Genomic DNA, 57,671 nt, shown 5'->3' with positions numbered 1-57,671 from the left:
CGAATCCCGGGCCGCGCTGCCCGGCGGCGACGGACGCGACGGCCTGCTCGCGGGCCTGGACGCCCTGGCGTCCGGTGAGCTCACTGCCGTGACCTCGACCGTCTCGGGCGCGAAGCCGGGCCGGACGTCCGGTGCCCCTGTCGTGTTCGTGTTCCCGGGGCAGGGGTCGCAGTGGGTGGGCATGGCCACCGCCCTGCTCGACTCCTCACCCGAGTTCGCCCGCGTCATCACCGACTGCGAAACCGCCCTGACCCCCTTCGTGGACTGGTCCCTCACCGCGGTCCTGCGCGGCGAGGACGGAGCGCCCGGCCTCGACCGCGTCGACGTGGTCCAGCCCGCCTCCTGGGCCATGATGATCGGCCTCGCCGCCCTCTGGCGCACCGCCGGCGTCAACCCGACCGCCGTGGTCGGCCACTCCCAGGGCGAGATCGCCGCAGCCGTCGTCGCCGGCGGCCTGACCCTGGAAGACGGCGCCCGCATCGTCGCCCTGCGCTCCAAAGCCCTGCGCGTCCTCTCCGGCGGCGGAGGCATGGCCTCCCTCAGCCTCCCGGAAGCACAGGCCGAAGAACTGCTCACGCCCTGGAACGGACGCATCTCCGTCGCCGCGGTCAACGGCCCCTCCTCCACCGTCGTCGCCGGACAGCCCGAGGCCCTGGACGAACTCCTCGCCCAGTGCGAGACCACCGGAGTGTGGGCACGCCGCATCCCCGTGGACTACGCCTCCCACTCCGCCCACGTCGACGAGATCCGCGACACCCTCGCCGAGGAACTGGCAGCGGTCGAACCCCGTTCGGGCCGGATCGCCTTCCACTCCACCGTCACCGGCACCGTCCTCGACACCACCGAACTCGACGCGGCCTACTGGTTCCGCAACCTCCGCAGCAAGGTCAAACTCGCCGACGTCATCACACAACTCGCCGCCCCCGACATCGTCTTCGTCGAAGTCAGCGCCCACCCCGTCCTCGTCTCCGGCATCACCGAAACCCTCGGCGACACCGGAGCCGTCGTCGGCACCCTCCACCGCAACACCGGCACCCTCGACCGCTTCGTCCAGTCCGCCGCCGAAGCCTGGACCCACGGCGTCACCATCGACTGGCCCACCCTCCTCCAGCCCTACCGCGCCCAGACCGTCGAACTCCCCTCCTACCCCTTCCAACGCCAGCACTACTGGTTGCGGAACGAGCCCGTCGCCGCCCCGCGCGGCGAGGCGCGAGTCCCGGACCGGTCTGCCGAACAGGGTGGCCTGCTGGGCGTACGGCTGCCGTCGTCGCCGCTCGCCCAGGCACAGTTCGCCCCCCGGCTCGACGCCGTGGCGCACCCCTGCCTCGGTGACTTCGTGGTCGGGGGCCGTCCGGTGGTCAGCGCCGGTGTGCTCGTGGAGTCGTTGGTCGAGGCGGTCACCGAGCTCGCCGGGCCGGGCCCGGTGTCCGTCGAGGACCTGGAGCTCCCCGTCGACCTGGTGCTGGAACCGGTCGGCATCGACCCGTCGACGGCCGGTGAAGGGCGCGCCGCCCAGCTCGTCGTGGACGGGGACCTGTTCCGCTACTACGCGCAGGACGCGACCGGCGGCTGGCAGCTGCACGCGCGGGGCCGGGCCGCGTCCGGCGCTCCGGCCGCTCCCACGGTGGCGTCCGCGTCGGTGGGTTCGGGCCGCGAGCTGACGGGGGACGAGCTGTACCGGCTGCTGTGGCAGCGCGCCCTGTATCTGGGCTCCGCCGCCCGGTGGGTGGAGCGGATCCGGCTCGGCCGGGGCGAGGCCACGGCCGAGCTCCGGTCCGCCCTGCCCGGCGAGGCGGAGCGCTACCTGATCCACCCCGGTCTGGTCGACGCCATGTTCCAGACGGCGCTGGCCTGCTTCCCGATGGACGGCCCGGCGCTCGTGCCGGCCGCTCTCGACCGTTTCGTGCACTACGACCGCGGTGACGCCCAGGACGGGCTCCGCTGTCATGCCGAACTGTTCGAGGACGGCACCCGGGCGCGTATCCGGCTCGTCACCGCGCAGGGCCGGCTGGTCGCCGAGGCCTGCGGCGTGCGCTTCGTCCCGGCCCTGAGCCGGCCGGTGGCGGAGCCCGCCGCCGTACACACGGCTCCCGCCGCATCCGAACCGCAGCGACCGGCCACGGTCCCGACGCCCGCGGCTCCGGCTCCGTCCTCGGTTCCGGCCCCGTCCTCGGTTCCGGCCCCGTCCTCGGTTCCGGCCCCGTCCTCGGTTCCGGCCCCGGTCGGGGAGTCCGCGGCGGCGTCCTCCGTGGCGCCCGACGCGGTGCGCGCCCTCGTGACGCGGACCGTCGCGCAGGCCCTCGGCACGGTGGCGGCCCGGCTCGACACCGGGCAGTCGCTGCAGGCGCTCGGGCTCGACTCGCTGATCGCGATGAAGATCCGGACGTCCCTGAACCGGGAGTTCGACGTCCTGCTGCCGATGACGGCGTTCCTGAACGGCCGCAGCACCGAGGACATCGCCGGCGACGTGCTCGACGCCCTCGGCGCCGGATCCGACGAGGAGGTCCCGGAGACCGGTGCCGAGGCCGCCGCGTCCGGCGACGACGACGGGGACCGCTACGAGCCGTTCGGTCTGACCGATCTCCAGCAGGCCTACCTCGTCGGCCGGGGTGACGCCTTCGAGCTCGGCAACACCTCCACCTACTTCCAGATCGAGATCGACCTGGAGCGGGTGGACCTGGAGCGGCTCGGCGCGTCCTTCCGGGCGATGATCGAGCGGCACGACATGCTGCGGGCCGTCTTCACCGCCGAGGGCGAGCAGCGCGTGCAGCGCGAGGTCCCGGCCTACGTGATCCGTGAGACGGACGTCTCCCACCTGCCCGAGGACGAGCGCGAGGCCGCGCTGACCGCCGTCCACGAGGAGATGCGGCACCAGGTCTTCGACACCGCCCGCTGGCCGCTGTTCGACGTGCGGGTGACCCGGATCGACGACCGGACGATCCGGCTGCACGCCGGTTTCGACGCCCTGATCATCGACGGTTTCAGCACGTCGATCCTGTTCAAGGAGTGGGCCGCGCACTACCGCGGCGAGGAGCTGCCCGAGCTGGAGCTGCGCTACCGGGACTACGTCCGGCAGGCCCGTGAGCTGGAGGGCGGTCCCGAGTACGACCGGGCGCTGGCCTACTGGCGGGACCGTCTCGACACCCTGCCGCCCGCGCCCCAGCTGCCGCTGGCGGTGGCTCCGTCGAGTCTGGACCGGCCGGTGTTCAACCACCGGGGCGCCACGCTGCCGAAGGAGGAGTGGGACCGCTTCAAGGAGTACGCGGCGGCGGCCGGGGTCAGTCCCTCGGCGGCGCTGTGCACCGCGTACGCGCAGGTGATCGCGGAGTGGAGCGCGACGCCCGACTTCTGTCTGAACCTGCTGTACTTCAACCGGCTGCCGCTGCACCCGCAGGTCGGCGACGTCATCGGCAACTTCTCCACCACGCTGATGCTGGAGATCCGCGACTCGGCCGAGGACGCGTTCGCCACCCGTGCGAACGACGTGCAGGCCCGGTTGTGGAGCGACATGGAGCACAGCCAGGTCAGCGGTGTGCAGGTGCTGCGGGAGCTGAACCGGGCGCGTGGCGCCTCGGTGCGGGCCGCCGCGCCGGTGGTCTTCACGAGCCTGGTGAACTTCGCGGGGCAGCAGGACACCGAGCGGCGCGGGGTCGTGCAGTACCTGGCCGGGATCGGTGAGAACGGCCGTCAGGTGAGCAGCTCGGTGCGGACGCCGCAGGTGTGGCTGGACCACCAGGCGGTCGAGGAGGCCGGCGAGCTCGTCCTGAACTGGGACGTGATCGAGGAGCTGTTCCCGGCGGGTTGCGTGGACGCCATGTTCGCCGCGTACCAGCGGTTGCTGCACGAGCTGTGCCGCGACCCGGAGGCCTGGCGGCGGCCCCGGCCGGCGCTCGTGCCGGAGGCCGATCTGGCGGTGCGGGCCGAGGCCAACGACACCGACGGGCCCGTGCCCGACGGTCTGCTGCACGACGGGGTGCTCGCCCAGGCCGCGGCCACGCCCGACGCGCCCGCCGTCATCTCGCAGGCGCTGACCCTGACGTACGGGGACCTCGACCGCAGGTCCAACCAGGTGGGGCACGCGCTGCGTGCCCAGGGGGCCGGTCCCGGCGACCTGGTGGCGATCGTGATGGACAAGGGCTGGGAGCAGGTCGTCGCGGCGCTCGGCATCCTGCGGGCCGGGGCGGCGTACGTCCCGATCGACGCCCGGGTGCCCGTCGAGCGGCTGCACGTGCTGCTGGAGAGCGCGGGGATCAGCCGGGTCGTCACCCAGCCGTGGGTGGAGGACACGGCGGACTGGCCGCGGGGTGTGGCCAGGACCGTGGTGCGGGCCGAGGACGAGGGCGAGGACGCTCCGCTCGGGGAGTCGGGCGCCAAGCCCGGCGACCTCGCGTACGTGATCTTCACCTCGGGGTCCACCGGGCTGCCCAAGGGCGTGATGATCGAGCACGGCGCGGCCCTGAACACGGTGGTCGACGTCAACGAGCGGTACGGCGTCACCGCGGCGGACCGGGCTCTCGGCCTGTCCGCGATGCACTTCGACCTGTCGGTCTACGACGTGTTCGGACTGCTGTCGGTGGGCGGCGCCCTGGTCCTTCCGGAGCCGGCCGCGCACCGCGAGCCCGCCCGCTGGGCGGAGCTCGTCCGCGAGCACGGGGTGACGCTCTGGAACAGCGTGCCCGCGCTGATGGAGATGTTCACCGAGCACGCCCTGTCGAACGGGCTCACCGGCCTGCCGATCCGGCTGGTCATGATGAGCGGCGACTGGATCCCGGTGTCCCTGCCGGGCCGGATCAGGCTGCTCCTCCCGGAGGCGGAGCTGTGGAGCCTCGGCGGTGCCACGGAGGCGTCGATCTGGTCGATCCTGCACCCGATCGGCGAGGTCCCGGACGACTGCGTGAGCATCCCGTACGGCAAGGCGATGCGCAATCAGCGCTTCCACGTGCTCGACGGCGCGATGCGGCCCTGCCCCGTGTGGGTGCCGGGCGACCTGTACATCGCCGGGGTCGGTCTGGCCCGCGGCTATCTGAACGACGAGGCGAAGACCCGGGCCGCGTTCCTGCACCACCCGGTCACCGGTGAGCGTCTCTACCGCACCGGCGACATGGGACGCTTCCTGCCGGACGGCACCATCGAGTTCCTCGGCCGTCTCGACTCCCAGGTGAAGATCCAGGGCTACCGGATCGAGCTGGGCGAGGTGGAGGCCGCGCTCACCCAGTGCGAGGGCGTGCGGAGCGCGGCGGTCGTCGCGGCGGGCGAGCAGCACGGCCCCAAGCGGCTGATCGCGTACGTCGTCCTCGACGAGGGGCGTGACGACACCGAGCAGCAGATCACCGAGGCGCTGCGGCAGGTGGTCCCCTCGCACCTGGTGCCGCAGCGGGTGCTCGTCCTGGACGAGCTGCCGCTCAGCGACAACGGCAAGGTGAACCGGGCGGCGCTGCCCGCTCCCGACGAGGTCGCCGCGGAAGGCGCCGGCTTCGTCGCGCCCCGCGACGAGGTGGAGCGCCGGCTCGCCGAGATCTGGGCGGAGTTCTTCGGCGTGGCCGAGATCGGGGTGACCGCGAGCTTCTTCGACCTCGGCGGTGACTCGCTCCTCGCGGTGCGGCTCATGGCCAGGATCGCCCGCGGTACGGGCCGCAGCCTGCCGCTGTCCACCCTCTTCGCGCGGCCGACCATCGAGCTGCTCGCCCGGGCGGTCCGAGAGGCCGACGGCGGCGAGGAGGGCCGCGAGGCGCTGGTGCCGGTGCGTACGGGCGGTTCGCGGACTCCCCTGGTGTTCGTGCACCCGGTCGGCGGTGACGTGCTCTGCTACGCGGAGCTCGCCGAACTCCTCGGCGACGAACAGCCGTTCTACGCGCTGCAGCTGCCGGACACGGAGCTGACCAGCGTGGAGGCCATGGCCGCGCACTACGTCGCCGCGGTCCGCGAGGCGCTGCCGGAGGGTCCGTACCGGCTCGGCGGCTGGTCGATGGGCGGGATCATCGCCCTGGAGATGGCGGCCCAGCTCACCGCGGCGGGCGCCGAGGTGGAGCTGCTCACCGTGATCGACCTGATGGTGGAGCCCGGCCCGGCCGAGGGGGCGCCCGTCTCCGACGAGACGCTGCTGTCCTGGTTCGCCCGGGACCTGGCGGGGCTCGCCGGTGTGGACTGGGAGCTGCCGGCCGAGGCCTTCGACGGCCGTCCTCCGGTGGAGGTGCTGCACGCGGAGGCGCGGGCGGCGGGGGCACTGTCCGAGGACATCGACCTCGACACGCTGAGCGGCATCGCGGGCCGGTTCCGGAACAACTACCGGGCCCTGCTGCGCCACGCGCCCCGCGAGTTCGCCGGTCGAGTGGTGTCGCTGCGGGCGGCGGACGGCGGCGCGACCGTCGAGACGGCGAACCGCTGGATGCGGTACTTCCCGGGTGACGCCACCCTCGTCGACGTGCCCGGCGACCACTACACGGTGATGCGGGGCGAGCGGCTGCGCGTCCTGGCCGGTGAGCTGCGCCGGGCGCTCGACGCCCGCTGACCCGAACCGGCCGGGCCGCCCGTGCGGGCGGCCCGGCCGGTCCCCCGGACCGGTCCTGCGGGCCCGGCGGGGTCCAGGTACGAGGAGTGAGGACAATCGGAATGCGAATGGATCAGACCGGTGGGAACAGCGCCGGAGCGGGCCGATGAGCGCGTTGCCGGCCACCGTGCCGGTCGCTGTCGTCGGAGGGGGCCAGTCCGGGCTCGCCGCCGCGTACCACCTGCGGCGGGCCGGCGTGGAGTGCGTGGTCCTCGACGCCGGCAGCGAGGTCGGCGAGACCTGGGAGCGGCGCTGGGACTCCCTGAAGCTGTTCACGTCCGCGCAGTTCTCCGGGCTGCCGGGCCTGCCCTTCCCCGGGGCCGGCGCGCACTATCCGGGCAAGGACGAGGTCGTGGCGTATCTGCGGGAGTACGCCGGGCGGTTCGACATCCCGGTGCTGACCGACCACAGGGTGCTGTCGCTGCGCAGGGACGGTGACGGCTATCTGCTGTCCACCGCGCACGGCGACTGCCGCGCCGGGCAGGTCGTGATCGCGACCGGCCCGTTCGGCGCCCCCCGGCTTCCGGAGTTCGCGACCGGGCTGAGCGCGGACGTGCCGACCCTGCACACCAGCGAGTACCGCGGGCCCTCCCAGGTGCCGCCGGGCACGGTGGTGGTCGTCGGCGACGGCAACTCCGGCCGGCAGATAGCCGCGGAGCTGTCCGCGTCCCACAGCGTGGTGCTCAGCTGCAGCGACAAGGTGTCGCCGCCCCTGCCGCAGACCGTGGTCGGGCGGGACATGTTCTGGTGGATGAGCGTCATCGGTGTGATGAGCCTTCCGGTGAACATGCAGGCGCCGGACCCGATCGTCGGCGACCGGGTGCCCGAGCTGGTCGCGGCGGGCGAGATGCGGACCGTGGGCCGGATCACCGCGGCCGAGGGCGCCGAGCTGGTCACCGCCGACGGCGAGCGCGTCAAGCCGTCCACGGTGATCTGGGCGACCGGCTACCGGACCGACTGGAGCTGGCTCGACCCGGCGATGCTCGACGAGGACGGGCAGCCCCGGCACACGGAGGGCACGGGGGTGCTGCCCGGCAGCCACTACCTGGGGCTCTACCGGATGCGCACCCGCGGCTCGGCGCTGATCGGCTTCGTCGGCCGCGACGCCGAGCGCACCGCGGCGGCGGTCACGGCCGCCGCCCAGAACACCACGACCGCCTCCCTCACGGCAGAAGGTGAGCCGTCATGACCACCGCCACCACCAGCTCCACCGAACTCGACGTGCTGGGCGCGCTGTGGGCGTTCGACTTCATCGGGTTCGCGCAGAAGTCCGCCGTCCTCGACCCGACCGCCCCGGGGTACGGGCAGGCGGTCGGCGCCGCCTTCGGGCTCGTCGTCCGCCGCCGCTTCCCGCGGGGCGCGGCGGCGGAGGAGATCGGCGGGTACGTCGCGGAGTTCCTCGGCTCGCTGGAGGCCGGCGCGGAGGACTTCGACCCGGCGGCCCTGGAGGGCCTGTTCGCCGAGGGACTGCACGGGGCCACGGCGGCCGGCGACGAGCGGCTCGGCCCGGAGCCGAGGATGCAGGCCCACCTCGTCCTGTCGCTGCGGATGGTGCGGGAACTGGGCCTCGGCCCCGACGAGCAGCGGGAGCTGCTGGCCGAGGCCACGCGCGCGACGGCGGTCTGAGCCGTACGGGAGGAGGCGGCGGTCTGAGCCGTACGGAAGGAGGCGGCGCCCCCGGATCGTCCGGGGGCGCCGCCTCCTCCGTTCACTCGGCGGGCGGCACCTGCGCACCGGCCTCGCCGGACTCACGGGACCGTCCGGAGCCGTCGGACCGTCCCGAGTCGCCGGAATCGCCGGGCCGTCCGGAGTCGCCGGAGTCGCCGGGGGTCCAGACGTCGAGGGCCCCCTCCCCGTACAAGCTCCGCACCGCCCGCTTGTCGTACTTGCCGACGCTGGTCTTGGGCACCGCGTCGACGAAGGACCAGCGCTCCGGTATCCACCAGCGCGCCACCCGTCCGGTCAGGAACTCCCGGAGCTCGTCCCCGCCGACCCCGGCGCCCGGCACCAGGGACACGCAGGCCAGGGGGCGCTCCTCCCAGCGCGGGTCGGGCACGCCGACCACAACGGCCTCCAGTACGGCGGGGTGCTCGATGATCGCGTTCTCGAGCTCGATGGTGGAGATCCACTCGCCGCCGCTCTTGATGCCGTCCTTGAGCCGGTCGCTGACGACCACCCAGCCGCCCGGTTCGATCACTCCCAGGTCCCCGGTGCGCAGCCAGCCGTCGTGGAACTTCTCGTCGGCGTCCTCGGTGTTGAAGTACGAGCCGGTGACCCAGGGACCGCGCAGTTCCAGTTCGCCCACCGAGCGTCCGTCCCAGGGCTGTTCGCTGCCGTCCTCCGCGATCAGCCGGGCGTCGACGAAGGGCATGAGGCGGCCGCTCTTGGCCAGCCAGTCGACCTCGTCCTCGTCCGGGGTGCCGTGCGGGGGGACGGCGAAGGTGGCGAGGGGGCTGGTCTCGGTCAGTCCCCAGCCCTGCTTCAGCCGGACGCCGTAGCGGTCCTTGAGCTCCTTGAGCAGGGCGCGCGGCGGGGTGGCGCCGCCGCAGCCGGCCAGTCGTACGCCGCTCAGGTCCAGCGGGTGCTGCTCGCCGTGGTGGACCAGGCTGTTCCAGATGGTGCAGATCGCCGCGACGGCGGTGGGCCGTTCCTCGTTGATGATCCGGGCCAGGTCCGGGGTGTGCAGCCGGCGGCCGTTCATGATGAGGTCGGAGCCCGCCAGCCAGGCGGCGTAGGGCCAGCCCCAGGCGTTGGCGTGGAACATGGGCACGATCGGCAGGACGCGGTCGCCGTCGTGCATCGCGAATCCGGCGCCGGCCGAGACGCCGAGCGTGTGGAGGGTGATCGAGCGGTGGCTGTAGGCCACGCCCTTGGGGTTGCCGGTGGTGCCGGTCGTGTAGCAGAGCGCGGCCGCTTCCCGTTCGTCCAGGTCGGGCCAGTCGAAGCCGGGCCGTTCGGCCGCGAGCAGTTCGTCCCAGCGGTGTACGGCGATGTGCGCGGGCAGTTCCACCTCCGGCGCGTCGCCGATGACGACCAGGTGGCGCACGCCGCCCAGCCGGTCCCGTAAGGGCGGGAGCATGTCCAGGAGGGTCGCGTCGACGAGGAGGACGGCGTCCTCGGCGTGTTCGACGATGTAGCCCAACTGGTCCTGGTGGAGGCGGAGGTTGAGGGTGTGCAGCACCGCCCCCATGCTCGGTACGGCGAGGTACGCCACCAGGTGCTCGGGGGTGTTCCAGGCCAGGGTGGCGACCCGTTCGCCGCGTCGCACGCCCAGTCGGGAGAGGGCGGCGGCGAGCTGTTCGGCCTGGTGGGCGATGTCGGCGAAGGTCTGTGCGGACCGTGCGGTCGGCCCGTCGGCACATCGCACCACCCGGCTGTCCCCGTAGACGCGTTGTCCGTGCGCGAGGATGTCGCGAACCAGCAGCTCGCGGTCCTGCATCGTGCTCTTCATGGTGCGGCCCCTTGCGAGTACGTGGCGAGTACGTGGTCGGAGACCGGGATCAGCCGAGGTACAGGATGTCCCCCAGCAGGGAGCTGCTGACGTGGTCGTGGTCCAGGAGGTTGACGCGGGCCGTCATCCTGCCGCTGCCGGTCGCGAACTCGTAGTTGCCGGAACCGCCGATGATCTTGAAGGTGCCGGTCGGGTAGACCATGGTGTCCGAGGTCAGCGGGGCGGTGAGGGCGTAGCTGATGTTGAGCCGGTCGCCGTCGGGCTCCGTCATGGTCGCCGTCCCCTTGATGTCGTACTTTCCGGGGATGGTCGCGGTGCACACCACTTCCTTCTGCGCCCAGGTGGCGGTGGTGACCGGCTTGCCGGTGGAGGTCCCCGTCCCGGTCACGTTGTAGCCGTTGCAGCCCACGGTGTCGGGGTGCACGGTCGCGACCACCGCGAAGTTGCTGGTGATGTCGACGGTGGGAAGGTAGGTCTCGGCGACGACGGCCGAGGGGCCGGTCCCGGCGGCGTACGTGACGCCTGCCGTACCGCCGGCGATCAGTACCGTTGCGGCCACCACGCCCGCTATGCGCGCGAACCGGTGACGGGCAGCTCTTGCCATGTTCTCCCCCGAATGTGTCGGATCCATCCCAACTAGGCCCAGATGATGGGCTGTTGGGGACAGCTTCCCTGATCGGGGAGTCTTCCGTCGAGACGTTCGACGCGTGCGTCGCGCACAGGAAAGCGGAACCGGCCTCACCCACGGCGAGGCCGGTTCCAGGAGCGGAGGACGCCGACGGGACGTCATCCGCGATCAGTCGGCCCTAGGTCAGATCTGCCACCGGAAACCCATGGATCCGGACAGGTTGGCGGTGACGTGGTCCTTGTCCAGCAGGTTGACCGTGGCGTTCATCTTGCCGCTGCCGACCGCCTCGTCGAAGGCGCCGTCTCCACCGGTGATCGTGAACGTGCCGGACGGGTACACCATGGTGTCCGACGTCAGCGGCGCACTGAGGTGGTAGGTGAAGTAGAGGTGGGAGCCGTCGGTCTGAGTGACCGTCACCTTGCCGTTGATGTCCCACTGGCCGGGGACCTTCGCGGTACAGGCGTCCTCCGTCTGCGACCAGGTGCCGGTGCCGGTGATCCGGTTGCCGGTGACGGTTCCCGACCCGACCACCTTGTAGCCGTTGCAGCCCACGGTGTCCGGGTGCGTGCTCGTGACCACGCCGTACTTCCCGACGGCGTCGAACGGGCTCGGCCCGGGAGGAGGCGTCACGGCGGCGTTCGAGACGCCGGTCGTGCCGCCGACGATCAGTGCCGCTCCGGCCAGCGCACCCGCTATGCGCGCCGATCGACGAAGAGTGAGTGTTGCCATGTCATCCCCCGCAGTTGTCGTTACTTGACTAACTCAGGCCATTTTCCGGCCTGTTGCCGATCAGTTTCCATGATCGAAGGCCGTTCCGTCGAGTCGTTCAGGCCAACCGTTTTCACCGGTCGCCCCCCGGGCCCTCACCGCTGCTTCACAGCCTCCGGACGCGCAGCACGCCGGTCCGCATCGGAAGGGTGAACTCCCCGTCGGCGGTCTCCGGCCTGTCCGCCAGGAACGCGCGGATCCGGCCCAGCAGGTCCTCCCGCTCGGGCTCCGGCATGACCAGGACGCCCGCGCGCGTCGCGAGCGTCGCCACGAGGGACTCGGCGGTGCGCCGCTGTCCGTGCGGGAACACGGCCTGCTCCGGCGAGCCGAACCGCGCGGCGTCGCCGTTCCCCGGGAGGTGCATGTCCGCCGTCGCGGCGCGCCAGGCGGCGGGGGTGTCCCGCGGGCCGACGGCCGCGGTCCCGCCGACCCGCGCGAGCCCCGCGACCCAGTCGACCGCGTCGTCCATGACGTTCCAGAGGCCGGCCAGGACGCCGCGCGGCGTGAGGACCCTGGCGATCTCGGGCCCCGCCACGGCCATGTCGAACCAGTGCATGGCGTTGCCGGCGACCACGGCGTCGACGGACCCGTCCGGCAGCGGGATCGACTCCGCGCCGCCCGACAGGGCCCGGACGTCCGGCAGCGCGCGGCGCAGTTCGGCCAGCATCGCCGGGTCGGGCTCGACCGCGACGACCTCGACGCCCCTCGCGACCAGGGCGGCGGTGAGTTTGCCCGTTCCGGCGCCGAGGTCGAGCACGCGCGGACCGGACGCGGCCTCGAGTGCCCAGTCCACCGCGGCCCGGGCGTAGTCCGGGCGGTGCTCTGCGTAGGCGACGGCCGCCGCACCGAACGAAGAGGCGTGAAGTGAACGCTCGTTCCGATCCATGGTGGCGACGTTAATCGCGCCGTCGGTGATTCGGCCACCCCTTCGTCCCACGACCTCGCTATGCCTCATCCCCTCGCCCTGCCGGGCGAGTTGACCGGTGTTCAGCTTGTTGGCAGAGTGGACAACAAGCTGTTGTCCACTCTGCCAACAAGGGAAGGGCCATGCCTGCCGCACGACGCCGGCGTACCCCGGACGAGGCGCGCGCCGAGATCCTGGACGCCGCCACCGAGCTCATCGCCCGGCACGGGCCCGACGGAGTGGGGCTGCGCCGGGTCGCCGAGGCGGCCGGGGTGACCCACGGGCTCGTCACCCACTACTTCGGGACCTACCGGGCCCTGGTGCGGGCCGTCCTGGAGCGCGAGAACGAGCGCAAGCGGGAGCTCGTACGGGAGCGCATGCGGGCTGACGGCAGCGTGCCGTACGCGGACGGCATGACCGAGGTGCTCTTCGACATCCTCGCCGACGAGCGGTACGTCCGGCTGTGGACCTGGTCCCAGCTCCACGGCTGGGACGACGGAACCGCCCCGGACTCCCCCACGAACCTCTCCCGCCTCGTCGACGTGATGGAGGAGGGCGTCCGCTCGGTGCTCCCCCCGCCCGAGGGCCCCGACCGGGCACGGATCGAGCAGGTCGTCCTGCTCGGCATGGCCGGCGCGTACGGCTACGCCCTCGGCCGGCGCTACTGGCTCGCCGACCTCGGACACGACCCCGACCGGCCCGAGCACGACGCCGCCCATCGCGCCGCCCTGGCCTCTGTCCTCGCCGCCTACCTCGGAGGATCGACCCCATGACCCGGCACGACCTGGACGTCCTCGCGTCGGACCGCGAGCGTTCCGACGCCGAGGAGCGGCTGCGGGCCGCCGTCGGGAGCGGCCGGCTGCCGCTGGCGGACCTGGCGGGCCGCCTCGACGAGGTGCACGCCTCGCGCACCCGGGGCGACCTGGAGCAGGCCTGCCGCGGCCTGCCGCGCCCCGGCCCCCGGGACTCCCTCGTGGTGGACCGGCCCGCGGACTCGCGCGGCCTCGTCGTCGGCGTCTTCGGCGGCTTCGTGCGGAAGGGCCCCTGGGTGGTGCCGCCCCGCATGACGGTCTGGTCGATGTGGGGCGGCGGCAAGATCGACCTCACCGAGGCGCGCTTCAGCGAACAGGACACCGAGATCCGCGCCGTCGCCCTGTGGGGAGGCACCAGGATCGTCGTCCCGGAGGACATCGAGGTCGAGGTGCGGGGCCTCGGGCTCTTCGGCGTCTTCGACAGGCGCGCCGCCCGGCGCATCGGCAGGCCGGGCACGCCCCGCGTCGTGATCAAGGGCCTGGCCCTCTTCGGCGCCGTCGTCACCCGCGGCAAGGGGTAGCGCCGGAGCGCGACCGGGAGGAGCGCCGGCGCGGATCCGGAAGCGGCACCGGTGAGCGACCGGAAGCGGTGCCGGCGAGCGGATCACGGCGGGATCGCCTCGATCGTGGCCCTCAAACGGTGCAGTGCGCCCCGGAGTTCGTCCGGGGGCGGGGTGGCCAGCGCCAGCCGGAGCGCCCGGGGGCGGTGGGGACCGGTGGCGAAGGCGTCCGCGGTGGACACGAGGATCCCTTCCGCCGCGAGCGCGGCCGCCACGTGGTCGGGCCGCTGGTGCGGCTCCAGACCGAGCCAGACCGTGTACGAGGCGGGGTGGGCCGTGACGTCCAGGCCGGCCAGCGCCGCGCGGGCGATGCCCTGCCGGACGGCCGCGTCCGCGCGGCGGCTTTCCTCCAGGCGCGTCACCGTGCCGTCGGAGAGCCAGCGGGTGGCGAGCGCGGTGACGATCCCCGGGGCTCCCCAGGCCGCCGCGCGCAGGCTCCGGGCGACCCGCTCGACGTGGCGGCCGGGCAGGACGGCGAAGCCGAACCGCAGGCCGGGTGCCACGTTCTTCGACAGGCCGGCGACATGGCAGGTGCGTTCGGGCGCGAGGGCCTGGAGCGGCGGGGGCGGCGACGCGTCGAGGAAGGCGTGGGTGCCGTCCTCGACGATCAGGCAGTCCCGCGACCGGGCGACGGCGACGAGACGGTCGCGCCGCTCCCGGTCGAGGACCCAGCCGAGCGGGTTGTGCACGGTCGGCTGGGTGTAGACGGCCCGGACGGGCCGGTCGCGGCACAGCCGGTCGAGGGCGTCGAGGTCGGGGCCCGCCGGGGTGACCGGGACGGGGGCGAGTTCGAGGCTGTGCGCCGAGGCGAGGAGCTTGATGCCCGGATAGCTGAGCGCATCGACGGCGAGGACGTCGCCGGGCCGGGTGAGCGCGCGCAGGACGACGTCGAGCGCCTGCTGGGCCCCGCCCGTCAGCAGGACGTCCCGCGGCGGGACGTCGATCCCCCGCCCCAGCAGATACGTGGCCACGACCGCCCGGTCGCGCCGGAGTCCGCCCGGCGGATGCTGGTGGAGCAGCGCCCCGGCGTCCCCCGTCGCCGCCAGCTCGCGCAGGGCCCGCCGCAGCAGTTCCGTCTGGCCCGGGGCCAGTGGCTGGTTGAAGGACAGGTCCGCCAGCCGGGGCACCGGCAGCACGCGTGACGGTTCGAGCCCGTCGTAGCCGGATCGTTCGCGGACGAACGTCCCCCGGCCCGGCTCGCCCACCACCAGTCCCAGGGCGGCGAGTTCGGCGTAGACCCGGGTGGCGGTGGCCAGCGCGATCCGCCGTTCCCGGGCGAGGGCCCGGTGCGTCGGGAGCCGGGCGCCCGCCGGGATCGCGCCGGAGCGGATCGCGGCGGCGAACTCGTCGACGACGGCTTTGTAGGAGGGCGGTCGCACGCGGCACCCACATCCGGCAGAGGACGGACAGGACTTGTATCCAGGACAATAGATGGCTCGTCCCGGAGGGCGGCTCCTAGCCTCGGTGCGTCCGCACCCAGGCGCATCGGAGGAGCCGGCATGACCGTCCGCACCGAGCGGGACGACGAGGTCGTCACGATCACCATCGACAGGGAACACAAGCTCAACGCCCTCGACCCTCCGACGATCGACGCGCTGCTCGCCGCACTGGACCGCGCCGAGTCCGACGACCGCGTCCGGGCCGTCGTCCTGACCGGCGCCGGACGCAGGGCGTTCAGCGCGGGGGCGGACATCCCGTTCCTGGCGGACAGCATCGCGGGCGGGCCCGAGCGCGCGCTGCGGGAGGTGGTCCGCCGGGGGCACGCGCTGACCCGGCGGATCGAGGAGCTCCCCAAGCCGGTGATCGTGGCAGTCAACGGCCTCGCGTACGGGGGAGGTTGCGAGCTCACCGAGGCCGCGCCGCTCGCGATCGCCGCCGAGCACGCGACCTTCGCCAAGCCCGAGATCTCCCTCGGCTTCCCGCCGCCCTTCGGCGGGTCCCAGCGGCTGCCGCGCCATGTCGGCCGCAAGCGCGGTCTGGAGATGATCCTGACCGGCGATCCGGTCCCGGCCGCCCGGGCCGCCGAGATCGGTCTCGTCAACCGCGTCGTGCCCGCCGGCGAACTCCTCGACGCGGCACGGGACCTGGCCGCGCGCGTCACCCGGCACGCCCCGACGGCGGTGGCGGCCTGCCTGCGCGCGGTCACCCGCGGGATCGGCCTGCCGATCGACGAGGGACTCGCCGTCGAGGCGGCCTGCTTCGCCGCCACCGTGCCCACGGAGGGCGTACGGACGGGCCTGCGGCGGTTCCTCGACCGCTAGGGCCCGTCCTGCCGACGGTTCCCTTCGGGTCCGGCCCGCCCGGCGCGTCCCCTCAGCGGACCCCCTCCCACAGCAGCCGTTCCTCCGCGCGCGGGTCGTCCACCGGAGTCGGCGCGGGCGTGGTGCCGAAGGTCATCGTCGTGCGGGAGTCCTTGTCGTACGCCTTCCAGCCGGGGCTGCCCGTCTTCGCGAAGGCGACCCACGCCCCGTGCACGGCGTCCGCGAGTTCCCGGGGCGGGTGGGCGCCGAGCAGCGGGGCGTACGAGGGGTCGTGGAGGCGGTCGAAGACGAAGGGCAGTTCCAGCGCGTGGCAGGCGCCGAGGGTGCCGTCGAACCGCGGGGAGCGCCAGGCGAACTCGTAGAGGTACGAGCCCGGGACGGCCTCGGCCAGGCGGACGGCCGGGATCCGGTAGAACCAGTCGGTGGCCACGGCGTCGAGGAGTTCGCCCGGCGTGGCGTCCGGGCGGGCGGCCCGGTAGACGGGGAGGGCCCCGGCCGGGTCGAGGCCGTAGGCCGCGGTCATGGCGCGGAGCGAGGACTCGGGGAAGACGTGGAGCCGTTCCGTCGGCACCAGGAAGAGGCGGTACTCCTCGCGGTTGCTGCCGATCATCAGGTCGACGCCGCAGTCCGGGCCGGGGAGGGCGAGGCCCGGCCGGACCGGCTCGAAGGGCATGATGTTGAGCGCCGCCTCGCCCCACCGCGCCGGGTCCGGGTCGGCGGTCACCTCCGCCCGCAACGCGGCCTGGGCCGGGAGGAGTTCCTCCATCGGGACGGCCTCGAAGGCCTCCGGGGTCGGTTCGATCCCCAGTTTCTCCGCGAGGCGGGCCGCGACCAGCCGGGCCGACGAGGGGCGCAGGAAGTGGTGGCAGGCTCCGCTCTGCAGGATCGCCCGGTGGAAGAGCCCGCGGGCCGCCTCGGTGGTCAGCAGGGTGCCGATGCTCATCGCGCCCGCCGACTCGCCGAAGACGGTCACCCGGTCCGGGTCGCCGCCGAAGGAGGCGATGTTCTCACAGACCCAGCGGAGCGCGGCGATCTGGTCGAGCAGGCCGCGGTCGTCGGGGCGGCCCGGGAGGTGCAGGAAGCCGTCGGCCCCCAGGCGGTAGTTGAGGGTGACGCAGACGACGCCGTCCCGGGCGAAGGCACTCCCGTCGTAGCCGGACGCCGAGCCGGACCCGTTGGTGAACGCGCCTCCGTGCAGCCACACCATCACCGGAAGGGCCGCGCCCGGCTCCGGGGCCGGGGTCCAGACGTTGAGGTTCAGGCAGTCGTCCCCGGGGACGGCGCTCTCCGGGATGAGGGTGTCGAAGGGCGGGGCGTAGGGAGCGTGCGGCGCCGTCGGCCCGTGGGCCGTGGCGTCGCGCACCCCCGTCCAGGGTTCCGGCGGGGCGGGCGCCCGGAAGCGCCGCGCGCCGAAGGGCGGAGCGGCGTACGGGATGCCGAGGAAGCGGGTCACCCCGTCGGGGGAGGTCCGGCCGCGGACCTCCCCCTGCCGGGTGCGGCACACCGTCATGCCGACAGGACCTCCGCCAGCGCCTTGCCGAACTCCTCGGGGCGTTCGAGGTGGACGGCGTGCCCGGCGTCCGCCACGGCGACCTCCCGGACCGTGCCGCCGGCCGCCGCGTAGCGGTCCAGGACGTGGCGCGTCTGCGCCAGCATCGGCTGCGCGGGGGTGCCGTCCCAGCCCGGCACCGCGCCGATCGCGCCCAGGTGCGCCAGGTCGAACATCGAGGTGTCCGAGACGATGATGTCGTCCTCGCCGCGTATCCACAGCACCGGTGGCTTGGGCTCGATCAGGTGCAGGTCGTCGACGCGGAAGTGGGTGGGGGCCATGCAGTTGAGGACGCCGCGCGTGCCGGGCGCGATCCCGGGCCAGGCGTCGGACGTGGTGCTGTCGCCGGGGTAGTGGTCGTCGCCGAGGCGCGTGGCCAGCATGGACTCGACGTACGCGTCCTCGTGCTCGGTGGTGAACGGCGGCTTGACGTAGCAGGTGGTGAGGACGGTGCGCGGCGAGGTCGGGGAGTCCGCGCCGCGGTCGCCCTCGGCGAGCCGCCGGACGAAGTCCGGGTTGGCCGTGCCGCCGCCCGAGCCCGCCCCGTCCGCGGAGTTGAGGGTGCCGTCCACGCCGTGGGTGCCGCCGAAGCCGTACGGGGAGACGGGGCTGACCAGGGTCGCGGAGCGGACGGCCTCCGGGTGGTCCCGGAGGTACTGCATGACCACGCCGCCGCCCATGGACCAGCCGACCAGGTGGGCCCGGTCGATGCCGAGGGCCGTGAGCAGTTCGGCGAGGTCGTCGGCGTAGTCCCGCAGGCCGCGCGTGGCGTCGACGGGCAGCGGGTCGGTGCCGCCGAAGCCGCGCAGGTCGACGGCGAAGGGGCGGTAGGGGGCCGGCAGCGTGGTCAGGGTGGAGTGCCAGAAGGCGGAGGAGGAGACGTTGCCGTGGACGAAGACGACGGCCTCGCCCTCGGTCCTGGCCTCGGTGATCTGCTGGGTGAGCCGGCCGGTGGCGACGCGGCGGGTGCGGAGCGTGGTCATGTCCTTCTGGTCCTTCGGTCCTCGGGTGCTTCAGGAGAGCCAGGTGGCGACCTGGGCGGCGACGGCGCTGTGCCAGCCCAGTTCGAGGTGGTTGGCGCCGGTGACGGTGGCCTTGCCGCCGACGGTGGGGATGCCGGTGGTGTCGAGCGCGCTGGAGACGAAGACGACGCCGTCACTGGGGCCGCGGTTCTCGTTGAAGATGCCGAGGACGTCGGCGGATCCGCCGGCCAGGAGGTAGGTGGTGACGGAGGCGGGGACTCCGGCGCCGTGCAGAGGGCCGATGAGCGATCCGGCGTCGATGGCGGCCTGGATGCCGCTGCCGGCGGTGGAGAAGCCCTGGCCGCCGTAGTAGGTCGTGTACCAGTCCTGGGCGGCGCCGTCGACTCCGTACACGCCGTCCCAGCGGGCCAGCATCTGGCGCTGCCCGGGGTAGTTGTCCTGGCCGCCGGCCGGGGTCATGGAGAACTCGGGGTGCGCGGTGTAGAGGCCGTAGCAGGTCATGTGGGAGTGCGGGGAGGGCGCGTTGATCTTTCCGCCGCACTCCGGCCAGATGGAGAAGTCGTGGGCCCAGCCGTGGGCGTACGGGTAGTCGTAGCCTCCGTTCGGGCCGCCGAGGGTGATCAGCCGGCGGACGTCGCCCGCGTACGGCCGCCCCCAGCTCGGCTTGAGGGACGACACGTACGCCCGGGTCGACATCTGGCCCTTGCTCCAGCCGACCAGGTCGACCTTGTCGACCCCCAGCTTCGCCTTGATGACGGCGATCGCGTCGCCGACGACCTGCGCCTGCATGAGGTTGTCGCCCTGCTTGTGCGCGAAGCCGACGGCGAACACGCGGTGGCCGCGTCCGGCGAGGTACTGCATGAGGCCGGTGGACGGGCAGGAGGCGGCGCCGCAGCCGTAGCCGCCCGATTCGCCGGGGTTGGCCCAGGCGCGGTCGGCGGTGTCGTTCGCCCCGTGCACGAGGAGGACGGGGGTGGTGCGGCCGCCGGTGTTCCAGCCGGGGGCCGAGTAGAGCAGGAACCGGCCGGAGTACGGCCGGGAGACGCCGCCGAAGTACGTGACGCGCTTGCCGTCCTGGTCACCGCGGCCGTCCGCCGGGTAGCCCTCGGTGCGGAAGCCTCCGGTCGTGTCGAGGTAGCGCTCGACCCGCTCCCAGCCGTTGGTGACGGTCCCGGCTCCGTAGCTCGCCTCCAGGGTGAGGTACGGGGGCGGGGTGGCGGCCGCGGCGGGCGGTCCGAGGAGGGCGGTCGCGACGACCCCCACCACCGCGATGACGCGGGCCGCGCGCAGTCGCCACGGCCGCCCCGGACTCCGTCTGTCGGCCATGTCCCGGCCTCCCCCGCTCGTGCGCCCTCGGCGCGCCCTCCCGGTACCCGTTCCGGCATCGGGAGCTGCACACGTTAGGCGTGCGGGGAGTCAGCGGGGCATGGAGCCGGGGCACACAAAGCGAGAGGGGAGTATGGCGTTCGTCCATACGGCCGTGGCACTCGTCCATACGGCCGTGGCACTCGTCCATACAGCCGTGGCGCTCGTCCATACAGCCGTGGCGCTCGCTTCTACGGCCGTGGCGCTCGCCTCTACGGTCCGTACGGCCCGTACCGCTCTACGACCACGGCGCTCGCCCCAAGGCCCATGCGCTCCAAGGCCTATGCGTCATCGGGCTCCGGCGCCTGGGCCGTGCGGGCGGCGGACGCGGCCAGTATGCCGTCGAGCAGTGCGTCGAGGCCGTCCGTCAGCTCCTGGTAGCCGCCCTTCTCGGCCAGCGCGGGCGCGGTCTCGCGCAGCCGGGGTAGCTCGCGGGCCGGCATCAGGTGCAGCCCCAGGCGGAACGCCGGGTCGGGTTCGTCGGGGTTCTCGACCATGGCCCGCAGGTCGCTGAAGATGTAGCCGAGGACCCACCCGGTGACCGCCCGGTAGGCGGTGACGACCCCCTGCTCGTCGAGCCCGGCCCGGTCCAGGAGGGCCAGCACCCGCTCGTGGGCCTGCAGCACCGCGAGGGGGCGGCGGGCCAGCGGGACGGCCAGCAGGCGCGTGGCGAGCAGCGGCACGACGTGCGGGTGGGCGAGGGAGATCCGGTAGAGGGCGCAGGCGCCGCGGAGGAGCTCGGCCCGCCATTCGGGCAGGTCGGCCGCCTGGCCGAGGGGGGCGGGTTCCTCGCGGGCGAGATCCTCGGCCAGCTCGGTGTAGAGCTGCTCGACCAGCCCGTCCAGGAGCGCGTCCTTGCTGGGGGCGTAGCGGTACAGCGCCATCGCCTCGACGTCGAGCTCGGCGGCGACCCGGCGCATGCTCAGGGCGGACAGGCCCTCGTGGTCCACCACGTCGAGGGCCGCGGCGAGGACGCGTTCACGACTCAGTCGGCGGCGGCCGCGGCGGCGCTCGGTGGGGTGGCCGATGTCCACCTTCCGGCGCTCCGGCTGGGTGCTGCTGACCATGGCATGCCTCCGGGCTCGAGGTCGCCGCTGCGACTCCTCTCGACTATATCCGAATGATTCCCAACCCATACGTTTACTACGTAAGTGGACATCCGTTGACATCCAGGATAACGCGGGGCAATATGTATGTTTAAAACGTAGACGTACAGCGACAGCACAGCTGCCCCTTCCCCCGCTGGAGGCCGCTGACATGGACGGCACCCGCATCCCCCGCCCCGAGTGCGCCGAGCTGAACGACCCGCGTCCGCTCGTCCGGCCCCGCCTGACCCTGGTCGTTCCGACGCGCAACGAACGCGAATCCGTCCCCCTGCTGCTGCGCGCCCTGGAACCGGCCTTCGGCGAGTTGCCCGTCGAGATCCTGTTCGTCGACGACAGCGATGACGACACACCGGCGACGGCCGCGCGGCACGCCCCGGACTGCCGGCTGCCGGTCCGCATGATCCACCGTGAGGGCGGCGCCCGCGAAGGCGGCCTGGCGGGGGCCGTCCTCGCGGGCGCACGCCAGGCCCGGGGCGAATGGGCCCTGGTCATGGACGCCGACCTCCAGCACCCGCCGGAGGCGGCCGCCGTGCTCGCCCGCACCGCCCTGGGACACGACGTCGACATCGTGGTCGGCACCCGCTACGCGGGATCCGGATCAACCGGTGACGGGCTCGACGGCCCGGTGCGCCGGTTCGTCTCCCGCGGCAGCACGCTCCTCACCAAGGCGGCCTTCCCCCACCGGCTGGCCGGCGTCAGCGACCCCATGAGCGGGCTCTTCGCCTTCCGCACCGCCGCGATCGACATGAACCGGCTCAGCCCCCTCGGCTTCAAGGTGCTGCTCGAACTGCTCGTCCGGCACCCCGGCGCACGCGTCGCCGAGGTCGCCTACCGCTTCGCGCCCCGCGCGGCCGGCACCTCCAAGGCCTCGCTGCGCGAGGGTCTGCGGTTCCTGCGCCACCTGGCCCGGCTGCGCCGGCCCGCCCCCGCCGCGCACCGCGCCGACGGGGGCCCCCACTCCTCGACCGGCCGCCGCGACCTCGGCGCGACCGCGCGGTTCCTGGCCTTCGGGCTCGTCGGGCTCAGCGGCATCGCCGTCAACACCGCCGCCCTGTGGTTCTTCCACTCCGTCGTGGGACTCCAGCACCTCCTCGGCGCCACGCTCGCCACCCAGGTGTCGTCGCTGTGGAACTTCGCCCTCCTGGAGACGCTCGTCTACCGCGGCGGCCGGGGCGGCGACAAGCGCGCGGTCCTCGTCCGCGGCATCGCCTTCCTCGCCCTGAACAACCTGCTGCTGCTCGGCCGGCTGCCCCTCCTCCAATGGCTGGTCGACTCCGGCATCGGACTGCTCACCGCCAACGTCCTCAGCCTCGTCGCGCTCTTCGTGGCCCGGTTCCTCTTCAGCGACCTGCTCATCTACCGCGGCCGCCGTGACGACGGAGCCCGCCGCGACCCCGTGCGCGTGCTCGTCGCCCCCGGCTCCGTACCGCCCGGCACCACGGCGCCCGCCCCCGCCGCGCCCGCCCCCGCCGGCCCCGCGGCCGCCCCGGGCCGGCACCCCAAGCGCCCCCGGTACCTGACCTACCGTTACGACATCGCCGGCACCGTCACCATCGGCTCCCAGATCCGCCTGCCCGAGCTGGAGTTCTTCCGCGCCCAGTGGGTGCCGCCCGACGCCTGCGACATCACCGTCCGCGTCGGCGACGTGGGCCGCCGCCTCCCCCGCCACCGCGCGGTCATGACCGAGATCCCCGGCCGCGGCGGACCGCAGCCCACCACCGTGCAGTACGAGGAGCAGCTCGGCCGGCTCGGCGCCAACTTCCGCGTCGACATCGGCGACCCCATCGACGTCCTCGTCAGCCCGCTGCTCGCCCGCTCCCCGCACGTCGTCTACACCAACGTCCTGGAAGCGCTGCTGCGCTTCGTGCTCGTCGCCCGCGGCCGGATGCTGCTGCACTCCGCCACCGTCGAGCTGGGCGGCACCGGCGTGATGCTCTCCGCGCTCACCGACACCGGCAAGACGTCCACCGTCCTGCGTCTCCTCAGCGAGCACGGCGGACGGTTCCTGTCCGACGACATGACCGTCGTCGACGCCACCGGGAACGCCCTCTGCTTCCCCAAGCCGCTCACCATCAGCGCGCACACCCTGCACGCCGTGCGCTCCGACGACCTGACCCCCCACGAGTGGCGACGGCTGCAGCGGCAGAGCCGCCTGCACTCCAAGGAAGGCCGCTCCTTCGCCTTCACCCTGGCCCGCCACAACCTGCCCATCATGGGCGTCAACGCGGTCACGCAGATCCTCGTGCCCCCGCCGAAGTACGCCGTCGACCGGCTCGTGGCCTGCCGACTGAGCAGCGCCGTCAAGGTGACCGAACTGTTCGTCATCGAGCGCGGCACGCCCCGCCTGAGCGAGCTCGGCCACGACGAGACCGTCGAACGACTGCTCGTCAACACCGAGGACGCCTACGGCTTCCCGCCGTTCCGGTACTTCGCCCCCGCCATCACCGTCGACGGCCTCGACCACGCCCGGCTGCGCAGCCGCGAACGGGACGTCCTGTCCGGCTTCCTCTCCGGCGTGCGCACCCGCGTCCTGGCCTCCGACCGCTTCGGCTGGGCCGACGAGATACCGCGGCTGCTCGACGCGGACCGGCCGGCGGTCAACGGCCGCCCGGCACCCCTGGTCGACGGGCACCCGTGGCCGCACTGGATGCCGGAGGCACCGGAGGGCGAACCGCCCCTGCCCGTGCGCTCCGGCGCCCTGCCCCCGCACCCCGCCCTGCGCACCGACTCCGGCACCTCCCACGAGAGCGAGTCCGGCGGGAGGACGCCATGACCCGTCCCGTCTACTCCACCGCGGGCACGACGGCCGCCCCCGGCACCGACGCCCGCCCGCGGGCCACCGGCGGCCCCCCGGGGACGGCCGGTGACCCGGCCCGCGAGGACCTCCGCGGCGCCCGGCGGCGGCGCGCCGCCCACTGGGCACTGCGGAGCGCCCTGCCGCTCACGGCCGTCCTCGTCCTGGCCGGCTTCCTGCGGTTCTGGCAGCTCACCTCGACCGGCTTCAACAGCGACGAGGCCGTCTACACCGGCACCGCCGCCTCCCTCGCCGGCGACCCCGGCATGCAGACGGTGTTCCCCGTCTTCCGCGCCCACCCCGTGCTGTTCACCGGCCTGCTGTCGCTCTTCCTGCGCGGCGGCGCCGACGACTTCACCGCCCGCGCGGTCGCCTCCGCCATCGGCGTGCTGACCGTCGCCGCCACGTACCTGCTGGCCCGGAGGCTCTACGGCCGGGCCGCGGGGCTCGCCGCGGCGCTGCTGCTCGCCGTCATGCCGTACCACGTGGTGGTGACCCGTCAGGTGCTGCTCGACGGGCTGATGACGCTGTGCGCCACGGTGGCGCTGTACTGCGTCGTACGGTACGTGCAGAGCGGTTCGGACAGCCTGGCCTGGCTGATCGGGGCCGCGGGGGCGCTGGGAGCGGCCACGCTCTCCAAGGAGACGGCGCTGATCCTCGTCTGCGGCCTGTACGTCTTCTTCGTGCTCAGCCGTTCGGTGCGGATGCGGTTGCGGCACGCCGTCCTCGCCACCGGCGTCCTCTGCCTCGTCGTCGCCGCCTTCCCGCTCGCGACGTCACTCGCGGGCCATCGCGCCACCGGGCAGAACTACCTGCAGTGGCAGCTGCTGCGGCGCGCCAACCACTCGATGGGGTTCTACGCCGTCACGGTGCCGCAGGCCGTCGGCTGGGCCACCCTCGTGGCCGCCGCGGCCGGACTGGTCCTGCTGCGCCGCCGCACGGGCTGGCGCGAGGGCCTGCTGCTGTGCTGGATCGCCGCGCCCGTGCTGTACTTCACCCTGTGGCCCGTCAAGGGCTTCCCCTATCTGCTGCCGATCGCGCCGCCGCTCGCCGTGCTGGCCGGCCGCGCGCTGAGCGCCCTCGCCGAACTCCGGCCGCGGCCCGGACGGCTCCGGTCCGGCCGACTGCGGCGCGGCCGGCTGCGGCTGCGGCCCGGCGTGCTGTCCGCCGCCGGCGCCGTCCTCGTCGCGCTCGCCGTGGCGGCGTCCCTCGCCCTGTCCTCCGCGACCCGCATCACCGCCGCCCCGAACGGCTCCTTCCTCGCCGGTTCCGGCGGCCTGCCGGGCGGCCGCGAGGCGGGCCGGTGGGTGCACGACCACGTGCCCGCCGGGGCGCAGCTGCTCGCCGCCGGTCCCTCGACCGCGAACGTCCTCCAGTTCTACGGGGGCAAGTCCGTCTCGGCGCTGTCGGTGAGCGTCAACCGGCTCCACCGCAACCCGTCGTACACGCCGGTGCCCAACCCCGACCGCTCCCTGCGCGACGGCGAGTTCCAGTACCTCGTCTGGGACTCCTACACCGCCCACCGCGCCCCGTTCTACGGCGAGAAGATCCGGCAGCTGGTCGCGAAGTACCACGGCACCGCCGTCTACACCTCCGCCCTGCGGGTCCCCACGTCCTCCGCCGACCCGACGCCCACTCCGGTCTTCGTCATCTACCAGGTGCGTGTGTCATGAAGTCGCCGACCGTCCGTCTGCTGGCAGCGCTGGCCGGCGCGGCCCTGCTGCTCGGCCCCACCACGGCCACGGCCGCCACCGACCCCGATCCGGGCTCCGGCACGGCCGCCGAGCACCGCGCGACCACCCCCGTCCAGCACTTCGTCTACCTGATGCAGGGCCCCCGCACCTTCGACAACTACTTCGGCACGTACCCCGGAGCCGACGGGATCCCCGCCGGAGCCTGCCAGCCGCGCACCGTCGACGGCCCCGCCGCCGACTGCGTGCGGCCGTACGCCCTGCACGACAAGGCCCCCGCCCCGCTCTCCCCCAGCCGGAGCATCATCGCCGCGCAGGTGAACGGCGGGCGGATGGACGGCTTCGTCTCCGCGTACACCCGCCAGGGCCGGGACGGCACGCCCGTCATGGGCCACTACGACGCCCGGGACCTGCCCTTCTCCTGGGCCGCCGCCGACCGCTACGTGCTCTTCGACAGGTTCTTCTCCGCCGTCCCGTACGGCACCGCCGCCGAACGCTCCTACTGGGTCTCGGGAGCCGCCCCGACGGCCGCGGGCGACCGCCCCACCGTCTTCGACCGGCTCCAGCAGGCCGGGGTCAGCTGGAAGTTCTACGTCCAGGACTACCGGCCCGACGAGAACGTCCGGACGCCCGGCTCCACCCAGCAGGTGCGCGTCCCGCTCCTCGGACACGCCCGCTTCCTGGACGACCCCGCCCTCGCCTCGCACATCGTGGACCTGGACCAGTACTACCGCGACCTCGAGAACGGCACCCTGCCGTCGGTGGCGTACATCTCGAGTTCCGGCGCGTCCGAGACCTCCGCGCGGTCCGTCCCGGCCGGCCAGAAGCTCATCCGCTCGCTGGCCACCCAGCTCGCCCTCAGCCGCTACTGGGACAGCTCGGCGCTGCTGTGGAGCTACGACGGCTCCGGCGGCTGGTACGACCACGTGGCCCCGCCCGCCGCCGCCGACGGCCCGCGCGGCCTGCGCGTGCCGGCCGTCCTGATCAGCGCCTACGCGCGGGCCGGGCACGTCGACCACCAGGTGCTCGACTCCTCGTCGGCGCTGCGCTTCATCCAGGACAACTGGAACCTGGAACCGCTCGGCGGACGGGTCGCCTCCGCCACCGGCCTCGCCGCCGCCTTCGACTTCTCCGCCGCGCCACGGCCCCCCGAGGTGCTCGCCGTCCCCACCGCCCGGCCCGCCGTGCGGCCGGTGAACTCGGCCCTCGTGTACGGGCTCTACGGCGGGGCGCTCGGCGCGGCCGCGATGCTCGTCGCCGGCACCGCCCTGCTCACCGCCCGCAGGCGCTCCACCTCCCCGACAGCTCCCGCGGGACCGGCGGGCCCTCCGGCTCCGGCGGGACCGTCGGCGGGACCGTCGGAAGCGGCAGGACCACCGGAAGCGGCAGGACCGTCAAGGTCGGCCGGACCGCCGGAAGCGGCAGGACTGTCGGCATCGGCAGGATCCTCGGAATCGACAGGGCCGTCCCGCGCACCGGAAGGGAGCCCACCGTGAACCACCGTGCCGCCCGCCGACACGCCGTCTCCCTCCTCGCCCTGCTCGCGGCCCTGCTCCTGGCCGTGGCCGGGCCGGCGGTCCAGGGCCACACCTCCGCCGGGAGCGCCCGCCAGGCCGCCGCGCCGCCCGTCACCGTCACCTTCCGCACGGTCCCGGCGGTGCCCGGCGTCCGGCTGGTCTTCGCCGGTGCCGCGCTCGTCACGGGCGCGGACGGCACCGTCTCGTACACCGGCGCCCGTACCGCGGCCCCCCAGTCGCTGCGGCTGCTCGACACCTCGATCGACACCCCTGACGCCCGCTACCGCTTCACCCGCTGGGCCGGTCAGCGCGACCCGGACCAGACGTTCCGGCCCCGTGTCGACGGGCTGCCGCTGCGCGCCGACTACACCGTCACGGCCGGGTTCACCGTGCAGTACCCGGTGACCGCCTCCTTCACCGACCAGCACGGCACGCCCCTGGACCGGTCCCTGATCTCCGCGGTGGAGGTCAGGGGCTCCGACGCCCGCGTCACCGACCTGTCCGTGACCGGCACCACCTGGCTGGACGGCGTCCAGCCCGTCTTCCGCGACAGCCGCCTCACGCCCGTCCCCGTCGACTACACCCTGCGCAGCCTCGTCTACGACGGCGCCCAGCTCGCCGACGCCGGGCGGCAGGGCTTCCGCCCCGGCACCGACCGGCACCTGACGTTCACCGGCAACTTCCACGACCTGACCGTCACCGCCCACGACGCGCTGTTCGGCTCCGCGACCGGCGACGAGGCCACCGTGACGGGCCCCGGCGGCAAGGTCCGGGCCGTGGCGCTCGGGCCGGACCACACCGCCGTCCTGACCCATCTGCCGCGCGGCCGGTACACCGTCGAGGTCAAGGCCGCCGGTGGCAGCACGAGCCCGCGCGAGATCCAGCTGTCCCAGGCGGTCACGGCCGACGTGACGGTGATCAGCCGGGCCGACGTGCTCCTCCTCGGCGGCGTCGCGCTGCTGCTGGTCGGGCTGCCGATCGCGGTCCGGCTGGGGCTCCGGCGCCGGGCCCGCCGCACCGCCGCGGGCCCGGGGCCCGACACCGGGGCCCGGCACGCCACGCCCGACACCGGAGCCCGACACGGGTCCGCCGGGCCGCGCGGTCCCGGAGCACCCGCGGAGAGCGCGCCGACGCAACGGTCCGAGCAGCCGGGGGAGGCAAGGGAGGCGGAGGAGACACCCACCAAGCCCTCACGGCCCGGAGCGACGGCCCGATGAGGCTCTTCTGGGCGCTGCTCGCCGCGCTCGCCCTGTGTCTGCCGGGCAGCGGTACGGGGCAGGTCGGCGCCCGGCCCGCCGGCGCACCCGCCGACGAGGTGCCCCGGCCGCCGCTGCTCGCCTACTACTACCAGTGGTTCAGCTCCGGTTCCTGGCAGCGGGCCAAGACCGACCTGCCGCTCGCCGGGGCCTACTCCAGCGACGACGCGCGGGTGATCGACCGCCAGATCGCCGAGGCGAAGGCCGCCGGCATCGACGGGTTCATCGTCGGGTGGAAGCACGGCACCGTGAACGACCGACGCCTTGCCAAGCTCGTCGCCGCCGCCGAGGCCCGGGACTTCAAGCTCGCCATGATCTACCAGAGCCTGGACTTCCACCGCCGTCCGCTGCCCGTCGCGCAGGTCGCCGCCGACTTCGTCCACTTCCGCGACCACTTCGCCGACAGCCCCGCCATGCTGCGCGTCGACGGCCGCCCGCTGACCGTGTGGAGCGGCACCTGGAGCTACTCCCACGACGACGTCGCCCGCGTCACCTCCCCGGTCCGCGGCGAACTGCGGGTCCTGGCCAGCGAGAAGAACGTCGCCGGTTACCGGAGGATCTCCGACGTCACCGACGGGAACGCCTACTACTGGTCCTCCGCCGACCCCGAGACCACCCCCGGCTACGCCGACAAGCTCATGGACATGGCGCGGGCCGTGCACGCCGACCACAAGATCTGGCTGGCTCCCTGTGCCCCCGGCTTCGACGCCCGGCTCGTCGGGGGCACCAGGCCCGTCCCCCGCCGGAACGGCGCGACCCTGGCCGCCGAGTACTCGGCCGCGCTCCGCTCCTCGCCGGACGCCATCGGGCTGATCAGCTGGAACGAGTTCTCCGAGAACACCCACGTCGAGCCCTCCCGCGACCACGGCGACCACTATCTGCAGGTGCTGCGCGACCTGCGCGGCGTCCCCGCGACCGTCCCGGCCGAGAACAGCACCGCCCCGTCCCGGAGCGCCCACCGCCGGTCCGTCCCCAAGTCGGGCACCCTCCCCGGCCTCTGGGCGTTCGTCGGCCTGGTCGCCCCGATGCTGCTGATCACCCCGCTCGCGGTGCGCCGCCTGCGCGCGGGACGGCCCGGGCCCGCCCCGGCCGGGCGGACCCGGGCCGGCACGGGCCCGGAACGGGCGGTCAGCAGGTCACCGGGACCGAGCTCCCGGCGGTGTTCCCGGCCAGATCGCGAGCCCTGACCTCGTAGGCGTACGAGGCCGGGCAGACGGCCGTCTTGTCGTTGAAGGTGCGCAGTTCCTGGGGGACCGTGGCCATGTACGTGCCGTCGCGGTACACGTCGTACGCCGCGACCTGCCGGTCGTCGGTGGCGGCGTCCCACGTCAGCTTCATGGTGGTGGAGCCGGTGCGGGTCACGGTCGACGAAGGGGGCGGGGTCGGCGCGGTGCCGTCGGCGGAGAAGTCGTAGGTCACCGGGTCGAAGGTGTTGCCGAGGGAGTCCGTCGGCGTCACCGTCAGCGTCGAGCCGTTGACCGACACCAGCAGGAAGTGGTGGACGTTGGCGTCGGAGGCGGGCCTCGGCACCGAGGAGGGGCAGCGCTGGCCCCTGTTGGAGCTGTAGGACCAGCCGAGGGCGTACGCGTCCGTCGGGGCGCAGCCGCGGCCGCCGACCGGGGTGAGCTTGGCGCCGCCGCCGCCGGTCACGTAGCTCGGCACGCCGCCGGGCGGGGCCACGTTGCGCTGGTAGATGTGGGCGTGGCCGTTGAAGACCAGGTTCACGCCGTTGTCGTGCAACAGCTGTTCCAGGGTGTCGGTGCTGCCCGGGTTGTTCTTCAGGTACTCGTCATCGGGCTCGGTCGCGTCGTCGGAGCGCAGCGGGAAGTGGAAGGCGGCCACCTTGACGCCGCCGGGGTGCGCGGCCAGGTCCTGCTGGAGCCACTGGTACTCGGCCGAGGTGGGCGTCCAGTGGGCCGCGGCGTCCACCTGGTAGACGGCGCAGTTGTCGGTGTCGTTGCAGTTGTTCCCGTCGGCGGTGCCGGTGTTGGTGTCGCTCCAGGACGTGTCGAGCACGTAGAACCGCACGCCGCCGCTGGTGAAGGCGTAGTACGTCGTGGGGTAGCTCGCCGGGGTGCTGCCGAAGAACGACGGGTAGCTCACCTGGGAGTAGACGCCGTTCGAGGCGGCGGTGACCGCGCTCTCCGGCCAGGTCAGCAGGAGGGTGGAGGTGCGGCCGTGGTTGCCGTTGAGGGCGAACATCGGGATGCGCTGGCCGGGCGCCGCGTAGTACTCCGGGGCGAAGACGCCGCTGATGTTGACGCCGGACTGCTGGAGGTCGCCGTAGTTGGTCGGGCTGCCGCTGGGGTAGGCCACGTCGCCGGTGGAGAGCGTGAAGCGGGCGCCGCTCGCGGCCAGCCGGGACAGCACGTTGGCCTGGTCCTGGTTGAGCGCGCCGCTGTTGACGCCGTTGCTGGTGGTGTCGCCCCAGTCGCCGAGCACGGCGAACGTGAAGGGCGCCGACGAGCCACCCGGCACCATCGTGGTGAACGAGGGCGAGGGGTTGGTGCCGAGCAGGTCGACGGGCGTGGCGTCCCCGGTGAAGACCCGGTAGCAGTACGGGGTGTCGGGGCTGAGGTTCGGCACGGTCACCGAGTTGCTGTACTCGGTGACGCCGTTGACGGTCATGGTGGTGCCGAGGGTGGCGGCGGTGGCCGTGTTGGCCGTGCAGTTGCCGAGCGGACCGTACCTCACGGTCTGCCGGCTGCGCGTGGTGGTCGCCCACGTCACCCGGACGGAGGTGGGCGTCAGGTCCGTCAGGTAGGGGGCCCGGGTGAGCACCGGGGAGGCGCCGGGCAGGTCGGCGCGGGCCGCGGCGGGCACGCCGAGGGCCGCCGACAGGGCGCCGAGCGTCACGGCGGCGCCGGCGAGGCGGAGGCCTCGGCGTCGTCCGGCGGATGCGAGCACAGGCATGGCACGGGTCCTTTCAGCCTCCGCCGCGGCCGGTCGAGGACGTCGGCCAGGAGGCGGGGGGCGGAGGCACCCTCGGGAACGTAAGGGCGGCCGGGGAGCCGTGAGGACCGGCGCGGCCGGACCGCGCTGTCCGAGCCGCCGCATTCACTCGGTCGAGGCCCGTGGTGTGGGCCGGTCGGGCGACAAGGCGTGTCCTTCCGTCTCGCCTCCCGCCCGGTACGGGAAGAAGGGAGAGGACCCATGCGCTCCCGCACCCGTGCCGGGGGTCGCCCGATCGCCGCCCCTTTTGGAGGCCCCCGTGCCGGCACGCGACTCCCAGGAAGCCACTCGACGTCGGTCCGTGGGACGGCTCCGCGCGGCCCTGGCCGCCGTGGTCGTGGCCGCCTCGGCGGCCGCGCCCGTCGCGCCCGCCGCCGCGGCGACGCCGCACGACGGCACGCCGGCGGCCGACCGCGCCTACGTGGCCAACGCCACCGCCAGGACCGTGTCGTTCCTCGACCTCGACGACCGGGTCGTCACCCACACCGTGGCCGTGCCGTCGGGCGCGGTCGACGTGGCCGTCTCCCGGCAGCGGCACCGCGCCTTCGTGACCGGCGGCAGCGACTCGCACACCGTCACGGTCCTCGACACCGAGCGGGCCAGGGTGGTCCGCACCCTCCGGGTCGGTGCCCGGCCCGAGGGCGTCGCCGTCAGCCGTGACGGCCGCCGCGCGTACGTCACCAACGCCGACTCCGGCACCGTCTCGGTCATCGACGCCGTCCGCGGCCGGGTCGTGCGCACCGTCCGGGTCGGCTCGTTCCCCAAGGGCGTGGCGGTCTCCCCCGACGGGCGCCGCGTCTACGTCGCCAACCTGCTGTCCGGCAGCGTGTCGATCATCGACGCCCGCCGCGACCGGGTCGTGGCGACCGTGTCGCTGGGCACCCGTACCGCCGCCTACGACGTGGCCGTCAGCCCGGACGGCGCCCTGGCGTACGTGAGCACGGGCAACGGGGCCGACGCCGTGTCCGTCGTCGACACCCGCGCGGCCACCGTCCTCGACACGGTGCCGGTGGAGGCCGGCGCGGAGTCGCTGGCCGTGGCGCCCGACGGGGCGTCGGTGTACGTGTCCTCCGGCTTCGGCAACGAGGAGGTGTCGGTCATCGACACCGGGGTCGGCGTGGTGGCGCGCAGTTTCCGCGTTCCCGGCGGCGCGGAGGGCCTCGCGCTGGGCTACGGGGGGCGGCAGATGTACGTGGCCACCGGGCTCGGTTCGCGCTCCACGGTCTATGTCGACACGGAGACCGACCGGGTCATGGGCTCGACGACGGTCGGCACCGGACCGATGAGCGTGGCCGTCGAGTACGAGCCGGAGCCGGTGGCCTCCCGGGCCGGCACCAAGCGGCACGTCCACTGGAAGACGGGCCGGAAGGAGTCCGAGGCGCGCTGACGCCGGCCGCCGGGGCCGCGTCGGCCCGGCGAGCCGCACCCGTGCGCGTCGTGTCGATCACAGGTGACGCCCCGCACACCCCGACCGGTGCGCACCCGTTCGCGTGCTAGCGTCCGCCACCGTGACATCCGCCCCTGACGTGGCCGTATCCCCTGCCGGAACGGCCGACACCTGCCCCTACGGTCACGCGGCTCCGTCGCCGGTCCCGGGAGCGGGCCGGCAGGACCCGCCCGGGCCGCTCGACCCGTTCGACGAGGGTCCCGACCTGCTCGCCGGGGGTCTCGACCTGTTCGACGAGGGCTTCGTCCGCGACCCGTACCCCTGGCTGGACCGCCTGCGGTCCGAGGCGCCGGTCCACCGTGACCCCGCCACCGGGCTGTGGCTCGTCAGCCGGTACGAGGACATCCGCCGGGTCCTGCTCGACCCGGTCGCCTTCCGGCCGGACAACGCCCAGCAGGCGATCACGCCCCTGGGCGTTCCCGCGCTGCGGCTGCTGGCCCGGGCGGGCTTCCGGCTGGGCCCCGCGCTCGCCGACAACGCGACCGACAGCCATCCGGGGCTGCGCCGCGTCGTCACGCGGTTCTTCAACGCCCGGCGGGTGGCGGCCGCGGTCCCGGTGACCGGGCGGATCGCCGACGAGCTGCTCACGACGGTGCGGACGGAACTCGACACCACCGGGCACAGCGACCTCTTCCGCTCGTACGCGCACACCCTGCCCTGCCGGGTGATGATGGAACTCCTCGGCATCCAGGGGCTCGACGCCGCCACCCTGGCGCGCTGGAGCGACGCCTCGCTGGAACTCTTCTGGGGGCGCCCCTCCCCGGGCCGTCAGCTCGAACTGGCCGCGCTCGTGGCGGAGTTCCACGAGTGGCTCACGCGGCTCGTGGGCGATCGGACCGCGCCGGCGGACAGCTTCGTCGGGGCGCTGACCCGTCACCGCCTGCCCGACGGGAGGCCGACCGACCCGCGGACCGCGGTCAGCGCCTGCTTCTTCGTCTTCATCGCCGGACAGTCCACGACCGGCCAGCTCATCTCCACCGTCCTTCGCCGCGCCCTCGCCGAACCAGGGGTCTGGCGGCAGTCGGCCCACGAGGAGGGCGCGGCCGAGAAGTGGGTCGAGGAGGTACTGCGGCGGGAGCCGCCCGTCACCTCCTGGCGCCGGGTGACCGCTCACCCGCTGGAGCTGGGCGGTGTCGAACTCCCCGCCGGCGCGGAGCTGTTGCTGATGCTCATGGGCAGCGGCTCCGACCCCGGCGTCTTCGGCGACGCCGGGCGGATGCTTCCCGGCCGCGCGAACAGCCGCCACCACCTCGCCTTCGGCCTGGGCCGCCACCGCTGCCCGGGCGCGTCCCTGGCGCGCACGGAGGCGGCCGTGGCCCTCCGCACGGCCGCCCGCCGCCTGCCCGCCCTCCGGCTCTCCCCCGACGCGGCCCAGGCTCCCACCCTCGGACTGCTCTCCTTCCGCGCCCCGCTGCGGGTGCCGGTCGAAGAGCCGCCGCGGACCTCCTGAGGACCGTCATCACCTCGGTGCCCGGCCCGCTCCGCGGCGCGGGCGGGGTCTATCGCCGCGGTGCGGGAACGAGGCGCAGGAGTCCGTGGAGGACGGCGTCGATCGTGTCCTGGGCGGGTTCGTCGCTGACGTGGGTCAACAGGCGGGCCAGGACCCTCAGCAGCTGCGGCGAGGCCATCACGCGCGGGTGCAGGACCGGCCGGTAGCCGAACCGGGAGAAGAACAGGTCTCCCGCGACGTTGCCCAGCCGGTAGTAGCGGGCCCACCGGCGCCGGATCTCGACCGGGTAGTGGTGCAGCGCTTCCTCCCGGCGGGCCCCGGCCGGCCGGGCCAGCGCCAGGACGACGGTCTCCGCAGCCACTTCGGCGGCCTCCATCGCCTGGGCGATGCCCTCGCCGCTCCACGGGCTGACCATTCCGGCGCTGTCCCCCACGAGCAGCACGCCCCGACGGTACTGCGGCCGTCTGTTCAGTCCCATCGGCAACGGCGCGCTGCGCAGGGGCGAGTCCGCGTTCTCCTCGCGCACCCCCCATTCCTCGGGCAGGCGGGGCAGCCAGTGTTCCAGCGTCGCCCGCAGGTCCACGGGCCGGCGGCGCCGCTGCTGCGGCAGGGCTCCGAGGCCCACGTTGACGCGCCCGTCGCCCATGGGGAACACCCATCCGTAACCGGGCAGGTCCCGTCCGGTGCCGGGACAGCGCAGGTCGGCCCACAGCTCCAGGTAGGGGTCGTGGGTGCGGGCCTCGCTGCGGTAGTACCGGCGGGCGGCCGCCGCGACGGGCCTCCTCTCGTCCCGTACGAACCCCAGGCCGAGAGCCGTGCGCGCCGAGGCGCCGTCGGCCGCGATCACCAACGGGGCCCGGTAGCGGACCGGTTCCGCTCCCGGCCCGCGGGAGGCGGTCACGCCGGTGACGTGCCCCGCCCGGTCGGTCAGGGTGCCCGTCACCTTCACCCGGGTCCGCAGGCGCGCTCCGCTGGCGCTCGCGCGAGCGGCGAGGAGGTCGTCGAAGTCGTGCCGGCTGCGGGTGAGCCCGAAGTCGGGAAGGGCGCCCAGGCGCGGCCAGTCCAGCTCCACCCGGTGGTCGCCGCAGACCCAGCGCATCCCCTTGTTGCGCATCCAGCCCGGCGCGTCGATGTCGATCCCCATCCGCACCAACTGGTGCACGCTGCGCGGTGTCAGGCCGTCACCGCACACCTTCTCCCGGGGAAAGCCGCTCTTCTCCAGGAGCAGGACGTCCACCCCCGCTCGCGCCAGGTGCACCGCGGCGCTGGACCCCGCGGGCCCCGCCCCCACCACGATGACCTGGGCCTCCTCGTCACCGGCGCCTTCAGATCCCCCACGACCGTCGTTGCTTTTGGTGATCACTCCCCTACTATGCCCGCCGAACGGCGCCGGCAGACCCCGCGGCACAGCCGGAACGCCCTTCCCCGGGGATCCGCCCCGCACCCGGCCCCCGCCCGCGACCGGGGCCGCCTCCGGTTCCTCCGCCGTCCGGCTGAGTACGCGTACTCAGGTGCCGTCCGCCGGACTGCTCCATGCTGGGGCGCGAACGCCGAACCGTCCCAGGGAGACCCGCACATGGACCACGCTCTGCAGCTGCGCACCGCCACGCCTCGGGACCGCGACTGGATCCACGAGTTGCGGCACCGGGTGTACGCGGAGGAGCTCGGCCAGCATCCGGTGGACCCGTCGGGGAGGCTGAGCGACGGACTCGACGGCGACAACGTCTACCTCGTGGCCGCGCGCGGCGAGACGCGGATCGGCTTCGTCAGCCTCACCCCGCCGTGGGTCGGCCGCTACTCCCTCGACAAGTACCTGACGCGCGAGGAGCTGCCGGTGCTGACCGAGGAGGCGCCGTTCGAGATCCGCGTCCTGACCGTCGAGGAGCGCTGGCGGTCCACCGCGGCGGCGCCGCTCCTCATGTACGCGGCGCTGCGCTGGGCCGCGGCGCGGGGCGGCCGCCGGGTGGTGGCGATGGGACGCACGGAGCTGCTCGACATGTACCTCGCCGCCGGGCTGCGGCCGACGGGGCACACGATCCGTTCGGGCGCGGTCTCGTTCGAGGTCCTCGGCGGTTCCGTGGCCGAGCTGACGAGGACGGTCGCGGAGCGCCACGGCCGGACCCTGGAGCGGTTGCGGGCGGGCCTCGACTGGCGGCTCGACGTGCCCTTCGCGCCGCGTGCGGACGGCTGTGAGCACGGCGGGGCGTTCTTCTCGGCGATCGGCACCGACTTCCGGACGCTGACCCGCCGTCACGAGGTGGTCGCGGCGGACGTGCTGGACGCCTGGTTCCCGCCGTCCCCGGCGGTCCGCGCGGTCCTTTCGGAGGATCCGGGGTGGGCGGCCCGGACCTCGCCGCCGACGGGCGCGGAGGGACTGCTCGCGGAGATCGCCGGGGTCCGCGGGCTGCCGGTGGAGTCGCTGGTCGTCGGGGCGGGCTCGTCCGACCTGATCTTCCGGGCGTTCGGCCGGTGGCTGACGCCGGAGAGCCGGGTGCTCCTGCTGGATCCGGGCTACGGGGAGTACGCCCACGTCACCGAGCGGGTGATCGGCTGCCGGGTCGACCGGCTCCAGCTGCGCCGGGAGGACGGCTGGCTGCTCGATCCGGCCCGGCTCGCCGCCGCGACCGGTGACGGGTGGTACGACCTCGTGGTGGTGGTCAACCCGAACAACCCGACCGGCCGCCACGCCCCGGCCGACGCGCTGCGCGCGGTGATCGAGGCCTCGCCCGCGCGGACCCGGTGGTGGATCGACGAGGCGTACCTGGGCTATGTCGATCCGGCGGACTCGCTCGCCGGGACGGCCTCGGCCGACCCCCGGGTCGTGGTCTGCACCTCGCTGTCGAAGATGTACGCGCTGTCGGGGATGCGGGCCGCGTACCTGGTGGCCTGCCCGGAGACGGCCGGGGAGCTGCGCCGCTGGACGCCGCCGTGGCCCGTGAGCCTGCCGGCCCAGCTGGCCGCCGTGACGGCGCTGCGCGACCCCGCGTACTACGCGGAGCGCTGGTCCCGCACCCATGCGCTGCGCCGGGAACTGGCCGACGACCTGCGGAAGCTGGACGGGTTCGACTCGGTCGACGAGGGGGTGGCGAACTTCCTCACGGTGACCCTGCCGCCGGACGGACCGAGCGCGGCCCGGCTGGTGCGCGAGTGCCGGAACCACGACGTCTACCTGCGGGACCTGTCGCCGATGTCCCCGGTGTACGAGGGAAGGACCGTCCGCGTCGCCGTCCGCGACACCGCGGAGAACGCGCGGATCGTGGCGGCCTGCCGGAGCGCCCTGGACGCGCTGCGCGCGCCGGGACGGGTCTCCCTGTGACGACGGTCGCCGGCCTCGTTCCGTACCTGGGCGGGGCGCTGGCGGTCGGGGGCGTCGCGGTGGCGGCGACCCGGCGCCGCGAGCTGATGGTCCGCTGGTGCGTGTGGGCGCTCGGAGTGCCCCTGGTGACCGCCGCGTTCTGGCTCGGCCCGCCGGGGATCGCGGTGCTCGCGGCCGTGGTCGGTGCGGTCGCGGTGGCGGAGTTCGGCGGGCTGCTCCGGCTGGGACCGGTGGACCGGGCGGTGCTGGGCGCGGCGGTCGTCGGACTCGTCCTGACCGCCTGGCTGGCCCCCGGGGAGGTGCTCCGGGTGGCGGCGGCCGGGGCGCTCGCGATCGCCGGGGTGCCGCTGTTCTCGGGCGACGCGGAGCACGGGCTCCGCCGCCTGGGGGCGGGTCTGCTGGGGCTCGTGTGGCTGGGTGTCCTGGCCGGCCTCGTACCGTCCGGCGCCCTCGGCCTCGTCCTGTTCGTGGCCGTGTCGATCGCCGACATCGTCGCGTACGCGGCGGGTCGCCGTCTCGGCGGCCCCCGGCTCTCCCCGCTCTCGCCCGCCAAGCGGTGGAGCGGCACGCTGGCGGGGGCCGCGGCCGGTCTCCTCACGCTGGCCGTGCTGTCCTCCCTGACGTGGCAGACGGCGGTGGCCGTGGCGGTCGGCGGTCCGCTCGGGGACCTGCTGGAGTCGATGGTCAAGCGGGGCGCCCGCGCCAAGGACGCCGGCCGCTGGCTGCCCGGCTCCGGCGGCCTCCTCGACCGGATCGACTCCCTCCTCGTCGCCCTGGCGGTGCTGCTGGTGCTGGGGTGAGTGGCGGGCCGGAAGGCCTCTGCGTCGCCTCCAGCGGATCGCGGGCGCCGTGGCCGGTTCCGCTGGCCGGCGGGCGGCCGGGTGGCCCGTCGTGGCCCTCCGGTCCGCTTCCGGGGCGATCCGTGCCGCGTCTCCTGCCGGTGCGGCCGTGCCGGGCGGATGTCGGTGTCCGCCGGGATGCCCTGTGTGTTCGGTTTTCACCATCCGTGACGTCCCCCGGACCCCGCGCGTCACCGGCGAATCACGCGGTCGCGCCTTCGCGAGTCGGCGGGCGTGCCCCCGTCCCGCGGGGGCCGCTCGTCACGTCGCTGAGCGGGCCCCTCGCGGATACTCTGGGATTCATGATCGAGTCCGGACGGCCGCGGCTCCGTCGGAACTCCGGCTACGGCAGGCTGGTGCGGCTGTCGCCGGTGGTTCTGACCGTCGTGATCGCCGGCCTGGCCTATGCCACCCCGCCGGAGATGGCCTTCAGCCGCCTCCTGCCCGCGGCACCGGCCCTGGCCGCCGCCATGTGGCCGGTCCTCCCGACCGTCCTGCTCGGGACCGTCTGCCTCCTCCTGATGATCGGCCTCAGCCTCGTCTTCCCCGATCTGGGGACGTGGTGGACGTGCGGGGGAATCGTCGCGGTCACCGTGGCCGCCGCGTACGGAAGCCACGTCCGGCTTCAGCGGGAACGCACCCTCTTCCAGGTACGGCTCGTCGCCGACGCGGCGCAACAGGTGGTGCTTCGGCCCCTGCCGCACCGTTTCCGGAACGTCGAGATCGAATCGCTGTACCTCGCGGCCGCCGCGGAAGCCCGCATCGGCGGGGACTTCTACGAGGTGGTCGACACGCCGTACGGGGTACGACTGCTCATCGGCGACGTACGGGGCAAAGGGCTGCCGGCGGTGGGGGCGGCCGCGGCGATCGTCAACTCCTTCCGGGAAGCGGTACACGGCGAGGCCTCCATGGCCGGCATCGCCCGCAGGCTCGACGCCAGCTGCGCCCGGCACAACGCCGCCCATCCGCCCGAGGCGCCGATGGAACGCTTCGCCACCGCCCTGCTCGTCGAGATCCCGCATCGGGGCGGCCGCATCACCGTCGTCAACTGCGGACACCCCCCACCGTTGGTCCACGGTCCGGAGGACGTGCGCGTCCTCGAACCGTCCGCCCCGTCGCCCCTGCTCAGCCTCGCGGAGTTGATCGGCGACCAGTACCGTACGGACGCCTTCGACTTCGCTCCCGGCGAGCTCCTCCTCCTCTATACGGACGGGATCGCCGAAACCCGCGCCCGGGACGGCGAGTTCTTCCCGTTGACGGAGTGGATGCGCCGACAGCTCCCCACACCGCCCCGCGATCTGCTCACGGCCCTGCACCGCGACCTCCTCCGGCACAGCCGGGGCAACCTCGACGACGACATCGCCGCCTTGGCCGTACGCCTGCGCACGCCATGAGCCGCGCGTACGGAGGGGCCGTGAGCTCCCGCGCCGACCGCCCCCGCGCGGCACGGGCCCGCACGCGGGGGACGGGGCGGGACCGTCACGGCACGGGCAAGGCCTGTTCCGCCCAGATCGTCTTCCCCGCCGGCATGTAGCGCGTACCCCAGTGGTCGGTGAGCTGGGCGACCATGAACAGTCCGCGTCCGCCCTCCTCGTCGCTGCCCGCGTAACGGGCGTGCGGTGAGGTGTGCTGCGAGTCGGAGACCTCACAGATGAGAGACCGGTCCCGGATCAAGCGCAGGCCGATCGGGCCGGAGGCGTGCCGGATCGCGTTGGTGACCAGTTCGCTGACCACCAGTTCCGTGGTGAAGGCCAGGTCGTCCAGTCCCCACCGCCCCAGTTGTTCCGCGGCCATAGATCGTGCGCGTGCGACGAGCGCCGGGTCCGAGGGCAGCTCCCAGGTCGCCACCTGGCGCGCCCCCAGCGCACGGGTGCGCACGACGAGGAGCGTCGCGTCGTCCTGCACCTGGTCCGACGCCAGCTCCGCGACGATCTGGGCGCACAGTCGGTCGGGCGACGATCCCCGCTGCTCGCCGAGTACGGCCGCCAGCCGGTCCAGCCCCACGTCGACGCCCTTCCCCCGGGCCTCCACGAGGCCGTCGGTGAACAGGACGACCAGGCTTCCCTCGGCGAGCTCCACCTCCACGCCCTCGTACGGAAGCCGTCCCACACCCAGCGGAGACCCCGGCGGCAGGCGGAGGAAGCTCACGGGGCCGTGCGGCTGCACCACGGCCGGCGGCAGGTGTCCCGCCGCCGCCCAGGTGCTCGTCCTGGAAGCCGGATCGTAGATCCCGTAGACGCACGTCGCTCCGGCGGCGCCGCTGCCCTCCGCGTCCTTCCCGTTCTGGTCCGACGCGTCCTTGCCGACCTGATCGTTCAGCCGGGCCAGGAGTTCGTCGGGCGCGAGGTCCAGCTCGGCCAGGGTGCGCACCATCGCGCGCAGGCGCCCCATGGTGGCGGCCGCCCCGAGGCCGTGGCCGACGACGTCCCCCACGACGAGTCCGACACGTGCTCCTGACAGCGGAATGACGTCGAACCAGTCGCCGCCGGCGCCGAGGTGGCTGTCGGCCGGCAGGTAGCGGCTCGCCGCCTCGACCGCGCTCAGCTCGGGCAGTGACCGTGGCAGCAGGCTGCGCTGGAGCGTGAACGCGGCGGTGTGCTCCCGGCGGTACCGCCGGGCGTTGTCGATGCACACGGCGGTCCGCGACGCCAGTTCCTCGGCCACCGCCCGATCGCCGTCGTCGAAGGGCTCCGAGTCCTCGCCCCGTACGAAGGTGACGAGGCCCAGCGGCGTCCCCCGCACGATCAGCGGGACGTACAGCCGTGCCGGCGCGGCCACGGCGTCCGTGGTCGACCGGCTCCCGGCCAGGCTCTCGGCCTGCGGCGATCCCGCGGCGTACGCGACCCGCTCGCCCACCCGGGAGGGTTTCCCGTCGGAATCCGCCACGCGTACGAGGTCCCACGCCGTGACGGGCTTCGGTTCCTCTCCCTCGAGCACTTCCGCCGCCACGTCGACGAGCAGGGCGTCGGCGTACTGCGGTACGGCGATCTGCGCGAGCTCCGCCGCCGTTCCGGAGGGGTCGAGCGTCGATCCGATCCGCGCGCCGGCCTCCGCGAGGAGCGCGAGGCGCTGCTGCGCACGGTAGTGGTCGGTGACGTCGATGGACTGTTCGCACACGCCCACCGGCTCCCCCCGGCCGTCCAGCAGGCGGAAGTAGGACGAGGACCAGACGTGCTCCCGTTGCGGGTCGGTCGGGGAGCGCCCCCGGAAATGCACGTCGATGACCGGCTCGCCGGTCTCGAGGATCTGTCGGACGAGGTCCTCCGGCGGCGCCAGGTGCTGGGTGGTGAGGACGTCACCGGGAAAGAGTTCGCTCATGGAGCGGCCGAGCAGTGCCGTGAGGTCGCCGCCGAGCTCCCGGACGCTGGACGCGTTGGCCCACAGGAGGCGCGTGTCGGGGCCGTAGATGGTCAGTGTCACCGGCGACTGGGTCACGAGCCCCTGCAGCATCGCCTGCCGGGTCTCCCACCAGCGGAGCGCCTCCAGCTCGGCCGCCATGAGGACGGCGGAGGGGGCCCGGCCCGAGGAGGCCCCGTCGGAGGCGGGGGTCAGGGGATGCAGGGTCACCGCCACGCGTACGGTGTCTCCGCTGCGGTGGCGCACGTCCACGACGGCGCTGCGTGTCCCACCGAGCCGCAGCCGCTGCTCCGACCGCGGCTCTTCCGGTCCGTCGCGCTCGGCGTGCGAGGTCGCGATCAGGTCCGCCGCCCGGCGTCCCAGTACCTGCGAAGCCGAATACCCCAGTAGGGCTTCGGCCTCGGGGCTCCACCCGACGAGCACCCCGTCCGCGGCGAGCAGGGCGATGGCGGCCGGGGGCGGGCGGAGGTGCCCGCCTTCGTCCGCCCCGGCGGGAGGAGTGAACAGCAGCCCTTCCATGCTCCCATCATCCTTCCGAGCGGTCGCGACCGCAGTGCGCCCGATCCGGTCCAGGCGGCCACCGCGCCGCGCGGGGCAGGGCGCCCGCCCCGGGCTCGCGCCCGGCAGGCGCCCTGGGACCGTGCCGCTCCACGGGGGGCGTCATCGGGGAGGCGGTCAGCCGGTCGGCAGGCCCAGCCCGTAGTAGGTGACGTGGTAGCCGTCCACGTACCCCGCCTCGCCACCGACGACCAGGTCGGCGGGATCGCTCGCGCCCGCCGCCCTGGCCGTGGCCACGAGCATCTCGGCGAGTGCGCGGCCCTTCGGCTCGCCGGGGCCGCCCGCGTCCACGCGCCACACCGGGTCGTCGTCGCCGAAGACCGACGCCGTGTGCGGGAATTCGGCGACCGTGCCCCAGCCGAGCGCGGCCGGATCGACGTCGTCCGGGGCGAAGCAGGCGATCGAGAGCCGGTCGCCGCACACCACGTCGAAAAGAAGGGGCGCGCTTCGGCCGTTGCGCCCGTAGAGCGGCATCCCGATCCGGATCCCCAGGGCGGTGGTCTCGGCGGGCAGAGCTCCCAGGAAGTCCCCCAGCGAGCGGGTGACGGTCTCCCAGCTGCGGGCGGTCCAGCCGCCCGGGAAGCCGAGGCCGACATTGGCCTGGTCACGGTTGCTCCCGAAGAAGCCGCTGATCGCGTGCTCCTCGCCGCTGCCCTGACGCCAGAACCAGTTCTCCGCGGGGTCGGTGGGCTGCAGGACCAGCTCCGGCCCCGACTTCCCGGCACGCAGTTCGAGCGTGTCCGGCCTGCCGCGCCAGCGCAGGAAGGGAGCGCCCCAGAGCGGCTCGCTGTCGTAGAAGGGGCCCATGTCACCGTGCGAGCCCATGATGGACGGCTTGCCCAGTGCGGCGGTCACCTCCTCCTTCGCGGCGCGGAAGGCCGCGGCCTGCGCTGCGGCGTCCGGCGCGGGGGCCGCCAGGGGGACCGCGAGCTCCACGTACGACTCGCCGTCGACGTAACGCTTCTCGTAATCGCCGACCGGGCGCAGCCGGGCGTCGCCCGAGAACCGGCCGGTGACCAGCACAGGGGCGTCCGACGTGCCGCCCCAGGCCCACCCGAGTCCGGCCGCCACCGCCCTCATGCCCTCCGGCGTCCAGCCGTCGGTGTCTGCCGCGAGGAGTCGCCGGGCGAGCTCTCCGACGGACTCCTCTGTCGTGCTTCCCTGTTGTACGTTCATCGGGCCATCGTGCCGCAAGGACGACCGCCCGGGAGACGGACCTGGTGCGCCGGCCGCTGCCTGATCGGCATGATCATGCCGACCTTCGCGCAGGGCGTGATCACGCCCGAGGCCTTCTCCATGCTCGTCCTGGTCGCCGTCCTGACGGCTGCCGCCGCCGTCCCGCTCCACCGCCGGGCGATACCCGACAGCGTGGAGAAGGAGATGCCCGTGGTTCCGCCCGCGCCGCACCGGCCGACATCCTGGCCTCGCTCGACGCCCTCGGCCGAGCCGGCCACCGCAGCGGCTCGAGCCGTGAGCCGGTCGCACCGGATGCCGACGCCCGGGTACGCCGACCAGTCGACGTTCGTGGGCGCGGCCGATGGCCGGATCTGACAGAACCCGGTCATTGCAGCCACGACCCGGCTGACGGAAGGATCGCGGTATGCCCACACCGCGCACCGTCGTCATCGCTGCCTTCCCGGGGGTCGAGTTGCTGGAGGTGACCGGCCCCGCGGAGGTCTTCTCCGTCGCCTCCCGCCTGGTGGGAGGCGACGCGCCCGCCTACCGGGTCGAGATCGCCGCCGCGCGGACCGGTCCGCTGCCCACCGCCGCCGGGATCAGCCTGGTCGCCGAGCGGTCGCTGGCCGGGACGGGCCCCGGCGTCGACACCCTTCTCGTGGCCGGGGCCATGGACAACGCCGACGGCCGCTACCGGGCCGTCATCGACCCCGACGTCGTCGCGTGGCTGACCGCTGCGGCCCCGGCGGCACGACGCGTCGGCGGCGTGTGCGCCGGCGTCCACCTGCTCGCCGAGGCCGGTCTTCTGGCCGGCCTGCCCGCCACCACCCACTGGCTCACCGCCGGCCAGCTGGCCGAACACCACCCGGACGTCGAGGTCGACCCGGAGCCGATCTTCATCCGCGCGGGGCGGATCTGGACCTGCGCGGGCGTGACCGCCGCCCTGGACCTCGCCCTCGCCATGGTGGCCGAGGACCACGGACCGGCGATCGCCCTCGACGCCGCCCGCGCCATGGTGATGTACGTCAAACGCCCGGGCGGACAGACCCAGTTCAGCGTGCCGCTCTCCCTCCAGTCGAGCACCGACGACCGCGTCGACGAACTCCGCCGCTGGATCGACGACCACCTCGCCGAGCGGATCCCGGTCGAGGCCATGGCCGCCCGCCTGAACCTGAGCGTGCGTCACTTCGCCCGGGTCTTCCGCGACTGCACCGGCCGCACCCCGGCCGACTACCTGGAGGCGGTCCGGGTGGAGGCGGCCCGCCGTCTCCTCGAGGAGTCCGCACGCAGCCTGCCCGACATCGCGGCCGCCAGTGGACTCGGTTCGGTGGAGACCCTGCACCGGGCTTTCCGCCGCCGCCTGGGCGCCACCCCGGCCGAGTACCGCCGCCGCTTCCGGCCGCACGCCACCGCCCGCTGAACCGCGCCCACCATCCGCACTCCCTTCCCCTGAGGAGCACCCCGTTGTCCCCCACCAAGGTCATCCCCCTACCGGTCCTGGGCCGGCACGCCGTCAACGCCTACCTCCTGCTCGGCCGCCACCCGGTCATCGTCGACGCCGGAACGCCCGGCAGCGCCCGGCGCATCACCGAACAGGTCGCCGCCCACGGCGTCGACCCCCAGGACGTCCGGCTTATCGTCGTCACCCACGGCCACATCGACCACTTCGGCTCCGCCGCCGAACTCCGCCGCCTCACCGGCGCGCCGATCGCCGCGCACGCCGCGGACCTGGGCCCCTACCGCACCGGCCGGGTCCGCGAACCGTACCTGCCCACCGGACCGATGGGACGGCTCATGGCCCGCAACCCGAAACTCCACGAACAGGCCGACCCCTTCGAACCCGACCTCGTCGTCCGGGGCACGACCGGCCTGGCGGACTTCGGCGTCGAGGGCCGGATCATCCCCACTCCCGGCCACACCGCCGGCTCCGTCTCCGTCCTCACCGACGACGGCGACCTGGTGGCCGGCGACCTCATCGCCAACTCCTTCATGGGCCTGCTCAAGGGACGTCCCGCCAATCCGCCCTTCCACGACGACCCGCTCGCCAACCTCGCCAGCCTCCGCGCCATGCTCGACCTCGGGCCCGTCCGGCTCCACGTCGGCCACGGCACCCCCCTCGACCCGGCCCGCGCCGACCGCTGGGCGACAGCGGAACAGCGCAGGCTCGAACGTCGAGCGGCCCGGGGCCGCCTGCGAACCAGACCACAGGATCCGGACGAGGAGTCGTCCCGAGCCACCGAGCGGGCCCAGGGCGCGTCTGACGGCTGATCACCGGGTGTGCGCGTGCTCGGTCCCCTTGCCGTGGCGATCACCAGGCTGTCGAGGCACGGGCGCGAGGCTCCCGGTGTGCGGCTCCTCGCCGGTACGGCCGTCGCGTTGCCGCCGCCCGGGGGTGGCGGCGCGCCGCCACTCCCCGCGCTGCACGGTCGGGGCACCCGGCATCTCGTCGGTGAAGTCGGCAGGAGGTCGGCACTCGGCTGACCAGAACCGCTCGCACACGAAGCTCCATCACCACACGGAGACCGACCGGGTCACGGGCTCGACGACGGTCGGTACCGGGCGATGGGCGTGGCCGTCGCGTACGGGCCGGAGCCGGTGGCCCGCCGGGCCGGCACGGTCCCGGTGCCGGGGACGCGGGCGACGCTGCTGGTCCCGGTGCTCCTTGCGGCGGGTGCCCGGCGGGGCGCCGAGGAGGCGGCTCCGTGAAGCGATCGGCGGGGGGGGGGGGGGGGGGGCGGCGCGGGCCGCCCCCCCCCCCCCCCCCCCCCCCCCCCCCCCCCCCCCCCCCCCGGGCCGCGTGGGCGGGCGCTGCCGCCCGCGCCCGCCGGCTCAGATCCGGCCGCGTGCGAGGCGGGTCAGGGGGCCCGTCAGCGGACCGGTCAGCGGCTTGGCCGTGGAGCGGCCGATGGCGAACGCGGCGCCGGCGACACCGGCGACACCGGCCGCAGCACCGGCGGCCACGGCCTTGCGGTGCTTGACGGCCGTCCAGGCCGTGGCGGCCGCGGTGGCCGCCTTGCCGGCGTTGGCCGTCACCAGCTCGCGGCCGCTCCGGAGACCGCCGGTCAGCGCCCCGCCGGCGCGCTCGGTGGCCTCGCCGGCCGACTTCCCGGCACCCCGCGCCCCTGCCGATCCGCTCGTCTTCTTCGCGGCGGAGGCGCGCTTCGTGGTCCGTCGGGCCGCGGTGGCGGTCTTGCCGCCCGTGCTCTTCGCGGTGTTCTCGGTATCGGAGTTCTCGGTATCGGAGTTCTTGGTGTTGTCGCTCTCTGCAGTCATGGCATTCCTCCTTGCCGTTCCCTGTGAAATGACACGTGCCCCCGGCCGTCTCAGCCGCCGTTCCGGGGAAGCAGGGATCCCAGGGGCCCCAGATCCAGATTGAGGTCGTCCATCGACAGGCCGTACCGGTCGCAGAGTTCCTCCATGCGTTCCTGCAGGACCATCAAGGTCAGCCCGATGCGCTCCTCCTGCTCCTCCGTCAGGTCTCCCCGGTCGACCCGGTGCACGGCGGTGCGTTCCATCAGCTGCCGGAGCAGCTCGACGACGGTCAGGACGAGTTTGACGAGGTCCCGTTCCACCGTGTCCGCGTCCGTCCCCAGGCGCCGGGCCGCCGCGGAGATCTCGCCGTCCCGGTTCACCACGGCGCCGGCTCCTCCCCCGTGACGGACCGGATCACCGCGCGCAGGTCGATGTGGACCAGGTCGACGTCCGCGACGGACAGGACGAGGTCGCCGGTGAGCACCGCTCCCCCGGTCAGGAGCCGGTCCAGGAGATCGATCAGGGCGACGGGCGGTCCGGTGACGGAGTCGGGGGCGGTGATGCCGCCGCCCGCGGTCGGCATGTCGTTCATCGCACCGCACCTTCCTCCGTCCCGTACCGGTCCTCCTCGTACCGGTGGTCCTCGTACCGGTGGTCCTCCCCGTACCGGTCCTCCTCGGTCACCGTGGCGAACGAGTACGGGGCCCACGGGCCGGTCACCTCGACGCGCACGCCCGGGGCCGCGCGGGCCGTCGCGTCGAGCGCGGTCGTGAACCGGCCGACGTCGCCCGTGGGCACGAGATACGCCTCGTTCGCGAGGTTCTCCCCCCGTGCGGGAGCCAGTCCGCCCTGCTGCGACCGGTGGACGACCCGCGCGCGGGAGAGGCCCTCCGCCACCCGGACCGCCTCCTCGGCGACGCCCGCGGCCGCGCGGTAGAGGTCCCGGGTGCCGCGACGCTGGGCCCGGCGTCGTTGGAGGTAGGCGCGCCCGGGGCTCTCCGCGACCGCGACCGCCTCCGTCTTCGGCGGCGTCACCGCGCCCACGTCCGCGTAGACCTTCACGCCGAGTTCCACGTGCCCGTCCAGGCGGGCCAGCAGCTCCAGGAAGCGGTCGCGCCGAGCGGTGAGCATCCCCGCCACCCGGGCGTCGTCCAGGTACACGGTCGCCAGCCGCATGGGCAGGACGGTCGTCCCCGTGAACGCGGCGTCGACCACCGCGTGATGGGCCCGGGCGATCGCCTCCAGCCGGGTCATGTCCTCCAGCTGCGCGCGGAGCCCCTGTTCCCCGAACGCGACGGACGGAACGGAGGACACCACCGCCGCGAGGCCGGCGGACTCGACCAGCCGCAGGGCCCTTCCGTCGACGCCGGCCAGGCGGGCGACGGCGTCCCGGAGGGCGGGCTCGTCGCCACGGCCGAGGGCGTAGACGTACGACATCTCCTCACCGGCGTCGAGGGGCTCTTCCGCCCGCCGGGACTGCGATTCGGTGCTCACCGCGTCTCCTCCTCTCCCTGCTCGGTGCTCACCGCGTCTCGTCCTCTCCCTGTCCGGTGTCCACCGCGTCTCCTCCCCTTCCTGCCGGGGAGGCCGGTACCGCGCCGGGCGAGGGGTCGGAGAGCCCGGCCGCCGCCCTCAGCCTGGCCAGTTCGGCCCGCAGCCGCTCGTTCTCCTCGGCCGGCGACTCGCCCTCGGCGCCCGGAGCGGTCGCCACGGACCGGGCGGGCCTGGCCCGGGAGGAGAGCGAGGGGTCGTGCTCCCACCAGTCGATGCCCATCTCCTTCGCCTTGTCGACGGACGCGACGAGCAGGCGGAGCTTGATCGTCAGCAGTTCGATGTCGAGCAGGTTGATCTGGATGTCGCCCGCGATGACGACGCCCTTGTCGAGCACCCGCTCGAGGATGTCTGCGAGGTTCGCGGACGAGCCCTGCGCCCCGTATGCCGGTGCGGCTCGCGGAGAACCCGGTGTGCGGACGGCCGGTGAATCGGACACGATGTCTCCCCTGTCCTGTGCTGCGGTGTCGGTCAGCGGGCGGAGGCGGCGGTGCGACGCCGGGAGCGACGGACGGGCCCGGCCTCGTCGTGGGGCCCGTCGGGCTCGCCCTCGTCCCCTCGACCTGACCCGCCGAGCGCCCCTGTGCGCCGGTTCAGGAAGTCGGCGGGGCCCGTCGCCCGCTTCATGAGCCCTGCCAGTACTCCTCGGCCTCTTCGAGCCGGTCGAGGAGCTCGTCCTCGCGGCGGTCGAACTCGTCGGCGTCGATGCGGCCGCTCGTCAGTTCCCTTTCGAGCGCGGCCAGTTCCCCGCGCACCCGCTCGGGGTCGTAGTACTCCCGCTCCGCGGCGAGGATCACCTGGTCGAGGACCCAGGCGGTGCCGCGGACCGGGGCCAGGGGAAGGGTCAGCACGCCGGTGACGAGGCCCATGTCCCCTCCCCTCCCTCAGACGAAGCTGTACGGCGGCAGCGGTCCCGTGAGGGTGAAGTCGTACGCGTCCCCGCACCGGTCGGCCTCGGCCCGCACGGCTCGGACGAACTCGTCCGTGCGCTCGGCCGGGACCAGGAACGAGGCGTTGAGGAAGTGGTTGCCGCCGGCACCGGTGACGGCGGAGCGGGTGGCCGCCCCGTCCAGCCGGGCCACAATCTCCCCGGCCTCCCGCTCGCCCCGGGCCGCGACCTCGCGCGAGACGAGCTCCCCCAGCGCGACCCGGTCCTCGTGGGTGCCGGAGCCGCCGCGGGTGCGCTCGTTGAGCTCCCGGGCCTGTGCGGAGTCGGCGAGGACCGCGCGGAGCATGTCGTCCTCGTCCCTGCCGGCCTTGAGGTGGTACTCGACGTGGCCGTCGAGCTCGGCGAGCCGCTGCCGGTACGCCGGTTCCTCCCGGTCCAGGACGTCGGCGACGCGCTCGTCGTCGGGGCCGAGCAGGCCGAAGCGCATCGGCAGGGTCGCTCCGTCGGCCATGAGCGACTCCAGGACGTTCTGATGGGCCATGACGTCGCGCCGCTTGGCCCGCAGGCCGGGAGGCGCGTCGCTCACGACGGCCGTCAGGGCGCCGGTGCGGACGGTGCGCAGGGGCGACGGCGGATCACCGACTCCTCGGAGGCCGTCCAGGCGCACGGGGTGCGTGGCGTCGGTGATGGCGTAGACGTACGTGGACAAGGTGTCACTCCTCTCGCTTCCGGGCCGTCTGGCGACCGGACGTCGACTTGCGGGCCGGGCGCGCGTCCGGCTCCTCCTCGGACTCCTCGCGCTTGCCCTTCAGCGTGTCCGTGATGGCCTCCACGGCGCCGCTCAGCGCTCCTTTGGACTTGCCCTTCGCGCCGTTCTCGGTCATCTCGCCGACGATGTCGGTGAGTTGGGTGGGCGCCTTGCGGCCGGATTCCAGGTCGAGGCGGTTGCACGCCTCCGCGAACCGCAGGTAGGTGTCGACACTGGCGACGACCACCCGGACGTCGATCTTGAGGATTTCGATTCCGACCAGGGAGACGCGGACGAACGCGTCGATCACGAGCCCTCGGTCGAGGATGAGTTCGAGGACGTCGTAGAGATTTCCCGAACCACTGCCACTGGCCGTGGCGTTGCCCTGCTGGACGAGTGTCACGATGAAGCTCCTTCCGGTGATCGCGCGGGTCCGGCGTCGGCCGGGGACCCGCCGGTCACCCGCTGGTTTCAGCGGCGGTCGATCTGCCCCCTCGCGTAACGGCGGACGCGTTCGTAGGCGACGAGCCGCCCTTCGGCGTCGAGTTCGACGTGATAGGTCGCCATGACGCTCATGGTGTCGGGGACCTTTTCGAGTTCGACCACCTCCACGTCCGCGGACCAGCCCTCACCGGTGCCCTTCACCGCCGAGACGGATCCCGGCTCGCACCGGAGCAGGTCCGCGAGCTGGCCGGAGGCGCGGCGCATGACGGTGGCGATGTCGCAGCGCCCTCCGGCGGTCGCATCGGCCGTCCCGCCCTTGCTGTCGTCGGTCATGTTCCTGTTCTCGCCTTCGTGCCCCTGGGGATCGGTGCGAAGAATCGCTCCGGCCGCCGAGTGCGGCTGCCGTTCGCGTGCCCCTGCGATCCGTACGTATGCGTGATCGAGGCCGATTCGCGCGGAATCGCTCCGATTCACCGAGCGGGCACCGGAGTTCTTGGCCCTTCCGGTCGCCCTCGTCGCCCTCGTCGCCCTCGGGGAAGGCGTCGCCCCCGTACGCGGGGCATGGGGGCGTCCGGTGACCGGCACGGCCGGTGCACCCGCGACCCCCTGGAGGCGCTGCCGGCCGGTGGGATCCGACGGCTGCGACGAGCACGCCGTCGCGGGCGTGTGTCCGATCCGGCCGACGACGGCCGTCCCGGTATCGCCCGTCAGTGCCGCCGCGGGCTCGCCGGCGCCTCCGCGCCTTGCGGGGTCGCGTCCGCCGTCGGACCGGTGCCGTCCGCCGCGCCGTGCTCCACGATGCGGCCGTCGCGCAGTTCCACGACCCGGTCGGCGAGTTCGATCAGGTGGGGGTCATGGGTGGCGACGAGGACGGTGACCGACTGGCTGCGCACCACCGCACGCAACAGTTCCATGATCGATCGGCCGGTTTCCGAGTCGAGCTGGCCCGTGGGTTCGTCCGCGATGATCAGGTCGGGGTCGTTGGCCAGGGCGCGGGCCACCGCGACGCGCTGCTGCTGGCCACCGGAGAGTTCGCCGGGGCGCTGCTCCGCGTGGTCCGCGAGGCCGACCAGGGCGAGGAGGGTCCGGGCGCGTTCCTCTCGCTCCTTGGCCGGTACGCGGCGCAGCCGCATCGGTACGCCGACGTTCTCGGCGGCGGTGAGGACGGGGATGAGGCCGAAGGACTGGAAGACGAAGCCGATGCGGTCGCGGCGCAGGGCGAGCAGGCCCGGCTCGTCGAGGGCCGCCAAGTCGGTGCCGTCGAGGGTGATCCGGCCGCCGGTGGGGGTGTCGAGACCGCCGAGGAGGTTCAGCAGGGTGGTCTTGCCCGAGCCCGAGCGTCCCCTGAGAGCGGTGAGCGAGCCGCGGCGGACCTCGAGGGAGACGCCGCGCAGGGCGTGGACGGCCTGCGGTCCGCTGCCGAAGCTGTGGTGCACGTCGTCCACCACCACGATCGGAGCGCCGTCGCTCCTCCGCGGCGGCGGTACCGCCGCCGGTTCCTGCTGGCCCCTCATCGCACGCTCCCTCGTTGTGTCGCCCGCGTGGGCCGGTCCGGCCGGTGTCCCGCGCACTGCCCCTGCAGCCTCGAGTCAGATTTACTCATCTGCAACATCAGTCACTCAAGCCTCTTTCCTCCATGGCTCGGAACTGACAACATCGTCCGGTATCCGGTAAGAGTGTCCGCCAACAGGTGACCTCCTGGGGGAAGTTGCGCGCCGGAGCAGCGCGTGTCCGGGGGGCGCGGGCTCCCGGTGCGGCACTCGCGCATCATGCGCACGACCTGTCGGCGGACGCTCCAGGGGGAAGGAACGGAAACACGTGCTCGGCTTCGTCGTTCGCCGACTGCGCGGGCGATGGCCCCTCGCTCTCTCCGTGCTGCTCACCGTACTGATCACCGCGACCTCGCTGACCGCGCTGGCGGCGTTCACCCGTGGTGTGGGGGAGGAAGGGCTCCGCCGGGCCCTGACCGGCCCTGACCGGTCCCGGACCACCGTCGTGATCACCAGTGGTCATCCCGCCTCCTCGCGCGCCAAGGACGACGAGTCCGCCCGGGCCTTCGCGGACGCGGTGTTCGGGCGGTTTCCGGTGGCCTTCCAGAGCATGGCCCGCAGCCGGTCGTACGGACTGCCCGGCGCCGCCGCTCCGGGCCGCGACGCCGACCTGACCCTGCTCGCCGCGCTCGCCCGGGAGCACGTGGAACTCCTCGCCGGGGCGTGGCCCGGGCCGGTCCCCGCCGGGGCCGGCACCCCGGCGGCGCCGATCCAGGTGGCCGTACCGCGCGCGGCACTCGCACGGATCGGCCTGGCCGAGACCGCGCTGCCCGCACCGGTCCGCCTCGACGACCGTTTCGGTGGTCCTCCCCTGACCGTGCTGGTCACCGGCGTGTACCGGGCCGTCGACCCGGACGCCGGGTACTGGCGCCTCGACCCGCTCGGCGGCCGGGAGGTCCAGTCCGACACCTTCGCCGTCTACGGCCCGCTCCTGGTGGACGACAGCGCCTTCACGGGGGGCGGCCTGCTGCAGGAATACCGCCTCACGCTGCTGACCCCGGACCTGCGCACGATCCGCACGTCCGAAGCCGGGGCCCTGCGGACCGCGACGGATCCCGCGGCGGACTCCCTCGAGCGCACCGCCTCGCTGCGAACCTCCACCGAACTGCCGGACTTCCTGTCCGAGTTGGACGCGGGACTGACCGTCGCCCGATCGACCCTGCTGACGGGCGCGCTCCAGCTCGCCGTCCTGTCGGCCGCGGCGCTGCTCCTCGTCTCCCACATCCTGACGGCGCGCCAGGAGCCGGAGCGCGTCCTGCTCACCGCGCGCGGCGCCTCCCGCCGCCGGCTCGGCGCGCTCACCGCGGCCGAGTCGCTGCTGCTCGCCCTGCCCGCGGCCCTCCTGGCACCGCTGCTCGCACCGCCCCTGCTCGACCTGTTCGGCCGTTTCGGACCGATCGGACGGCTCGGCCTGGAGATACCGGACACCTGGCTGGTCTGGCCGGTCGCGGCCGGCTGCGCGCTGGCGTGCGTCCTGCTGACGACCCTGCCCTCCCTCCTGCGCGGCGCCTCGGCCGCCGTGCTGCGCCGCGCAGGCGGCAGACAGGCCCTGGTGACGGGTGCCGCCCGCTCCGGCGTGGACCTGGCCGTGCTGGCCCTCGCCGTGCTCGGCTACCAGCAGCTGTCGCAGCACGCGGGCTCGGACTCCCCCGCGCCCGGCGCGTCGGCCGGCGGCGGACTCGGCGTGGACCCGGTCCTGGTACTCGCCCCGCCCCTGGCCCTGTGCGGGGGCACGCTGCTGGTCCTGCGGCTGCTCCCGTTCGCGGCGCGGGCTGCGGGACGGCTGGCGGCGCGCGGCCGGGGCCTGGCCCCGGCCCTGTTCGGCTGGCAGCTCGCCCGAAGGCCCGGCCGGGCCACCGGGCCCGTGCTGCTGCTCGTCCTCGCCGTGTCGAGCGGGGTCCTGGCCCTCGGCCAGCACACCGCCTGGACCGACTCCCAGCGCGACCAGGCCGACTTCGCGACCGCGGGCGGCCTCCGGATCTCCGGAAGCAGCATGTCCCCGATGGGGCAGGGCGGACGCTACGGGGCGCTGCCGGGCGGGGACCGCCTGAACCCGGTGGTCCGCCGGGAGCAGAAGCTGCCGGACGGAACCGTCGTCGACCTCCTCGCCCTGGACGCCGCCAAGGTCGACGAGCGGGTGCCGCTGCGCGCGGACCTGCGCGGCGGTCGCGGGATGCGGGAGCTGTTCGCCCCGCTCGCCGCGGGTGGCCCGGCCTCCCCTGCTGCGACCGGCACCACCGGCGCCGCGGGAGCGGCCCCCGCCCAGGCCTCCGGCCGGAGCTCCGGCCTCGCCCTGCCCGGGGCCCCCCGCCGGATCGACCTCGGCGTGACGGTACGGTCCACCGGTATGGACCGGGCGGCCGTGAGCCTGCTGCTGCGCGACCGGTTCGGGGCGACCCACGGGACGCCGTCGGTCACCCTGCCCGCCCGCGGCGACGCCACTCTTCCGTTCCCTCTGGACACGCTGGCCGGTGCCCCGATCGGGTCGGCGGCCACCCCGCTGACGCTGGCGGGCATACGCCTCTCGTACGCAGGGAACGGCGGACCCGCGGGGGACGGCGCCGAACTGACCGTGCGCCGGATCGCCGTCTCCGACACCGCGGACGGCGGCGCCGTGCGCGTCACCGCGCCCGCCACGGGCGGCTGGCGGTCGGCTCCCCCGCAAGGGCCGCCCTCCTTCCAGGCCCCCGCGCTGTCCCCGGTCCCGGCCGGTTCCACCGACGTGTTGCGGCTGCGCTACTGGGGCGGGCCCGGCACCGAGAGGGGTGTCGGCGCCATGCTGTTCCCGGCGCCCGCCACGCCGCTGCCCGCCGCGGTCCCGGCGGTCGCCACCACCGGCTACCTGCGGTCGATCGGTGCTTCCGTGGGCGAGACGGTCCGCGTCACGCTGGACGGCGCGAACGTCCCGGTGCGGATCACCGCCGCCGTGGACGCACTCCCCGTGGCCGGACGGACGGCGCTCGCCGTCGACCTGCGCACGGTCGGCCGGTTCCTGCTCGAGTCCTCCGGCCTGCAGCCGGATCCGCCCACCGAGTGGTGGCTGCCCGCCGCCTCGGCCGCCGACCCGATCCCGGCCCGCGCCGCGGCCGAGCTGCGCGAAGGGAACAGGACCGAACGCGTCCGACTGCGTGAGGAGACCACCGCGCACCTGCTGGACGACCCGCTGAGCGCCGGTCCCCAGAGCATGCTGGCCCTCCTCGCCGCCGCGTGCGCGGTCCTGGCGGCCATCGGCTTCGCGACCTCCACCGCCGCCGAACGGCGCGTGCGCGGACGGGAATCCTCGATCCTGTCGGCGCTCGGCGCACCGCGCCGGTCGCTGGCCCGGGCTTCCGCCGCCGAGGGCGGGGTGCTGATCGTCCTCGGGACCGCGGTCGGGACCGGGCTCGGTGTCGTCCTCGTCCACCTGATGGCGCCCCTGGTCGTACTGACCCCCGCCGCCGGACGGCCGTTCCCGCCCGTGCGGGTGGACATGCCGTTCGGCCAGACCCTGCTGACGGCCGCCGCCATCGCCGCCGTCCCCCTGCTGACGGCCGTGTCCCTCGGCCCCCGAGGCCGCGATGTCGCCGCCCGGCTGCGCACCGTGGAGGAGATGTGACCACCCGGCCGTCGTCCGCCGCCCCGCCGTCCGGCCCTGCCCCGCGCCCCGCGCCGTGGGTCAGGACCCGGTTGCGGGCGACACCACTGGCAACGGTGCTGGGCGCCGTGCTGGCGTTCGTCGCCGTCCTGCTGGCCGCCGCGCTGCCGCGGGTCCAGGACCGGAGCGCCGACCAGGCCCTGCGGTCCTTCCTGCGCGACAGCGGACCGAGGGACACGAGCCTGCTGGCCGCCGCGCCGGCCATCGAGTCCGGCCAGGACCCCCGGGTCCTGGACGAGACGCTGAACAGCATGCTCGCCCACACGGGAGACGCCTTCCACGTCGACCCGGCCACGGTGGTCCACGGCAGGCGGACCACCGAGCGGCAGCCGCTGACGAATCCGGAGCTCTCCCGCCCGTCCGGCTTCCCGCCCAGGATGTCCCTGCTGTACGTCCGGCAGGCGCAGGCCCACGTGAAACTGGTAGAGGGGCGTTGGCCGAGCGCCACGCCCACCGCTGCCGCCGCCGGCGCGACCGCGGGAGCCCCCCGGGGGGCCGCCGGGACGCCGCCCCTGCAGGTCGCCCTCTCGGAGCGCGCGGCCCGGACCCTCGGCGCCCGCCTGGGATCCGTCCTGTGGAGCAGGCCCATCTCCGACGACACGCCGTCCGTGGAGGTCGTCGGTCTCTTCACCGTCCCCGACGAGACCGAAGACTTCTGGGTGGACCTGGAGTGCCTCGCCCGCGCCTGCAAGCACTACACCGGCGAGAACCTCTCCTGGGACGTCGACGCCTTCGTCGGCGCCGGGGACCTGGACCGAATGGGCGTCTGGGGCCACAGCACCCAGGACTTCTGGCGGCTCCCGGTGGACGTCGACCGCCTGCGGGCCGACCGGCTCGACGCCACGGCCGAGGACGTCGCCTCGTACGTCGACGGCCCCACCGCCGCCACGCTCGCCCAGGAGACCGGCCGCGAGTGGCTACGGACCACCTCGTGGCTGCCCGACCTCTTCAAGGAGGCCCACGTCCGCCGGCAGGCCGCCGCACCGCTCACCGCGATCGGCCCCGCCGGGGTCGGCGCCGTCGCCCTGGTCGTCCTGGGCCTCGCCGGCGCGCTCGCCACGGACCGCCGGAAGGCCGAGCTACGGCTCCTGCTGGCGCGTGGCGGTTCGCGCACCACGATCGTCGGCCGGCTCCTCGGGGAGAGCGCCGTCACAGTGCTCCCGGCAGCCGCTGCCGCCACCGCGCTCGCCGTCCTGCTGTTCCCCACGCCCCGGCTCGCGCCCTCGCTGCTCTCGGCCGCGGCCGTCGCGCTGCTCGCGCTGCTGGCCTTCCCGGTACGAGCGGCCGTGCTGCTGTCCCCACGGCGCCCGGCCGGACGGTGGCGCAGGCCCGTGGCCGAGCTGCTCGTCCTCGTCACCACGGCCGCCGCGGTGCTGGAGGTCCGCCGCCGCGGGATCGCCCCGGCCGGAAGCGACCCGGACCCGCTGCTGGTCGCGGCCCCGCTGCTGCTCGCGCTGTGCGCAGGGCTGCTGCTGGCCCGGCTCCAGCCGGTGGTGACCGGGTGGCTCGCGGCGGCGGCCGCCCGCCGCTCCGGGCTGGTCGGCTTCCTCGGGCTCGCGCGGGCCGCACGCGGCTCCGGGGCCCGGGACGCCGGGCCGCGTGCCGGCGGCCGGACGGGTCCCTCCGTCCTGCCGATGGTCGCGCTCCTCCTCGCCGTCACCACCGGCGGATTCGGGGCGGCCGTCCTGGACTCGGTGGACGCGGCCCGGCTGGGTGTCGCACGGCTGACGGTCGGCGGCGACGCCGCGATCACGACATACGGGAACACGCCGCTGCCGGACGGGCTCGCGAAGGCCGTGGGCGAACTTCCGGGCGTACGGACGTCCGTGCCGCTGTGGATCGACGACGGCTTCTCCGTCCTGGGCACCGCCCGGGGCTCCACCCAGGTCACCGTGGTCGTCGCCGAACCGGCCGCATACGCGCGACTGTCACGTGCCCTGGGCTGCGGCTCCTTCGACCCCGCCCTGCTGGCCGGAGGCGGCGCGCGGTCCCCCGACGCCCCGGTGCCCGCGCTGTTCAGCGCCGGCCTGGCGCGACAGGCCGGCGCGGACGCGGACGCGTACGTGCTGCGGGCCGGCGACGGCGAAGAGCTGCGGGCCCGGGCCGTCGGCGTGATCGGCTGCACCCCGGCCCTGCCGGTTCCCGACGCCCCGACCGTCGTCCTGCCGGCGGGCCCCGCGACGGCCTCCATCGACGGCGCCGACCGACCGAACCGGTGGTACGGCCTCGGTTCCGCCGACGGCGACCGGCTGCGCGCGCTGGTCCGGGCCGCGCTCCCGGCCTCGTCGGCCGCCCCGGCCCCGGCTCCCGCCGCGG

Annotated in this window: 44 protein-coding genes and 1 pseudogene (2 of these 45 cut by a window edge); 22 read left to right on the top strand and 23 right to left on the bottom strand. The window is 74.2% G+C overall.

The features are described from left to right. From ACIGW4_RS07180 to ACIGW4_RS07170, 3 genes and pseudogenes are all read left to right on the top strand, one after another. Window positions 1-6,508 (top strand): annotated as a pseudogene (locus tag ACIGW4_RS07180) (amino acid adenylation domain-containing protein); its annotated part reaches 6,722 nt to the left of the window's first position; the annotation flags it as partial. A 145-nt stretch (window positions 6,509-6,653) separates the two neighbouring features. Then, a complete protein-coding gene (locus tag ACIGW4_RS07175) occupies window positions 6,654-7,736 on the top strand; it encodes a flavin-containing monooxygenase (protein ID WP_398714283.1) in 1,083 nt (360 codons plus the stop codon). Further along, window positions 7,733-8,173 (top strand): hypothetical protein, encoded by a 441-nt coding sequence (locus ACIGW4_RS07170; protein WP_399578924.1) that lies wholly within the window; start codon window positions 7,733-7,735, stop codon window positions 8,171-8,173. Before ACIGW4_RS07175 ends, ACIGW4_RS07170 begins: the two co-directional genes overlap by 4 nt. 82 nt (window positions 8,174-8,255) lie before the next feature. Here ACIGW4_RS07170 and ACIGW4_RS07165 read toward each other — a convergent pair whose 3' ends face one another. From ACIGW4_RS07165 to ACIGW4_RS07150, 4 genes are all read right to left on the bottom strand, one after another. Beyond that, window positions 8,256-9,998: a long-chain fatty acid--CoA ligase gene (locus ACIGW4_RS07165; protein ID WP_398714279.1), complete on the bottom strand. Its 1,743-nt coding sequence runs from the start codon at window positions 9,996-9,998 to the stop codon at window positions 8,256-8,258. 49 nt (window positions 9,999-10,047) lie between these two features. Continuing rightward, window positions 10,048-10,557, bottom strand: coding sequence for a hypothetical protein (locus ACIGW4_RS07160; protein ID WP_398714277.1), 510 nt, complete (start codon window positions 10,555-10,557; stop codon window positions 10,048-10,050). Window positions 10,558-10,809: 252 nt separating this feature from the next. Beyond that, on the bottom strand, window positions 10,810-11,355 hold the full coding sequence (locus tag ACIGW4_RS07155; RefSeq protein ID WP_148086984.1) for a hypothetical protein: 546 nt from the start codon (window positions 11,353-11,355) through the stop codon (window positions 10,810-10,812). A gap of 145 nt (window positions 11,356-11,500) precedes the next feature. Further along, window positions 11,501-12,280 carry a class I SAM-dependent methyltransferase gene (locus ACIGW4_RS07150; RefSeq protein ID WP_399578923.1) on the bottom strand — a complete coding sequence of 260 codons (780 nt, stop codon included), beginning with the start codon at window positions 12,278-12,280 and terminating at the stop codon, window positions 11,501-11,503. A gap of 161 nt (window positions 12,281-12,441) precedes the next feature. On the opposite strand from ACIGW4_RS07150, the gene ACIGW4_RS07145 reads away from it, so the two are divergent. Then, window positions 12,442-13,071, top strand: a complete 630-nt coding sequence (locus ACIGW4_RS07145; protein ID WP_399578922.1) for a TetR/AcrR family transcriptional regulator — start codon at window positions 12,442-12,444, stop codon at window positions 13,069-13,071. Beyond that, on the top strand, window positions 13,068-13,631 hold the full coding sequence (locus ACIGW4_RS07140) for a DUF1707 domain-containing protein (RefSeq protein WP_399578919.1): 564 nt from the start codon (window positions 13,068-13,070) through the stop codon (window positions 13,629-13,631). Before ACIGW4_RS07145 ends, ACIGW4_RS07140 begins: the two co-directional genes overlap by 4 nt. An 83-nt stretch (window positions 13,632-13,714) precedes the next feature. Here ACIGW4_RS07140 and ACIGW4_RS07135 read toward each other — a convergent pair whose 3' ends face one another. Then, window positions 13,715-15,049, bottom strand: coding sequence for a PLP-dependent aminotransferase family protein (locus ACIGW4_RS07135; RefSeq protein ID WP_399578917.1), 1,335 nt, complete (start codon window positions 15,047-15,049; stop codon window positions 13,715-13,717). A 120-nt stretch (window positions 15,050-15,169) separates the two neighbouring features. Here ACIGW4_RS07135 and ACIGW4_RS07130 point away from each other — a divergent pair, with 120 nt between their 5' ends. Further along, on the top strand, window positions 15,170-15,931 hold the full coding sequence (locus tag ACIGW4_RS07130) for an enoyl-CoA hydratase-related protein (protein ID WP_123458570.1): 762 nt from the start codon (window positions 15,170-15,172) through the stop codon (window positions 15,929-15,931). Between the two features lie 52 nt (window positions 15,932-15,983). On the opposite strand, the gene ACIGW4_RS07125 is transcribed toward ACIGW4_RS07130, so the two are convergent. The 4 genes from ACIGW4_RS07125 to ACIGW4_RS07110 form a co-directional block, all read right to left on the bottom strand. After that, window positions 15,984-17,441: a carboxylesterase/lipase family protein gene (locus ACIGW4_RS07125; RefSeq protein WP_398710916.1), complete on the bottom strand. Its 1,458-nt coding sequence runs from the start codon at window positions 17,439-17,441 to the stop codon at window positions 15,984-15,986. After that, window positions 17,438-18,463 (bottom strand): alpha/beta hydrolase, encoded by a 1,026-nt coding sequence (locus ACIGW4_RS07120; RefSeq protein ID WP_398710917.1) that lies wholly within the window; start codon window positions 18,461-18,463, stop codon window positions 17,438-17,440. Before ACIGW4_RS07120 ends, ACIGW4_RS07125 begins: the two co-directional genes overlap by 4 nt. Before the next feature lie 30 nt (window positions 18,464-18,493). Beyond that, a complete protein-coding gene (locus ACIGW4_RS07115; RefSeq protein ID WP_398710918.1) occupies window positions 18,494-19,789 on the bottom strand; it encodes an esterase/lipase family protein in 1,296 nt (431 codons plus the stop codon). Between the two features lie 320 nt (window positions 19,790-20,109). After that, a complete protein-coding gene (locus ACIGW4_RS07110; protein WP_359591995.1) occupies window positions 20,110-20,895 on the bottom strand; it encodes a TetR/AcrR family transcriptional regulator in 786 nt (261 codons plus the stop codon). A 190-nt stretch (window positions 20,896-21,085) separates the two neighbouring features. On the opposite strand from ACIGW4_RS07110, the gene ACIGW4_RS07105 reads away from it, so the two are divergent. The 5 genes from ACIGW4_RS07105 to ACIGW4_RS07085 are packed head-to-tail and all read left to right on the top strand — an operon-like array spanning window position 21,086 to window position 29,379. Continuing rightward, window positions 21,086-23,707: a glycosyltransferase gene (locus ACIGW4_RS07105; RefSeq protein ID WP_399578914.1), complete on the top strand. Its 2,622-nt coding sequence runs from the start codon at window positions 21,086-21,088 to the stop codon at window positions 23,705-23,707. Continuing rightward, window positions 23,704-25,401 carry an ArnT family glycosyltransferase gene (locus ACIGW4_RS07100; protein WP_398710920.1) on the top strand — a complete coding sequence of 566 codons (1,698 nt, stop codon included), beginning with the start codon at window positions 23,704-23,706 and terminating at the stop codon, window positions 25,399-25,401. The genes ACIGW4_RS07105 and ACIGW4_RS07100 overlap by 4 nt, the downstream gene beginning before the upstream one ends. Continuing rightward, window positions 25,398-26,915 (top strand): alkaline phosphatase family protein, encoded by a 1,518-nt coding sequence (locus ACIGW4_RS07095; protein ID WP_399578912.1) that lies wholly within the window; start codon window positions 25,398-25,400, stop codon window positions 26,913-26,915. Before ACIGW4_RS07100 ends, ACIGW4_RS07095 begins: the two co-directional genes overlap by 4 nt. After that, window positions 26,912-28,153, top strand: coding sequence for a hypothetical protein (locus tag ACIGW4_RS07090; RefSeq protein WP_399578910.1), 1,242 nt, complete (start codon window positions 26,912-26,914; stop codon window positions 28,151-28,153). Before ACIGW4_RS07095 ends, ACIGW4_RS07090 begins: the two co-directional genes overlap by 4 nt. After that, window positions 28,150-29,379 carry an endo-1,3-alpha-glucanase family glycosylhydrolase gene (locus ACIGW4_RS07085; protein WP_399578908.1) on the top strand — a complete coding sequence of 410 codons (1,230 nt, stop codon included), beginning with the start codon at window positions 28,150-28,152 and terminating at the stop codon, window positions 29,377-29,379. The genes ACIGW4_RS07090 and ACIGW4_RS07085 overlap by 4 nt, the downstream gene beginning before the upstream one ends. Here ACIGW4_RS07085 and ACIGW4_RS07080 read toward each other — a convergent pair. Beyond that, complete coding sequence (locus ACIGW4_RS07080; protein WP_399578906.1) at window positions 29,321-31,105, bottom strand: fibronectin type III domain-containing protein; 1,785 nt, start codon at window positions 31,103-31,105, stop codon at window positions 29,321-29,323. The genes ACIGW4_RS07085 and ACIGW4_RS07080 overlap by 59 nt on opposite strands. A 340-nt stretch (window positions 31,106-31,445) precedes the next feature. Here ACIGW4_RS07080 and ACIGW4_RS07075 point away from each other — a divergent pair, with 340 nt between their 5' ends. Both ACIGW4_RS07075 and ACIGW4_RS07070 read left to right on the top strand, forming a co-directional pair. After that, entirely contained in the window at window positions 31,446-32,531 is a 1,086-nt protein-coding gene (locus ACIGW4_RS07075; protein ID WP_399578905.1) for a cytochrome D1 domain-containing protein, read from the top strand. A 121-nt stretch (window positions 32,532-32,652) separates the two neighbouring features. Continuing rightward, a complete protein-coding gene (locus ACIGW4_RS07070; protein ID WP_398710926.1) occupies window positions 32,653-34,041 on the top strand; it encodes a cytochrome P450 in 1,389 nt (462 codons plus the stop codon). A 49-nt stretch (window positions 34,042-34,090) separates the two neighbouring features. On the opposite strand, the gene ACIGW4_RS07065 is transcribed toward ACIGW4_RS07070, so the two are convergent. Next, window positions 34,091-35,404 (bottom strand): geranylgeranyl reductase family protein, encoded by a 1,314-nt coding sequence (locus tag ACIGW4_RS07065; RefSeq protein WP_398710927.1) that lies wholly within the window; start codon window positions 35,402-35,404, stop codon window positions 34,091-34,093. Between the two features lie 213 nt (window positions 35,405-35,617). Here ACIGW4_RS07065 and ACIGW4_RS07060 point away from each other — a divergent pair, with 213 nt between their 5' ends. From ACIGW4_RS07060 to ACIGW4_RS07050, 3 genes are all read left to right on the top strand, one after another. Continuing rightward, a complete protein-coding gene (locus ACIGW4_RS07060; protein ID WP_399578903.1) occupies window positions 35,618-37,357 on the top strand; it encodes an aminotransferase class I/II-fold pyridoxal phosphate-dependent enzyme in 1,740 nt (579 codons plus the stop codon). Beyond that, window positions 37,354-38,157 (top strand): phosphatidate cytidylyltransferase, encoded by an 804-nt coding sequence (locus ACIGW4_RS07055; protein ID WP_185094882.1) that lies wholly within the window; start codon window positions 37,354-37,356, stop codon window positions 38,155-38,157. Before ACIGW4_RS07060 ends, ACIGW4_RS07055 begins: the two co-directional genes overlap by 4 nt. A 341-nt stretch (window positions 38,158-38,498) precedes the next feature. After that, complete coding sequence (locus ACIGW4_RS07050; protein ID WP_123458584.1) at window positions 38,499-39,590, top strand: PP2C family protein-serine/threonine phosphatase; 1,092 nt, start codon at window positions 38,499-38,501, stop codon at window positions 39,588-39,590. Window positions 39,591-39,675: 85 nt separating this feature from the next. Here the strand turns inward: ACIGW4_RS07050 and ACIGW4_RS07045 are convergent, their stop codons facing one another. After that, a complete protein-coding gene (locus ACIGW4_RS07045; RefSeq protein WP_399578899.1) occupies window positions 39,676-42,072 on the bottom strand; it encodes a SpoIIE family protein phosphatase in 2,397 nt (798 codons plus the stop codon). A 156-nt stretch (window positions 42,073-42,228) separates the two neighbouring features. After that, a complete protein-coding gene (locus ACIGW4_RS07040) occupies window positions 42,229-43,287 on the bottom strand; it encodes a hypothetical protein (protein ID WP_399578897.1) in 1,059 nt (352 codons plus the stop codon). 69 nt (window positions 43,288-43,356) lie between these two features. On the opposite strand from ACIGW4_RS07040, the gene ACIGW4_RS07035 reads away from it, so the two are divergent. From ACIGW4_RS07035 to ACIGW4_RS07020, 4 genes are all read left to right on the top strand, one after another. Then, window positions 43,357-43,662: a hypothetical protein gene (locus ACIGW4_RS07035; RefSeq protein WP_398710931.1), complete on the top strand. Its 306-nt coding sequence runs from the start codon at window positions 43,357-43,359 to the stop codon at window positions 43,660-43,662. Between the two features lie 49 nt (window positions 43,663-43,711). Beyond that, window positions 43,712-44,707, top strand: a complete 996-nt coding sequence (locus tag ACIGW4_RS07030; RefSeq protein WP_398710932.1) for a GlxA family transcriptional regulator — start codon at window positions 43,712-43,714, stop codon at window positions 44,705-44,707. A gap of 44 nt (window positions 44,708-44,751) precedes the next feature. Beyond that, window positions 44,752-45,555: an MBL fold metallo-hydrolase gene (locus tag ACIGW4_RS07025; protein ID WP_399578896.1), complete on the top strand. Its 804-nt coding sequence runs from the start codon at window positions 44,752-44,754 to the stop codon at window positions 45,553-45,555. A 294-nt stretch (window positions 45,556-45,849) separates the two neighbouring features. Continuing rightward, window positions 45,850-45,993, top strand: coding sequence for a hypothetical protein (locus tag ACIGW4_RS07020; RefSeq protein ID WP_185094885.1), 144 nt, complete (start codon window positions 45,850-45,852; stop codon window positions 45,991-45,993). Between the two features lie 123 nt (window positions 45,994-46,116). Here ACIGW4_RS07020 and ACIGW4_RS07015 read toward each other — a convergent pair whose 3' ends face one another. From ACIGW4_RS07015 to ACIGW4_RS06970, 10 genes are all read right to left on the bottom strand, one after another. After that, window positions 46,117-46,560, bottom strand: coding sequence for a hypothetical protein (locus tag ACIGW4_RS07015; RefSeq protein ID WP_399578893.1), 444 nt, complete (start codon window positions 46,558-46,560; stop codon window positions 46,117-46,119). Between the two features lie 50 nt (window positions 46,561-46,610). Next, window positions 46,611-46,922, bottom strand: a complete 312-nt coding sequence (locus ACIGW4_RS07010; protein ID WP_123458589.1) for a gas vesicle protein K — start codon at window positions 46,920-46,922, stop codon at window positions 46,611-46,613. Next, window positions 46,916-47,131 (bottom strand): gas vesicle protein, encoded by a 216-nt coding sequence (locus ACIGW4_RS07005; RefSeq protein WP_399172770.1) that lies wholly within the window; start codon window positions 47,129-47,131, stop codon window positions 46,916-46,918. The genes ACIGW4_RS07010 and ACIGW4_RS07005 overlap by 7 nt, the downstream gene beginning before the upstream one ends. Beyond that, the gene (locus ACIGW4_RS07000) at window positions 47,128-48,033 is read right to left on the bottom strand and encodes a GvpL/GvpF family gas vesicle protein (RefSeq protein WP_399578892.1); all 906 of its coding nucleotides are present in this window, start codon (window positions 48,031-48,033) and stop codon (window positions 47,128-47,130) included. Before ACIGW4_RS07000 ends, ACIGW4_RS07005 begins: the two co-directional genes overlap by 4 nt. A 28-nt stretch (window positions 48,034-48,061) precedes the next feature. Next, on the bottom strand, window positions 48,062-48,529 hold the full coding sequence (locus ACIGW4_RS06995; protein ID WP_123458590.1) for a gas vesicle protein: 468 nt from the start codon (window positions 48,527-48,529) through the stop codon (window positions 48,062-48,064). Between the two features lie 184 nt (window positions 48,530-48,713). Next, a complete protein-coding gene (locus ACIGW4_RS06990; RefSeq protein WP_123458591.1) occupies window positions 48,714-48,959 on the bottom strand; it encodes a gas vesicle protein GvpG in 246 nt (81 codons plus the stop codon). A gap of 15 nt (window positions 48,960-48,974) precedes the next feature. Then, the gene (locus tag ACIGW4_RS06985; protein ID WP_123458592.1) at window positions 48,975-49,688 is read right to left on the bottom strand and encodes a GvpL/GvpF family gas vesicle protein; all 714 of its coding nucleotides are present in this window, start codon (window positions 49,686-49,688) and stop codon (window positions 48,975-48,977) included. 4 nt (window positions 49,689-49,692) lie between these two features. Beyond that, on the bottom strand, window positions 49,693-50,130 hold the full coding sequence (locus tag ACIGW4_RS06980) for a gas vesicle structural protein GvpA (RefSeq protein ID WP_123458593.1): 438 nt from the start codon (window positions 50,128-50,130) through the stop codon (window positions 49,693-49,695). A gap of 68 nt (window positions 50,131-50,198) precedes the next feature. Then, complete coding sequence (locus ACIGW4_RS06975; protein ID WP_123458594.1) at window positions 50,199-50,504, bottom strand: gas vesicle protein; 306 nt, start codon at window positions 50,502-50,504, stop codon at window positions 50,199-50,201. Window positions 50,505-50,878: 374 nt separating this feature from the next. Then, window positions 50,879-51,685 (bottom strand): ABC transporter ATP-binding protein, encoded by an 807-nt coding sequence (locus ACIGW4_RS06970; RefSeq protein ID WP_399578888.1) that lies wholly within the window; start codon window positions 51,683-51,685, stop codon window positions 50,879-50,881. 358 nt (window positions 51,686-52,043) lie between these two features. Here ACIGW4_RS06970 and ACIGW4_RS06965 point away from each other — a divergent pair, with 358 nt between their 5' ends. Together ACIGW4_RS06965 and ACIGW4_RS06960 are read left to right on the top strand one after the other, a co-directional pair. Beyond that, the gene (locus ACIGW4_RS06965; RefSeq protein WP_399578886.1) at window positions 52,044-55,316 is read left to right on the top strand and encodes an FtsX-like permease family protein; all 3,273 of its coding nucleotides are present in this window, start codon (window positions 52,044-52,046) and stop codon (window positions 55,314-55,316) included. 95 nt (window positions 55,317-55,411) lie between these two features. Continuing rightward, a protein-coding gene (locus ACIGW4_RS06960; RefSeq protein WP_399578884.1) for a hypothetical protein crosses the window boundary here: on the top strand, window positions 55,412-57,671 show its 5' portion. The gene runs 518 nt beyond the window's last position; the window shows 2,260 of its 2,778 coding nt (coding positions 1-2,260); it begins with the start codon at window positions 55,412-55,414; its stop codon lies beyond the right edge, outside the window.

The sequence above is a fragment of the Streptomyces sp. NPDC053513 genome (genome assembly GCF_044544765.1).
GTDB lineage: Bacteria > Actinomycetota > Actinomycetes > Streptomycetales > Streptomycetaceae > Streptomyces > Streptomyces litmocidini.
The sequence above is the reverse complement of the archived record's forward strand: the minus strand, read 5'-3'. Positions and strand labels throughout refer to the sequence as shown.

Bases quoted from the DNA above. Each gene is read 5' to 3' on its own strand.
- ACIGW4_RS07175 (WP_398714283.1), top strand. From the start codon at position 6,654: ATGAGCGCGTTGCCGGCCACCGTGCCGGTCGCTGTCGTCGGAGGGGGC.
- ACIGW4_RS07020 (WP_185094885.1), top strand. From the start codon at position 45,850: ATGGGCGTGGCCGTCGCGTACGGGCCGGAGCCGGTGGCCCGCCGGGCC.
- ACIGW4_RS07105 (WP_399578914.1), top strand. From the start codon at position 21,086: ATGGACGGCACCCGCATCCCCCGCCCCGAGTGCGCCGAGCTGAACGAC.
- ACIGW4_RS07130 (WP_123458570.1), top strand. From the start codon at position 15,170: ATGACCGTCCGCACCGAGCGGGACGACGAGGTCGTCACGATCACCATC.
- ACIGW4_RS07040 (WP_399578897.1), bottom strand. From the start codon at position 43,287: ATGAACGTACAACAGGGAAGCACGACAGAGGAGTCCGTCGGAGAGCTC.
- ACIGW4_RS07145 (WP_399578922.1), top strand. From the start codon at position 12,442: ATGCCTGCCGCACGACGCCGGCGTACCCCGGACGAGGCGCGCGCCGAG.
- ACIGW4_RS07085 (WP_399578908.1), top strand. From the start codon at position 28,150: ATGAGGCTCTTCTGGGCGCTGCTCGCCGCGCTCGCCCTGTGTCTGCCG.
- ACIGW4_RS07095 (WP_399578912.1), top strand. From the start codon at position 25,398: ATGAAGTCGCCGACCGTCCGTCTGCTGGCAGCGCTGGCCGGCGCGGCC.
- ACIGW4_RS07155 (WP_148086984.1), bottom strand. From the start codon at position 11,355: ATGGCAACACTCACTCTTCGTCGATCGGCGCGCATAGCGGGTGCGCTG.
- ACIGW4_RS07165 (WP_398714279.1), bottom strand. From the start codon at position 9,998: ATGAAGAGCACGATGCAGGACCGCGAGCTGCTGGTTCGCGACATCCTC.
- ACIGW4_RS07060 (WP_399578903.1), top strand. From the start codon at position 35,618: ATGGACCACGCTCTGCAGCTGCGCACCGCCACGCCTCGGGACCGCGAC.
- ACIGW4_RS07045 (WP_399578899.1), bottom strand. From the start codon at position 42,072: ATGGAAGGGCTGCTGTTCACTCCTCCCGCCGGGGCGGACGAAGGCGGG.
- ACIGW4_RS07080 (WP_399578906.1), bottom strand. From the start codon at position 31,105: ATGCCTGTGCTCGCATCCGCCGGACGACGCCGAGGCCTCCGCCTCGCC.
- ACIGW4_RS07125 (WP_398710916.1), bottom strand. From the start codon at position 17,441: ATGACGGTGTGCCGCACCCGGCAGGGGGAGGTCCGCGGCCGGACCTCC.
- ACIGW4_RS07140 (WP_399578919.1), top strand. From the start codon at position 13,068: ATGACCCGGCACGACCTGGACGTCCTCGCGTCGGACCGCGAGCGTTCC.
- ACIGW4_RS06970 (WP_399578888.1), bottom strand. From the start codon at position 51,685: ATGAGGGGCCAGCAGGAACCGGCGGCGGTACCGCCGCCGCGGAGGAGC.
- ACIGW4_RS07100 (WP_398710920.1), top strand. From the start codon at position 23,704: ATGACCCGTCCCGTCTACTCCACCGCGGGCACGACGGCCGCCCCCGGC.
- ACIGW4_RS07115 (WP_398710918.1), bottom strand. From the start codon at position 19,789: ATGGCCGACAGACGGAGTCCGGGGCGGCCGTGGCGACTGCGCGCGGCC.
- ACIGW4_RS07035 (WP_398710931.1), top strand. From the start codon at position 43,357: ATGATCATGCCGACCTTCGCGCAGGGCGTGATCACGCCCGAGGCCTTC.
- ACIGW4_RS07150 (WP_399578923.1), bottom strand. From the start codon at position 12,280: ATGGATCGGAACGAGCGTTCACTTCACGCCTCTTCGTTCGGTGCGGCG.
- ACIGW4_RS06975 (WP_123458594.1), bottom strand. From the start codon at position 50,504: ATGACCGACGACAGCAAGGGCGGGACGGCCGATGCGACCGCCGGAGGG.
- ACIGW4_RS07170 (WP_399578924.1), top strand. From the start codon at position 7,733: ATGACCACCGCCACCACCAGCTCCACCGAACTCGACGTGCTGGGCGCG.
- ACIGW4_RS07050 (WP_123458584.1), top strand. From the start codon at position 38,499: ATGATCGAGTCCGGACGGCCGCGGCTCCGTCGGAACTCCGGCTACGGC.
- ACIGW4_RS07120 (WP_398710917.1), bottom strand. From the start codon at position 18,463: ATGACCACGCTCCGCACCCGCCGCGTCGCCACCGGCCGGCTCACCCAG.
- ACIGW4_RS07030 (WP_398710932.1), top strand. From the start codon at position 43,712: ATGCCCACACCGCGCACCGTCGTCATCGCTGCCTTCCCGGGGGTCGAG.
- ACIGW4_RS06990 (WP_123458591.1), bottom strand. From the start codon at position 48,959: ATGGGCCTCGTCACCGGCGTGCTGACCCTTCCCCTGGCCCCGGTCCGC.
- ACIGW4_RS07110 (WP_359591995.1), bottom strand. From the start codon at position 20,895: ATGGTCAGCAGCACCCAGCCGGAGCGCCGGAAGGTGGACATCGGCCAC.
- ACIGW4_RS07015 (WP_399578893.1), bottom strand. From the start codon at position 46,560: ATGACTGCAGAGAGCGACAACACCAAGAACTCCGATACCGAGAACTCC.
- ACIGW4_RS07005 (WP_399172770.1), bottom strand. From the start codon at position 47,131: ATGAACGACATGCCGACCGCGGGCGGCGGCATCACCGCCCCCGACTCC.